Source organism: Aeromonas piscicola (assembly GCF_000820005.1).
GTDB classification, from domain to species: Bacteria; Pseudomonadota; Gammaproteobacteria; order Enterobacterales; family Aeromonadaceae; genus Aeromonas; species Aeromonas piscicola.
Genome location: NZ_CDBL01000052.1, coordinates 280939 through 338609 on the forward strand (window position 1 = coordinate 280939; position 57671 = coordinate 338609).

Genomic DNA, 57671 nt, shown 5'->3' on the forward strand with positions numbered 1-57671 from the left:
TGGAGAGCACCTGGAACGAGCCGTCCGAAGCGGTCTGGCAGTGGACAGTCTCTGCCGAGCAGGCACCGAACGAGCCGGAATACGTCAAGCTGACAGTTGCCCAGGGGGAAGTGGTGGCCGTTGACGATCAGCCGCTGACTCCGCACCAGATCCTGATGACTCTGAACGAGCGTGCCGGCAAGCACGGCGTCGGCCGCATCGACATCACCGAGAACCGCATGGTTGGCATGAAGTCCCGTGGTTGCTACGAGACCCCGGGCGGCACCGTCATGGTGGCGGCATTGCGCGCCGTGGAAGAGCTGGTACTGGACAGACCGACCCGCGCCTGGCGCGAGAAGCTGGGTGCCGAGTTCTCCCACCTGGTCTATGACGGTCGCTGGTTCACTCCGCTGTGCAAGGCCATTGTCGCCTCCGCCAATGCCATCGCCGAGGATCTCGATGGTGAAGTGGTGTTGAAGATGTACAAGGGTCAGGTCACAGCAGTGCAGAAGAAGTCACCGAACAGCCTCTACTCCGAAGACTTCGCCACCTTCGGCGCCGACGAAGTGTACGACCAGAGCCACGCAGAAGGCTTTATCCGTCTCTACACCCTGGCCAGCCGGATCCGCGCCATGAAGGAGCAGCATCAGGCGATCGGTGGTGACCACACCCACGGTTGATCTGAAGACATGACCTGTTGATACCGGTGAGGGGGCATGGCCCCCTCTTTTATCAGCCCTCCCATATGGCGGGGTGTGAGCAGAGCGGCAGCGCCTCGGCCGCTTCTGTGAGATAACAGGCTCGCAGAAAAACAGGGCACGATTTCAAGCTCGACGGCGCAAGACGCCGCCGACAACGCATTCAAGGAGAGCAGTATGGCACTTTGGGGTGGACGCTTCAGTCAGGGAGCCGATAGCAGGTTCAAGCAGTTCAACGATTCGCTGCGGTTCGATTACCGGCTGGCGGAGCAGGATATCCAGGGCTCCATGGCCTGGGCCAAGGCGCTGGTGAAAGTGGGCGTATTGACAGCCGACGAGCAAGGAAAGCTGCAACAGGCGATGGAAGTGCTGCTCGCCTCGGTGCAGCAGGATCCCCACCAGATCCTCAATTCCGATGCCGAAGACATTCACTCCTGGGTCGAAAGTCAGCTCATCGCCGCCGTCGGCGATCTTGGCAAGAAGCTGCACACCGGCCGCTCGCGCAACGATCAGGTCGCCACCGACCTGAAACTCTGGTGCAAGGCGCAAGGGGAGCTGCTGCTCGCCTCCATCACTGCCCTGCAAGCCGGGCTGGTCGCCTCTGCCCGTGCCAATCAGGCTGCCGTGCTGCCGGGCTACACCCACTTGCAGCGCGCCCAGCCGGTCACCTTCGCCCACTGGGCGCTGGCCTATGTGGAGATGCTGGAGCGGGACTATTCCCGTCTGCAGGATGCCCTGAAGCGGCTCGACACCAGCCCGCTCGGCTGCGGCGCCCTGGCCGGTACCGCCTATGCCATCGACCGTGAAGCGCTGGCGCTGGATATGGGCTTTAGTGGCGCGACCCGCAACAGCCTGGATTCGGTGTCGGACAGGGATCACGTGGTTGAGCTGATGCACGTGGCGTCCCTCTCCATGACCCACCTGTCGCGTTTTGCCGAAGACCTCATCTTCTACAACACCGGCGAGGCGGGCTTTGTCGAGCTCTCCGATGCGGTCACCTCGGGTTCCTCCCTGATGCCGCAGAAGAAGAACCCGGATGCGCTTGAGCTCATTCGTGGCAAGACAGGGCGGGTAGTTGGCGCCCAGATGGGCATGCTGATGAGCCTGAAGGCGCTGCCGCTGGCCTACAACAAGGACATGCAGGAAGACAAGGAAGGGCTGTTCGATGCCCTCGACACCTGGCACGACTGCCTCGACATGGCGGCGCTGGTGCTGATCGACTTGAAGGTGAACGTCGAGCGTACCAAGGCGGCGGCCCAGGGCGGCTATGCCAATGCCACCGAGCTGGCAGACTATCTGGTGGCCAAAGGGATACCCTTCCGTGAGGCGCACCATATCGTCGGCGAGACAGTGGTCTATGCGCTTGAGGTGAAGAAGCCGCTGGAAGATCTCTCGCTGCCAGAGTTCCAGCGCTTCAGTCCCGTTATCGGCGAGGATGTCTATCCCAACCTGGAGCTGGAAGCGACGCTGGCCAAGCGAGTCGCCAAAGGCGGCGTCGCCCGCGAGCTGGTGGATGCAGCACTGACTGCCGCCGAACAGTGGCTGGCCAAGCGGGCGGGTTAATTCGCGGGAATCGTCACCCGAAATAGAAAGCAAAACGGCAACCTCAGGTTGCCGTTTTTTGTTTGCCTGATGATGAAGGGGAGGGAGATGGCTTGCGCAGATGCCAGGAAAAAGAGACCGAATCCTCAGCCCTGGTGCATGGCATGGGCCCGCTGCACCGCATGGATGAGCAGGCTTTGCAACTGACGTTCGGCCTCACCGGGTCCATTGCCTGCTCCCAGCAGTACGACCCCCAGCGTGCCCGGCGACGGCAGCACATCGGCCAACCGGGAGAGAGAGGCCGGCATGCCGATGGCAGAGCGCACTGTGATCCCGAGCCCTGCCTGCAAGGCCGCCCAGATCCCGCCCAGACTCTGGCTGGTGAAGGCGATGCGCCATGGGATACCTGCGTCGTCCAGAGCCTTGATGGCCCGTGAACGCATCAGGCAGGGGGCATCGAAGAGCACCAGGGGCAAGGGCTCTCCGCGTGCCAGCAGGGGTGCCGGATCCCAGTTCGGGTGAGCAATCCACTGGAGTGACACCAAGTCGATGAGATGGGCGTCCATCCTCTCTTCCGGGTGCTGCCAGGCCAGGGCCATGTCGAGGGTTCCCTCCCTGAACCCTTTCATCAGCTGCGCATTGCGATCGATGCGCGTCGTCATGCGTAGCGCGGGATGCTGACGACAGAGGGGGCCCAGCACGGCAGGCAGTAGGGATTCACCAAAGTCTTCCTGAACCCCCAGCCTGATCTCCCCTTGCAGCAGTTCCCCTTTCAGGGCAAGCACGGCTTCGTCATTGAGCTCAAGCAGCCGTTTGGCATATCCCAGCAGTCGTTCGCCACTGGCCGTCGGGACCAGGTGGCGGCCCCTCTTCATGACCAGTTCGGTACCGCATTGCTGTTCGAGTTTTTTCAACTGGGCGCTGACCGCCGAGGTGGAACGGCACAGCCGCTGCGCCGCCAGCGCAAAGCTGCCACAGTCCAGCCCAAGGACATAGCTGCGCAGAGCATCGAGATCCAGGTTCAGGGGAAGGGGTTGCATGATAGTCCTGATAATCGGGATTGTTTGTCTTGAACGTTTTGATTTTTAAAATTGTAGCAGTGATAGAGAGTGGCTTCATCAACCAAGGAGATTGCCATGACCCATCCTGTTCTTGATCGTGACGACCTGGCGCTGGCAGCGCCGAGACTGTCCCAGCTGACGGAAGAGACGCTGTTTGGCGATATCTGGCAGCGGCCCGCCCTGTCTGCGCGCGAACGCAGCCTGATCACCCTGGCCATATTGGCGTCGCTGGGCCGGGTGCAACAGCTGCCGTGGCACATAGCGTTTGCCCAGCAAAACGGCCTGACACGGGAGCAGCTGGAGGAGCTGTTCACCCATCTCGCTTTCTACGCCGGATTGCCTGCGGCGGTCACCGCCGTGAGCTACCTGCCCAGCAGTGAGGAGCCGCACCCATGCCGCTGACGCGTATCACTCTGCGCGAGGGGATGAGTGACGCGCGCCTGCAGCAGCTCTCCGACCTCTATCATGAGACCCTGGTGGAGGTGTTTGATGTACCGCGGGAGGACAAATTCCAAATCCTGGAGGCCTTGCCAGCCAAGGCGCTTGTTTATCATCCCCACTATCAAACCGGCCGCCGGGACGGAGACTTCATCCTCTTCCAGATCCTGGCGGGGAAGCCGCGCAGCACTGAGGTCAAGCAGCGGCTCTATGAGCGGCTTGCCGAGCGTCTGCACGCAGACATGGGCATTCACCCCGACAACCTCATGGTGGTCATTCAGCTGAATGGCTGCGAGGAGTGGAGTTTCGGGCGGGGTCTGATGTTTCGGCAGGAGGTGATCTTATGATCGCCATGCATTACAGATTCACCCTGCCGGCGGACTACGACATGGGGCTCATCGAAGAGCGCATCGCCAGCAATGGCGCCAAACTCGACGGCTTCCCCGGCTTGCTGTTCAAGGCCTATCTCTATGGCCGCCATGACGAGGCCGCGCTGCCATGCAGGGAGAATCGCTATGCCCCCTTCTATGTGTGGCAAAGCGTCGAGGCGATGCACAGTTTCCTTGTCAGCGAGGGCTTCGCGGCGCTCACAAGGCAGTTTGGCTGGCCCCATATCGAGACCTGGCATCTGCTGTCAGCCCCGCAGATGGAGGCGCTTGACCAGGCCAGGGTGGCCATCTTGTGGCGCACCCGCATTGCGCCGCATTGCAGCCTGGCCGAGTTGCACACCGGGGCCATGCTGAGCGGATGGGATGTTTCCCGTTGGCAATGGCTGGAGGTGGATCTCCTGCCGTCGCTCCCGCCGACGATACCGGCAGGGGCCGACGTCTATCACATTGGTTATCTCGCCAAAGGAGTTCCAGCCTGAGTGGGTGACGACGACATGAGGGAGATTTATGTCCTCACTCGTCATTTCACCTGCATACGGCGTTAAACCTGGTGTGTAGTGAAGTGCTGGTGTTTAGCGCCTGATGGTCGTTGCCAGCCCCATACGATCAAGGTTCTCGTGGGATATCGGCAGGCAGATTCGAGATGACGGCGCTTGCCAAGCGGGGCAGGATCTCGAGACATTGCGTACGGACACACCACCCCGGATAAAGGAGCCAGCATGTATCTGCCATCCCATTTCGAAACGCCCGACCTCGCGTCGCTGCACCAACTGATCCTGGCCCATCCGCTGGGGGCCCTGATCACCCACGGTGAACGGGGGCTGGATGCGAACCATCTGCCGTTCGAGCTGGACGCCGGCAGTGGCGAGCAGGGCGTATTACGCGCCCATGTCGCCCGCAACAACCCGCTCTGGCAGGAGGCTAAGGAGGGTGACGAGGTGCTGGTGATCTTCAAGGCCGCGGATGCCTATATCTCCCCCAGCTGGTATCCGAGCAAGCAGGTGCATCACCAGCAGGTGCCGACCTGGAATTACAGCGTGGTACACGCCCACGGCCGAATTCGTATCCACGATGATGCGCGCTTCGTGCGCCGGCTGCTGGCGAACCTGACGCGGCTACATGAGGCCGCTGAGCCTGCCCCCTGGAAGATGGCGGATGCGCCGAGAGACTACATCGAGGCCAGAGTGCAGGCCGTGGTCGGCATTGAAATCGAGATAACCGAGCTGGTCGGCAAGTTCAAACTGAGCCAGAACAAGGAGGCGGCGGATCGTCATGGCGCGGCCAATACCTTGCAAGATCGTGGGCTGGTAGAGATAGCGGAGGCGATGCTGAGTCCACCACAGTCGCTGCCACAGCAATAGATTATCCCGTCTGGTCTCAATAAAAGCGGCAACCCCCGAGGTTGCCGTTTTTATGTGTTTATTTTCAATCAGGCACTGGCATTGAGCAGCTTGCCGACCCCTTCGCCCTTGCCATTGGGCAGGGTCTGCTTGAAGGCGCCGAGCAGCTGATCCAGGTTCAGATCGCTGCTGCCCAGGGTGCCCTTGAGGGTATCGAGTCTGCTTTGCAGGGCATCTAAGCGGGTGCTTTGGGTGCCGTTGGCGAGCTGGTTGCGGGCTGTGTCTATGGCCTCGGTCAGAGATTGGCCATTGTTCTCCTGCCCCAGGGTCTGCATCAGCTCGCTCATAAACTGGTTGATGGCGGGGCGGTTCTGCTCGCTATCGGCATCCTTGACTCCGAGCCGCTGGAACAGGCTCTGGACTGTGGGGGTGAGGCGATCTTCCTGCGCGGGCTGCTGCGCCTGTTGCGTTTTGGCACTGCCGCTCAGCAGCTGGCTGCCCAACTTGAGAGCGATCGAGGCGATGGGAAGTAGGGTGCTGATCATGATGTCACTCTCCGGTACGGCTGATGACAGTGACAGAGCAGGGATTGGGCCAGTTTGGTGAAGAATGCAGCAGTCGTGGACAGGCTGCTGATCCTGCTGTGAATTTAGTTTTGAAGGCCGCAGGGGGGAGGGGCAAGTGTGGGGGAAAGCGGCAACCCCTTGCAGCCCGGAAGCTGGCCGGTTTGCCGCCGTGGCTGCTGGCTCACAGATTCTTGAACGGGCGGCGCTTCTCCTCTTCGATGACGATGGCTTCCAGATTGGCGATCCGCTCCCGCAGCTCCTGGATGAGCACATCCTGTTTGCCGAGACGATCCGTGATGCGGATATCCCCCAGCTGGTAGCGGGCGCGTTTGCTTAGATAGCCGAACAGCATGCTGATAAAGACGATCAGGACTATGCCTGTCCACATTGTCATGGGTGACTCCTTGTCGATAAATCCGCGAAAAACCGCCTTGCAGATCCTTTGTTGTCTCATACCCCGGAAGGGGTCGCAATGCCCGCGCTGGTGGGGAGTATGAGCCCTCGGCTCAGCCCCGCGCCGATGCGCAAGCCGCCTCACTCCGTTGATCGTCTGGCCAGCCATGCTGGTAGTGCTGGCGCCTTGGCGATCCTCAGACCCCTTGCCAGAGGGGCCGGCCGAGCCAGAGTCCCCACAGGGTGAGGTGCAGCAGCACGATAAACCAGAACACCAGCCGGTAGCTGCCCTTCTGGGTCTTGTGACGCAGCCAGTGACGGGCCACCAGGGCCCCGGGCCAGCCGCCGCACAGTTCCAGCAGGTGGAGGCGGGATTCGGGGATGCGCCAGCCACCGCGAATGGCCTGCCGTTTGTCGTGGGCGTAGGCCAGCGCTGTCAGCAGGCTCATGGCGGTGACAATGGCCAGCGGCCACCAGTTGGCGTCAGCCAGGCCAAGCCAGGCGGTCCAGAGCAGGGGAAACAGGGCCAGCCAGATCACAGTGCCAGCTCCCAGCCGCGGGGGGCATCCGGCGTCAGGGTGCGGATCACGCGAGCGGGGTTGCCCACCGCCACTGAATCGGCCGGTATGTCGCGGGTCACCACGGCGCCAGCGCCTATGATGGAGCGCGCCCCGATTGTGACGCCGGGGCAGATGATGGCGCCGCCGCCTATCCAGCAGTCATCGCCTATGTGAACCGGCTTGTTGTAGGCGGTCCAGTGGCGCCGCTCCAGATAATCCGTGCTGTGGGTGGCTGTGTAGATCTGCACGTTGGGGGCCAGCAGCACATGGTTGCCGATGTGCACCTCGCCCACGTCGAGTATGGTGATGTTGAAGTTGAAGAAGGTCTTTTCGCCGATATGGATGTTGCGGCCAAACTCGCAGGTGAAGGGGGTACTGATCCAGCAGGAGTCGGGGCAATGGCCGAACAGCTCGCCGCACAGGCGCTGGCGCAGTGGCTGATCCCCGGCCGGGGAGGCGTTGAGTTGTGCCAGCAGCGCCTGGCCGCGGATCCGGTCGTTCGCTATCTCCTCGCTCTGGCTATCCAGGGCGCCGCCCGCCAGTACCTTGTCCCAATCGCTTGCCATGCTCACCTCTCCTCATGTGCCAAGAGGAGCCAGTATACGCCAGCGCTCCGGCGGCGTCAGGCTGTCACTTGCTGCAACATCAGGCGCCTGGCCAGATGAGCGGCAGGATCAGCAGGGCAGAGACGAAGTAGGGCAGCAGCACCCTCAGCCCCAGCCGGCGGCCGCCTATCCCGAACGCCAGCAGCCCCTTCACTAGCGAGTTGACCAGCCCGGCGAGCAGGATGCCGCGCGCCGCCACCTCCAGCGCCAGCTCCTTGTGTGAGAGCTGGGAGAGCGACAAGGTGATGGCGTCCACGTCCGTGATCCCCGAGACCAGCGACAGCAGATAGACGCCTGAGTTGCCCACTTTGCCCTGCAGCAGGGTGGCCATGAAGCCGATCAGCGCCAGCAGCAGGCCGAACTTGATGGCGGTGGCGAGATCGAGCGGGTTGCTGGTCTGGGGTTGCACAGGGCCATCGGTCAGCTCCTCGCGCTGGCGCCAGAACCAGAAGGCGAAGCCGTAGACGGTGGCCGCCAGCAGCAGCAAAGGCGCCGCCAGGCGCATCGCCAGCTCGCTGTGAATGAGCAATACCAGCACCAGCAGCCTCAGCCACATGGTGGCTCCGGCCATCAGTATGCCGGTGGCCAGCAGCCGCTCCAGCCCGCCCTGTTCCCTGTTGAGGCGGGCAAACTGCAGGGTGAGGGCGGTGGAGGATGCGAGCCCCGCCAGTATGCTGGTGAGCACCAGTCCCGAGCGGGTGCCGAGCAGGCGCACCGCGAAGTGGCCCGAGAACGAGATGCCGGCGATCACCACCACCATCAGCCAGATCTTGAAAGGGTTGAAGGCATCGAGGGGCCCCATCTCCTCGTTGGGCAGCACCGGCAACAGCACCAAGGAGATGAGCAGGAAGCGCAGGGTGGCGTGGAATTCGGTTTCGCTCAGAAACAGCATTCCCTGCTGGATCTTGCCCTTGAGCCCCATCAAGAGGGCCGCGAGCACGGCGCAGGCCACCGCCTCGCTCGGGCTCAGCAGCACGGACATCAACCCCAGCAGGTAGGTGAGCAGCATGGCCACCGAGCTGGTGAGGCCAAACTCCCCCTGCCAGCGCTGGGCCAGCCAGACCGAGAGGCCGCAGCCGATCACCACCGCCAGCAGGCCGAGTAGCGGCAGCCAGGGGCCCAGGGTCGGCAGCAGCAGAGCGCAGACACCGCCGAGCAGACCGATGAGGCCGTAGGTCCGCATCCCGGCGATGCGCTGGTTGTCCCCCAGCTGGCGCACCTGCCAGCCACGCTCCAGCCCTATGATGAGGCCGATGGCCAGCGACACCAGGGCACCATTGACGGGGTCTGCATTGATCCACATAACGACTTCCTTTTCGCTGTGTCATGGCCTTGATCCCATGATGGCACAGCCAACGGGGGGGCAGGGAGGCATGGCTCACAGAGTGTGGGAGTGGCGCCGGTCGGCGGGTTGATATGAGCAAAAGAGATAAGCAAAGCGTTATTTCTTGGTTCTCGGCATAACAAGCCCACGGCATGCTGCATTCAACCCAACGATATGGAGTATCACCATGAAACTGCGAATGACCGCCCTCACCCTGCTCTCTCTGCTGGCCCTCGGCCAGGCCAACGCCGCCGAGATCCGCCTGCTCAACGTCTCCTACGATCCGACTCGCGAGCTGTTCCAGGAGTACAACGGCGCCTTCGCCAAGGAGTGGAAAGCCAAGACGGGTGACGACGTGGTGGTGAGCCAGTCTCACGGTGGCTCCGGCAAGCAGGCGCGTGCCGTGGTGGACGGGCTGGAAGCGGACCTGGTGTCGCTGGCGCTGGCCTATGACGTCAACGCCGTTGCCAAGCAGGGTTTGATCGCCGCCGACTGGCAGAGCCGGCTGGCCAACAACGCATCTCCCTATACCTCCACCATCGTCTTCCTGGTGCGCAAGGACAATCCCAAGCAGATCAAGGATTGGGGCGATCTGGTGCGCAAGGACATCGCCATAGTGACGCCGAACCCCAAGACCTCCGGCGGGGCGCGCTGGAACTACCTGGCTGCCTGGGGCTATGCCCTGAAGAAAAGTGGCAGTGAGGAGGGAGCCAAACAGTTCGTCGGCGATCTCTACAAGAACGTGAAGGTGCTGGATTCCGGGGCCCGTGGCGCCACCACCAGCTTCATCGAGCGCGGTCTCGGCGACGTGCTGCTGGCATGGGAAAACGAAGCCCTGCTGGTGCTCAATCAGCCAGGCAACCGCGACAAGTTCGAGCTGGTGGTGCCGTCGGTCTCCATCCTGGCGGAGCCGCCGGTAGCCGTGGTGGACAAGGTGGCCAAGAAGCACGGCACAGAAGCGGTCGCCAAAGCCTACCTAGAGTACCTCTACTCCGACGAGGGGCAGCGCATCATCGCCAAGTATCACTACCGTCCCAGCAATCCGGCGATCCAGAAGGAAACGGCGGCCCAGTTCCCGCAACTGACCCTGTTTACCGTCAAGGATCTGGAAGGGGATTGGGACAAGGCCCAGCAGAAACACTTCGCCCAGGGTGGCCTGTTTGACCAGATTTACCAGCCGGGCGGCTAAGGCCCCCGCTTCCCTGTGGCACGTTCACCCCGCACTGGCCCCTGTGCCAGCTGATAGGAGCACCAAGATGAACAAGATCCTCCTGGTTCCCGGTCTGCACAACAGTGGGCCGGATCATTGGCAGAGCCGCTGGCATCAATATTTCCCCCACTGGCAGCGCATGGTTGGCCTGCCGTGGGACAAGCCGGACCTGACGGTCTGGAGCGCCAAGCTGGCGAGCAAGCTGCGCAGCCGGCGTGGCCGGGCCCATCTGGTGGCTCACTCCTTCGGCGCCCTAGCGGCAATCACGGCGGCGCGCCAGCAGCCCGACAAGGTGGCCTCGCTGTTTATCGTGGCGCCGGCGGATCCGGCGCACTTCGGCATAGTGGATGAGGCGCTGGCCGGTTCGCTCAAGGTATCGGCCCAGCTGATCGCCAGTCGCAACGATCCCTGGCTCAGCTTCGAGCGGGCCGAATACTGGAGTCGCCAGTGGCAGGTGCCGCTGTTTGATGCAGGCGAGGTGGGCCATATCAATGCCCAGTCCGGCCATGGGGAGTGGAGTCAGGGGCTCAATCTGCTCGGCACCCTCTATCGGCGGGCCGAGATGGTAGTCGAACCGGCGCCGGCCGTGTGGGAGCGCCGCGCAGCCCTCAGTTTCCGTTGATGTTTTCGCTGATCCAGTTCAATACGCTGACAAGGAGAGAGATAGCACCCGACACCACAACAGTTGATTTTTGATGGCTTGGTACATTGCACGACGCTCCATTTTTTAGGTCTTTTATTTATATAAAAGACCTTTTTTTCATTTTATGGCTCTAAAAGCCTGATCCGCCGTTGTTAGATAAAAAAGTGCTTAGCAAAGGCATTATTGGTGTTTGTTGCCCCTAACTGGAATGCGCAGAATCGCTCTATCGAATGTTTTTCATAACAAACGGAAGCGTTATGCGATTTGGTTCTTACTCCGTCTTGCCGGGCTTTGGCCCGACCCTCGGCTTCAGCCTGCTCTACCTGGGCGTGCTGGTGCTGCTGCCGATCTCGGCGTTGGTGCTGTTCGCGGTGAACAACCTCACCCTCGCCGAGTTCTGGCAGGTGATAGGCTCCCCACGGGTGCTCGCCTCCTTTCGTCTGAGTTTCGGGGCCGCTTTTATCGCGGCACTGCTCAACAGCCTGTTCGGCCTGATCCTGGCCTGGGTGCTGGTGCGTTACACCTTCCCCGGTCGCCGGCTGGTGGATGCGCTGATCGATCTGCCGTTCGCCATGCCCACCGCTGTCTCCGGCATTGCCCTGTGCGCCATCTTTGCCCCCAACGGCTGGATCGGGCAGTGGGTCGCCCCGTTTGGCATAGAGCTCGCCTACAACCCCATAGGCGTGGTGATTGCACTCACCTTTATTGGTCTGCCCTTCGTGGTGCGCACCCTGCAGCCGGTGCTGCGGGAAGCGGAGACTGAGCAGGAAGAGGCCGCCGCCAGCCTGGGGGCTGACCGCTGGCAGACCTTCCTGCGGGTGCTGTGGCCGACCCTGGTCCCTGCGCTGATCACCGGCTTTGCGCTGGCGTTTGCCCGCGCCGTGGGGGAGTACGGCTCCGTCATCTTCATCGCCGGCAACCTGCCCATGGTGTCGGAAATTGCGCCGCTGATGATCATGAGTCACCTGGAGGAGTACGACTATGCCGGTGCCTCCGCCATCGCCGTGGTCATGCTGCTCATCTCTTTCATTCTGTTATTGCTGATCAACAAGCTGCAGGCTTGGAGCTGGGCCCGTATCGGAGGGAGCCGCATATGAACGCCTCACATTCAAGCTTGGACCTTGCCCTCGACGTGGCACCGGCCACCCTGGTTCGTCACCCCCCGGTGACCCGTGAACCCGTCTGGGTCAAGTGGCTGTTGATCTCCCTCGGGCTGGGCTGGTTTGCCGCCCTGCTGCTGCTGCCGCTGGCCACCGTCTTCATTCAGGCGCTGAGACCTGGGCTGGCCTTCTTCTGGCACGCCATCAGCGAGCCGGATGCCCTGAGTGCGCTCGGGCTCACCGCCCTGGTCACGCTTTGCGCGGTCCCCCTCAACCTGCTGTTCGGGCTTGCGGCGGCCTGGGCCATAGCCCGCTTCCGCTTCCCTGGTCGGCAACTGCTCATCACCATCATAGATCTGCCATTCTCGGTCTCGCCGGTGATCGCGGGGCTTATGTTCGTGCTGATGTTCGGCAGCCGTGGCTGGTTTGGCGACTGGCTGAGCGAGCACGACATCAAGGTCATCTTCGCCACACCTGGCATCATTTTGGCGACCACCTTCATTACCGTGCCCTTCGTGGTACGCGAGCTGCTGCCCCAGATGGAGGCGCGCGGCCCGGAAGAGGAGGAAGCCGCCATCATGCTGGGGGCGAGCGGCCTGCAGATGTTCTGGCGGGTCACCCTGCCCGGCATCCGCTGGAGCCTGATGTATGGCCTGCTGCTCTGTACCGCCCGGGCCGTGGGGGAGTTTGGTGCCGTCTCCGTGGTCTCCGGCCATATTCGCGGCCAGACCAATACCCTGCCGCTGCACATCGAGATCCTCTACAACGAGTACCAGACCGGCGCCGCCTTCGCAGTGGCCAGCCTGCTGGCGCTGTTCGGGATCTTCACCCTGCTGGGAGAGACACTGCTGGCCCGGCTGCGTGGCCAGCCTACCAAGTCCCATTGATGTTATTGCGACACGGGTCTGACTGCGCGGTCAGCCCGACCCGGATACCCCATTGATATGGATTGGGGTGTGATGGCGAGCATGGCCAGCCGTACGCTCTGGCCAGCTCCGAGACTCCATCCATCCCGATTTAACGGTTCAGAGAGGCAGCCATGAGCATTCAGGTTCAACAACTCAACAAGCATTTCAATCAGTACGCGGCCCTGGCCGACATCAACCTCGACTTTCACGATGGTGAGCTGGTGGCCCTGCTCGGCCCCTCCGGCTGCGGCAAGACCACCTTGCTGCGGATCATCGCCGGGCTGGAGCAGGCCGACAGCGGCAGCGTCATCATTCGCGGGGAAGATGCCTCGGATCTCGATGTGCGCGAGCGCAACGTCGGCTTCGTGTTCCAGCACTACGCCCTGTTTCGCCACATGACGGTGTTCGAGAACGTGGCGTTCGGCCTGCGGGTCAAGCCGCGCAGCGAGCGTCCAGCCGAGGCGGCGATCCGCGCCCGGGTCAAGGAGCTGCTTGATCTGGTGCAGCTCAGCCACGTGGCCGAGCGCTATCCGACCCAGCTCTCCGGTGGCCAGCGCCAGCGGGTTGCTCTGGCTCGTGCCCTGGCGGTACAGCCCAAGGTGCTGCTGCTGGACGAGCCTTTCGGCGCCCTCGATGCCCAGGTGCGCAAGGAGCTGCGCCGCTGGCTGCGCGAATTGCACGACGAGTTGCACGTTACCAGCCTGTTCGTGACTCACGATCAGGAGGAGGCACTGGAGGTGGCGGATCGGGTGGTGCTGATGAACGCCGGCCGGGTCGAGCAGATCGGCACTCCGGCCGAGGTCTATGATCAGCCCGCCAGCTCCTTCGTCCACAGCTTCCTCGGCAGCGTGAACCTGTTTCGCGGTCGGGTGGCGGAGCAGGGCTTTGGCATTGGCGAGCAGCTGCTGGGCGGTCCCATCAGTTCCCATCATCTGGCCCAGGGCAGTGCGGCCATCGCCTATGTGCGCCCCCACGAGCTGGAGATACTGCCGGCGGATGCGCCCGGCGGGATCAGCGCCACCATCACCCGACTGCTGCCCATGGGGCCGCGCATCCGGGTGGAACTGCGTGGCAATGGGGATACAAACGGTGCACACTTCGAGGCCGAACTGAGCAAGGAGGCGGCCAGAGCCTTCATGCCGGGGCAAGGGGTGCGACTGGTTGCCAAACAGGCTCAGCTTTATCCGGACTACCAGATCTGACGGTCATTGCCGATTGAAATGGACAGATATGATGGCGGTGTGAGCCCGCCTGGGATACAAGGGTGTCAGGCCGTTGCCGGACTCGATGAGGAGTCCGGCCAGGCAGATAACAAGAAAACGGCGGCGGGTAAACCCCGACCGGCCAGTCAGCGCAGGAGGCGATGACGTGAATTTTCAGCAGTTACGTATTATCCGGGAGGCAGCGCGGCGGGATTACAACCTGACCGAGGTCGCCAATGCCCTGTTCACTTCCCAGTCCGGGGTCAGCCGCCATATTCGCGAGCTGGAGGAGGAGTTGGGGATAGAGCTGTTCATCCGCTACGGCAAACGGCTGCTCGGCATGACGGAGCCGGGCAAGGAGTTGCTGGTGATTGCCGAGCGCATTCTCAATGACGCCAACAACATCCGCAAACTGGCCAGCACCTTTGCCAACCGCGAGTCGGGCCGGCTGCTGGTGGCGACCACTCACACCCAGGCGCGCTATGCCCTGCCACGGGTGGTGAAGGCGTTTCGCGAGCAGTTCCCGCTGGTGCAGCTGGAGCTGCGCCAGGGCAGCCCGGAGGAGATAGTACGGCTGGTGCAGACCGGCGAGGTGGATATCGGCATCAGCAGCGAGCAGCTCGACAAGAGCGAAGGTGTGGTGGCGTTTCCCTACTACCGCTGGCACCACAACATAGTGGTGCCTGAGCAGCACCCCCTCACCGCCGAGCGGGAGCTGACCCTGGCGGCGCTGGCGAACTGGCCCATCATCACCTATCAGGCCGGGCTGACCGGACGGGCACGGGTGGATGAGGCGTTTGCCGAGGCGGGAATAGCGCCGCAGATCCTGCTGACGGCACAGGATTCAGACGTCATCAAGACCTATGTCGAGCTGGAGATGGGGGTCGGCATACTGGCGGACATGGCGTTTGACACCCAGCGCGACAAGGGGCTGGTGCAGCTCGACGGCAGCCGGCTGTTTGCGCCGCACACCGCCTGGATCGGCCTCAAGCAGGGGCAGTTCCAGCACAACTTCGCCTGGCAGTTCATCCAGCTCTGCAACCCCGAGCTGGCGCTGGCAGACATCCAGGCGCGCGCCATGGGCGGCGAGCCCGCCCTCGACTTCCAGATCTGAGTCCTGCTGCGAGATGAGAGAACAGGGAGCCATGGGCTCCCTGTTTTTTATCTGCCTATCGATGGAAAGCCGCCTCTGCGGCGAAGCGCCGTCTGCCTATTTGCCGGTGTGGGGCCCCAGCATGCGGTAGAGGGTGCGATCGCCCTTGATCCTGTGGTGATACAGGGCCGCGACTACATGCAGCATGACCAGGGTGGCCAGCGACAGGCAAGCGAGGCGATGAACATCGAAGAAGAAGCGGTTGATCTCGGGAGTGTTGATGGGGTTGGCGATCGGGTAGAGCCAGAACAGGGGGTAACCCTGCTCCAGCATCAGGAAACCGCTCAGCAGCACGGCGAACATCAGCCCGTAGAGCAGGGCATGGGCCAGCTTGACCCACCCATTATGATGGTCGGCACCGTTCTCGGGCAGAGGATGCCTCAGATATTGCCAGCCCCAGCGCAGCAGGAAGAGCGGAGTTATCAGGGTGGCCATCGACATGTTCAGCACCGACAGAAACTGAAACAGCCGGGGATGGCTGTCGATCACCAGGTGCATCAGGTAACCAGCCAGGGTGGCGTAGAGAATGACGACAGCCATCAGCCAGTGCAGCAGGCGACTCAGAGGGTCATAGTAGTTTTTCGTCATAGTGTTGGTCCGGCAGGGGGATCTCGCGGTGCCCAGGGCTCCGTGATCCCGGATAACAGGCGCAAAAAAAGAGGCCGCTCGGGCCTCTTCTGCTCAGGTGTTGCGGGTTCAGTTCACTTGGGTCCAGGCATCCTGCCAGTTGGAACCCACGCCGGGCTCATACTGGGTCGCGGTGCTCGACCAGATGGTGCACCAGCCACTGTAGGGGAAGGGCTTGCACTGATAGACCTTGCCGTTCTTGGGCTGCAGCACCTTGGTGCCGTTGGTGTAGGACTTGAGCCCTTCCGGGAAGGTGAACTGGTAGTCACCACCGGACGGATCCTTGAGCATCAGGTCCAGCGTCTGCTGCAGGGCTTCACCACCCGCCTTCGGCTTGGCCTCGATCACCAGCTGATGGTGGCCGGCGCTGAGCCCGGTGAGCGGCATGGTGAAGCTATGGCTGCTGTCCTTGATGTCGGCGGAGGACTGGCCTTTGGCCACACCACCGTGGTCATACAGGGTGTTGGTGACGGTGAGATCTCCTTGCGCCGTGACGGTGAAGTTCAGGGTCAGCTTGCCGTTGTCGAGCAGGTATTCGCTCTCCAGACCGCTCACACTGATGTCGTTGCCCACTGGCGGCTGCAACTGTTCGAGCTGGATCTCGACCCGTTCCAGCGCGCTGCCTGCCTTGAGGTAGACGGGGTTCTGGCCGTAGACAGGGTTGAACTGGCCGTCGGCGTTCTGCTGACCTGCGCGGATCTGGCTCTGCTCTGCATTGATCTTGCTGGCCAGGGCATGGGCCCAGTTGTTTTTCTGGCCCTGCTCCGTGGTGGTGATGGTCAGCTCGGTTTGCAGATCGGGGCGTACGCCATTGGCATCAAACACCAGGGTTCTGGCCTTGTCACCGGCCGCCAGATCGGTGGAGGGATAGATGGTGCCGCCCTGACTCCAGCTCAGCGGTGGCTGGGTGCCTCCCTTGAAGTTGGCGTCGATCAGGTTGTAGAAGCTGTTGCTGGTGTCGCCCACTTCCCACACCCCCAGGATCAGCTGATAACCGGTGCGCTCTGGCAGAGTGCACTGGTGAGTGACCTGCTTGGGTGGCTGTACCATGTTGCCATCCACCACGCAGAAGGGGGTGAGATCGAAGGCGGCACGGGTCAGCGGCTGGTTGGGGTTCCAGTCCTGTTTGGTGAGGTAGTAACGCCAGTTGCGGGTGACGTGGTTGGCGGTGAAGGTCCAGCTGATGGCGAAGGGGCCGGCCTGTACTTCCTTGCGTGTCCAGCGATCGCTGGTCTGGGCATTCAGCTCGCTCCAGCGGGAGCTGCCCGCCGAGGCTATCTGGCCATCCTGGGGGCCGGATTGCGGGAAGCCGGAGGGGCCTTCCACGCTCTGGGGTTCCCATTGCACCGCGCCACATTGGCTGTTGCCGCCTGTATTGCACAGGTAGTTGCGACTCTCGGGCTTGTTGATGTAGCCGTGGGCGAGCACGCCGCCACTGGCCAGCAGTGCCAGCGCCGCCGCGACGTGATTGAGTTGGATTTTTGCTGCCATACATTCCTCTGTTCGATAGATGTGGGCAGTCAAGTTGGCAGGGGAGTACCCCGATACACACTTGCGTGTGGCAACCCCGCTATCCTGGACTATGTGTCTTTAGACCGGAGGCTTTGCGTCCTGGCCTTTCAACCAGTTTGCCAAATGACTACATAAAGGGTCATGGTGTCGTGTTTGACGACAATCCCATCATGACTAGTTTTGATTAAATAATTAAGTGTAAATGTTTGCAGCTTGATCTCATCGGAGTAGTGCAAACACTTAACTTTATGTTTTTGAATGTCTATTTAATCTGCGCACCTTGCTGAACATCCTTGATTACGTCGATAAGATGCAAAAATACGACATTTTTATCAATGAAAAATCCCTGCCAGCCAGGCTGGCAGGGATGGGGGGGGCGACAGGGCGGGACGGATCAGTGGCGAGCGCGGGGGCGTTCGGCCTGACGGGTCTGCTGGTGCAGCGGTGCCAGCCGCTGTTCCAGCTGCTGGTCGATGGCGCTGCCGAGTTTGAACACCGCCAGCCGCTCGTCCAGACTGCGGGAGAGACCGGCCAGCAGCTCGCTCTCCTGGGCCAGTTGCGAGGCGGACTGGGACATTTCCAGCGCCGAGTCGTTGATGCCGCTGACGTTGCGGTTCATGTCCTCGGCCACCATGCTCTGCTGTTCGGCGGCGGTGGCTATCTGGGTCGCCATGTCGCTCACGTGCTGTATATGGTTGACGATGAGAGAGAGATCCTGCCCCGCCTTCTCCGACTGGCTGACGCTGCTCTCCGCCAGCTTGCGGCTGGCATCCATGGCGCTGGCGGCGGTGACGGCCCGCTGTTGCAGCTGGGCTATGGTGCTCTGGATCTCCTCGGTGGACTGGCGGGTACGGCTCGCCAGCTGGCGCACCTCGTCGGCCACCACGGCGAAGCCGCGGCCCTGCTCCCCGGCGCGGGCCGCCTCTATGGCTGCGTTGAGAGCCAGCAGGTTGGTCTGCTCCGAGATGGCGCTGATGACGGCGGTCACCTCGCTTATCTGCATCACCCCCTCCTTGAGTTGATTGACCTGCAGCGTGGCCTGCTCCACCTCGGTGGCCAGCGCCTGGATGCCGTGCACGCTGGCATGCACGTCCCGGTTGCCGAGCCCGGCCTCGCTGGTGGCATCCTGGGTATCGCGGGCGGTATTTTCCGCGTGGCCCGCTACATCCGAGATGGTCGCGCTCATCTCGTTCATGGCGGTGGCGAGCTGAGCCAGCTGATCCCGCTGGCTGTTGACCGCCTGATTGGTCTGCTCGGCGGAGGCGGCGATGCGCAGGGCGGCATCCGCCACGTTGCGGGCACCCTGGCTGGCCTCGATCAGGGCGTGGCGAATGGCGTCAAGCCCCTGATTGGTGCAGGTGGCGACGACCCCCAGCTCATCCTTGCCGTGTATCGGTATGCTGACTACCAGATCTCCGGCCGCCACCTGCTGCATGGCGCGCTTGATTTCGGCCAGCGGATTGACGATGGAGCGGCTGATGGCAAACCCCAGCAGCCCCATCAGCAGGATCACCAGTAGGGTGGCGCCTCCCATCAGCTGGTACTGGGACCAGATGGTGGCCTCTATGTCCTGCAGCAGCACGCCGGATCCCAGGATCCAGCCCCAGGGCTGGTAGCCCGCCACCAGCGACATCTTCTGGGCCGCCTCACCCGTGGGGGCAATCCATTGATATTCCAGCCGGCCATGCTGGCCCCCCTTGCCAAGATCCACCATGCGCTGCCAGTGGGCCCCGGCGGTTGCGCCGCTCTCTCCCATCTGCTGGCCGACCAGCTCAGGCTTGGTGGGGTGCACCACCACGTGGCGGGTCTCATCAATCACGAACAGATAGTTGTCGCCATCGAAGCGCATGCTGTTGAGCATGGCCTTGGCTTCGGCCTGGGCCTGGGCGGCGGGCAGCGTGGTAGCGAGGGCCTGGATCCGGCTCATGGCGAGATCCAGCACAGCCTGCAGCCGTGCCTCCCGCTCACTCATCAGATTGCGATTCAAGGCACTGGCCGAGATGAGCAGCAGTGCGATGAAGCCGACCAGTGCCAGTGAGAGCAGCAGCATCAATTTGCGGCTCACGGCGATATCACCGAGCTTGAACATAATCTCTTCCTTCTTTCCCGTGCGGGTCTGGTTGTGGCCGGTCATGATGATGGCCCTGATTATTTCATCATTAACATTTAATTAACTTTCAATGGCTTGTGGTCAATGAATGCTAATTGAGAGTTTTGACAACCAGTATAGCCAGCAGACAGAAACCCTCGCTTTTGGTAGCGTGGTTGTGCGCATCCCGGCGCACTATTTGTCTGCCCTATTTGCAAGAAGTGTGAATGAGTTGGCATTTCACCAAAAAAGGAGTGGGCGCCCCAGAGGCCAGCCCCATAACAAGAGGGAATTTATGAGTTCCATTGCCAGGAATTACTTGAACCAGCTCAACGCCGACTACCTGCAGGTACACAGGCGCAAGGAGGACCTGTTCTGGTCCACCTACATGGGCACCAGCGATGATCAGGCCGGCTTCACCGCTGCCGAGCAGGCCTACAAGGCGTTCTGTGCCGATCCTGCCCGCCTGCCGGTACTGCGGGAGATGCAGGCCCTGGCCGAGGAGACGGAGCTCAAGCGGGGTCTGGGGGGCTGGATCGCCTTCTTCGAATGCAACGTCATCGAGGATCCGGCGGCGGCCGCCCTGATGGATGAGCTGGTGGCGGCAGAGGCGGCGCTGTTCGCCCGTCGCCGGGAGCTGAAGCTGACTTTACTGGACGAGCAGGGCCGCCAGGTGGCCGGCAGCCTGCCAGCCGCCAGCACGGCACTGGCTGCCAGCGCCGATGAAGCTGTGCGCCAGAGTGCGCTCGCCATGTTCCATACCCTGGAGCAGTGGGTGGTCGACAACGGCTATCTGGAGATAGTTCGGCTTCGCAACCGCTTCGCCCGCGCCATGGGCTATCGCGACTATTTCGATTACAAGGTGCGCAAGAACGAGCAGATGAGCCCGGCGCAGCTGTTTGCCGTGCTGGATGACTTCATCGCCCGTACCGAACAGCGGGTGCAGCAGAGCCTGGCGGAACTCAAGGCAGCCAAGGGGGAGGCGGCGCTGCTGCCCCACAACCTGCGTTACTTCGTCAGTGGCGACGTGACCCGTCAGCTCGATCCCTATGTGCCCTTCTCCCGGGCGCTGAAGGATTGGGTCGAGAGCTTCCGCCGGCTCGGCATCCAGTATCGGGACGCGACCCTCACCTTGGATCTGCTGACTCGGGAGGGGAAATACGAGAACGGCTTCTGCCACGGCCCGGTGCCGAGCTTCTGGCAGGAGGGCAAGTGGGTGCCCGCCGTGGTCAACTTCACCAGTCTGGCCAACCCGTCCCAGGTGGGCAGCGGCTGGAGCGGCCTCAACACCCTGTTCCACGAGGGGGGACACGCCGCCCACTTTGCCAATGTGACCGGCAACGCCCCCTGCTTCTCCCAGGAGTTTCCGCCTACCTCCATGGCCTATGCCGAGACCCAGTCCATGTTCTGCGACAGCCTGCTGGACGATGCCGACTGGCTCAAGCGCTATGCCAGAAACGAGGCGGGGGAGGCGATCCCCGATTCGCTCATCAAGGCCATGATAGAGGCGCGTCAGCCGTTTCGTGCCTTCAATGAGCGCCAGATAGCGCTGGTTTCCTACTTCGAGCAGGATCTCTACGCCATGGCCGATGGCGATCGCACCCCGGCCGCCGTGCTGGCGCTGGCCCGCCAGTGGGAGCGCAAGATCCTGGGGACTGAGAGCCCGCGCCCGTTGCTGGCCATTCCGCACCTGCTCAATCAGGAATCGGCCTGTGCCTACCACGGCTATCTGCTGGCGCTGATGGCGGTGGAGCAGACCCGCGCCTACTTCCTCAGACGCGACGGCTATCTCACCGACAACCCGCGCATCGGGCCGGATCTGGCCGCCCACTACTGGGGGCCGGGCAACGGCATGACCCACGACCAGACATTGCAGAGCCTTACCGGCGAGGGCTTCAGCGCCGCCCCCCTGGCACGTGCATGCAACCAGAGCGTGGCCGAAGCCTGGGCGCAGGCCCAAGCCTGCATGGCGGCGGTGCAGCAGCGGCCGCCGGCAGGCGAGGGCACGCCGCTCAATGCCCGCATCCGGGTGGTGCACGGGGATCTGCTGGTCGCCGACAACAGCCACTCGGAGGCGGCCATGCTGGCCGACTTCGAGGCCTGGATCCGGCGCCATGGCGAGGTCGAGCCTGCCACCCAGAGTTAGGAAACCCGCTTGCAAAAGAGCCCTGCCAATTGGCAGGGCTCTCTCTTTTTATATGACGAGTGGATGCGTCACATCTTCAGCAAGGTCACCGGCTTGCCCTTGAGGGCGACCAGCAGCTGCCTGCCCGGCAGCTTGTGGCCATCGATCATCATGGTGCTGTGGCTGAAGTTGGCCACCAGCCGGCTGCCATCGGAGAAGCGGGTCTCCTGCACCCGGCCCACCCCGTCGCGCCAGCGAAAGCCCACCAGCGCCTTGTCCCACAGCGCCTCGTGCAGCGGGGCAAACTGGCTGTTGAGCCTCACCAGCTCCGGCAGGCGACTGTCCAGCGTGCTGCGGCTCAGGTTGACCAGCGGCGGCGTGTTGTAGAGCAGGCCGAGCAGGGCGCGCTCCTCCTTGATGCCCAGGAACTTGAGGTTGTCCAGCAGCCAGTGGTGGCTGTTGAGCACCGAGTCGTGGAACACCGCCTGGTAGAGGGGCAGTCGATCCGCCGGGTTGAACACGGTTTTCAGGTAGCGCGGCTTGAGCCGGGCGGGCTGAAAGAAGACCTGCGGCGCCTCGTTCGGCCACCACTTGCCGAGGTAGTAGGGTGACTTGGCCTGCTTGCGCATGGCGGCATCCTCCCAGCCGAAGCCCCAGCTCTGGATGCCGTGGGCAAACATCAGCGGCTTGCTGGTGAGGGCATTGCCATCCTCCGAGCCCAGCACCAGCCCGAGTCGCTCCCCCACCCAGCTCATACGGGCGTTGCGGTCGGCGATCATGGCCTGGCTGCCCTGCTGGTGGGCCGGGTTGTAATCGTTGGAGGCCATGGCGGTGCCGTCCACGTCGAGGAACAGGCTGTTGATGCCGCTGGCTTTGGCGAGCTCGCTCATGCGGCTCTTGGCGAAGGGCAGGGTGCAGCCCGGATTGAGGTAGACCCCCTCGCCGCCGAAGCCCGGCTTGGGTTTGCCATTGGCCTCGACGATGGCGCAGCGCTTGCCGATCTCGATCGGCAGCTGGGCGGTGAGCCAGCTGTCGTTGCTGCCGGGGGGGATGGCGGTATCGTAGGAGTCATAGCTGCCCACCAGATAGCCCTGGCGCTGCGCGGCGGTGAGGGCATAACTCTGCTGCAGGGCTGCCGTCCATTGCGGTGTGCCGAGCCAGAGCTTGCGCAGCCCCGCCTGTTGCAGCGCTTCGACCACAGGCAGCGACAGCCCCTGGCCCCAACGCTCCTGCGCCACCAGCTGCTCGCCGAACCTGCCCTTGACCCACTGCTGGCGCAAGGCCAGCACCTTGCTCTGGACCAGTGGACTCTGCTGGGCGGGCAGGGGCAGCTGGCTGGCAATCAGCCGGTTGAGGCCAGCCATGATCAGCGTCTGCTGCCCGGGTTCGGGCGCCTTGGCGGCCAGCGCCTCCCGTTCCTCGGCGTGAAAGTCTTGCAGCCATTCAGGCTTTTGCCGGAGTTTGTCCTGCAGGCCGGGCCAATCTTTCACATCCTGCCGATCGAGCAGGGCATCGCCCCACAGATAGACATGGCTGGCGCCGATCAGCCGCCGCCCGGTCGGAATGCGGGCAAACTTGTCGGCGAGGGACTGCCAGGCGCCTTCGCCCTGCAGCCACTCCCGGTAGCGGCGGGCGCCGGCCAGCCAGTCATCCCCCACGCTCAGGCGCACTACCATGGGGGCCTGCTGGTTGAAGCTGCTGAACTCGTGGCGGGCACTCAGCTGCAGTCGTCCTCCCTTGCGGGTGAAGCTGAGCTGGTTGTCATAGGGGGTCTGCAGGATCCAGCTGTAGGTCTGCTTGCCCGCGTCCTGGCTCCAGAGCGGCAGCTTGAGGTCGTAGTGGGTGTTGAGTTCGGCCAGCTCGTCGCCGACATAGCCGAGCCAGTCGCTGTCGCGAACCGAGAAGCGGCTGCCCTCGCCAAAGGCCAGCGACAGGTGGGTCTGGTTTTTTGGCAGGCTGTACCAGGCCAGCTGACGGGGACTGTCGCTGACCAGTGTCAGCAGCAAGTCATTGCCGTCCAGCTTGACCTCCACCCTGGCATCCTGGGCGGGCCAGTGCCAGCTGGCCTGCTGTTCGCCTTGTTGCAACTGATCGACCTGGCGGGCTTGCTGGCCGGCGCTGACCGGGATCTTGTTGACCGAAATGGCCAGGGTGTCGGGATCTATGCTGTAACTTTGCGTCTCACCCTGCAGCGTCAGGGGGGCGGCTGCCAGCGGTGGCGCCAGCAGTGAAATCAGCAGCCAGCCCAGTGCTGGCGCCTTTGTCTGTAAAGCCTTCATTCAACATCCTTGGCCTGATTGATGGCATCAGGGTACGCCGTTGCCAGCCCCCCGGTACAGCCAAATCTGCTTAACCCATATGGGGTGAATGGCATCATGCCAGCCGTTTTTTGAGTCGTTCCGTTTCGACTAAAAAGCATCATTCGAACCCCTCTTGAGCCCCCGCCAGCACTGGCGTCATCGACCCGCACAGGGGCCGGGATTTACCGCTGCTCGTTTTTAAGACGCCCCATATAGGGGGGTGTCAGCCTTGCCGCCAGTTTCTAGCATGCCAGCTCACTTTGAATGCAATTCATTGTTTTATAAGGATTGTTTTTGACTGGAGTATCAGTATGAAGGCGACGAAATGGAGTGTGGGGCTGTGCGCCCTGTTGGCCGGGGTGATCGGCTGGTGCCTGTGGCCGCAGCCGGTGGCGCCCGGCCTGGTAACGGAAGAGGGGGAGGCGCCTGCGGCGGACCCAGGCACGCTGGTGGAGCTGACGCCGCTCGCCGCCATGCCTGCCCCCGTGCTCAAGCCGGCGCCGGTCACTGCCCCCGCCAAGCCGGATCGGCTGCGGGAAGACGGCAGCCAGCAGCTGGAGCCCCCCTGGCAGGCGGCCGAGGTGGATGCCGATTTTCCGCTGGCGGAGCCCGGCGAGGGGGCCGAACAACCCCAGCCGATCGCCCTGCAGGGCGGCGAGTTGGGACAGGCCCAGGTCGGCGACAGCGTGACCCTGCCGCTGCCGGATGGCAGCACGCTGGAGGCCAGGGTGACCAAGGTTGAGCTGCAGCGGGGTGGGGAGCGCAACTGGCAGGGCGAAATACGGGTCGACGGTGACAGCTATCCGGTCAATTTCACCGTCGGCAAGCAAGCCACCTTCGGGTTCATCGGCACGCCGCAAGGCAGTTACTCCGTCGAGACTCTGGGGGGCAAGGGCTGGGTTTACAAGAACCCGCCACTGGATCGGGGTCATGGCGGCAGCGACGCCCTGATCCCGACTCATCAATAACAACAGAAGAAGGAAAATCACATGCAGAAAACGACCTTGGGGATCATGATCGCGGGTCTGCTCGGCGCCACGCCCGTGCTGGCGGAAACCATAGATCTGATGGTGCTGCACAGCCCCGGACTGGCGGCCCGTTATCAGGGGGACGCCCAGACCCGGATCCAGCACATGATCAACGTCACCAACCAGATCTATGCCGCCAGCGGCCTGGATCTGACGGTGCGGGCCGTGCACAGCCAGCAGGTGAACTATCCGGATGGCGGCACGGACGAATCCGCGCTTAATGCGGTGACCCATCAGAGCGACCAGGCCTTCAAGGCGGTGCCGACCCTGCGCGCCCGCTATGGCGCCGACATGGTGGTGCTGATGCGGCCCAACACGGGTGACCACGGCAGTTGCGGGCTGGCCTGGGTGGGCGGTTCAGCCACCTATGTCGGTGGTCGCAAGGTGTATGCCGACGGGGATGTTTCCAAGGAAGCCAACAACATGTTCAGCCATGTCACCGCCACCGGCTGCGGCGACGTGGTGCTGGCGCACGAGCTGGGCCACAACATGGGGCTCAACCACTCCCGGCTGCAGAATGGCATGGGCGGCACTTACCACTATGCGCTGGGCCACGGGGTGCAGGGCTCCTTCGCCACCGTGATGGCCTATCCCTCCAGCTTCGGGGTCTACAGCCACGAGTACAAGTTCTCCAGCCCGGATCTGGTCTGCAAGGGCCAGCCCTGTGGTGTGGATCATCGGGATCAGGCCAATGGTGCCGATGCGGTGCGGGCGCTGCGGGTCACCACGCCCCAGATCGCCAGCTTCTATCCCACCATGGTAACGGAGGCGATGCCGGATCTGGGCGAGCTGGAACGCTCGCTTGAGGCGCGTCGTCAGGATCTGGCTGCGGCCCAGGTCCACTACAGCCAGCAAGTGACGGCCAGTACCGCGCTGCAGGATCGGCAGCAGGCGCTCAAGGCCAACTTCGATCGCTACGATCGCGAGCTGAGAGCCCTGAACCAGCGCAACAGGCAGACGGTGCAGGAGATCAACCGGCTGGTGCGGGAGCACAACAGTTACAACAGCAACAACGGCAGCTACAGCCCGGACGAGTATCGGCGGATCCGCGCCATCCAGGCGAGCCTGAGTGCCCGCATCGATCAGCTGCACGATGAAAACAATGCCCTGATCCGCCAGTCCAACGAGATCAGCCAGCGCTTTAACGCTGAGGTGGCCGAGTACAATGGCAGCTGGGATCGCTACAACCAGCTGACGGCGGCGGTGAAGGGGGCCGAAGGCAAGGTGAACGAGGCGCGCCGCGAGCTGGAGCTGGCCGAGCACAGATATCAGCTGGCGCTGACCCGCCAACCGGCCGAGACGCTGCCGGCCTGATATGAGCCGCGCCCCTGGCCGCACAATGTCAGGGGCGCGTTATTTCTGCCTGCCATATCCTCGCCATTCTGCCATGGCAAAACTGCCCTCCTGATCCTGAGTTGCCCCTCTTTCCCCACGGTACAGGCTGTATTGTTCCCTTGTCTTGCCTCGTTCCGGCCTGTCTTTCACCGCTGGTCTGGGGTCAGCACTGGTGGGTTCGATCAAGTTACGATGGTTATCACATGGATCTTTTTGTGGTGGTGACGCTACTTGTCGTAGTCAGCAGGGAGTGGGTTCCGGGTGCGTCAAAGTTGGCGGCATGAACCTGCCTGGCAAGGAGAGGGACACCGTCTGCGGTGGACCTCTGATGCAGACCTGTCAAAACGGCGCCCAGCTCCTTTATTTCTCATGTAAAAGCGGCCGTCATGAGCAGAGTGGCGATGCCTCTGGCAGGGCGTTACCGAGAATGGCTCCCATCTGTCTCGATTGACTAACTTTTTCGCCACTTCACTATTGCTCACCTTGCCACCCCCGATGTGAATCGGGTTCGGAAAGTCACAGGTCTCTTCTTGGAGACAGCTGGACCGCGCATTGAGGAAGGCGTCGGTTCATCCCTCGCCTTTCACCATCACAACGGCACATCCGTCAGGAAGTTACCCTGCTTTGCCATGGCTGCAGGGTCAGACACATGTGCGTAGCCGTCGGGGCATTCAAGGAGCGAGCTGCCCGATGGGTGTCAAAGGTGGAATGTTGCGAATGTATCGTATTGTGTTGTTGTTCACTCTGCTCCCGTTGCTGGCCTTTGCCGGCGGTGTGGATCAAGAGCGGGAAAACTGGGTCATCAAGGCGAGAGCGGGGGAGCTTGACGCTGCTGCACAAGGACTGGATGCCCTCTATCGACAAACCGGCGACGGCAAGGTGCTCGATGACCTGATCGCCGTGCAGCTGTGGCGGGGGGATCGCAAGGGGGCGCTGGCCGTCTGTGAACCGTGCGAGTTCAGCCCCATCAGCAACAGTACGCTGGAAGCGGTGGCCCGTGCCGCCCGCGATGAAAAGCGTTATGCCGAGGCGATCAGCTATTACCGTATCTTGCAGGGGCGCGATCCCGCCAACCCCAATGGCTGGCTCGGACTGTTTCTTACCGCCAGCGATCAGGGCAACCGCGAGTTGGCTCGCCGTGCAGCGGGTGAATATGACGCCCGTTTCGGCCGCGATCAGGCGATCCTTGATGCCCGCATCTATGCCGCTCGTCAGGGTGAAGATCCCATGGGCGAGCTGCTGGCCCGCCAGCAGTGGCTGGCGCTGGAGCCGGACAACCATGAGCAGGTGCTGGCCCTCTATCGAGTGGCGGTGAGCCTGGGAGCGGGGCCGGCGGCAGCGGATCTGATGAGCCGTTACCCCAAGCTGTTCAAACCGGTCGATCGGCTCTGGCTCGACTACTACCAGGCGGTCAATCTGCTGCGGATCTCGGCCCAGACCGAGGATCCTGTGCTGGCACGCCGCTCCCTCACTCACACACTGGCGTTGCAGGACAGGATCCTGGCTCGCGCACCTCACGATCATGTGCTCTACATCAGCGCCCGCCGTGATCTGGTGGTGACCCTGGTGGCCCTCGGCGACGTTGCCCGGGCCGAACAGGAATCCGCTGCGCTGCAGGGCGAGGGGCCGCTGCCCGATTATGTGCTGGAGGCGCGAGCCGATGCGCTGGCCGGGCTGGGGCGCGTGGATGAGGCCTCCCTGATTTACCGGCAACTGGCGACCCCGGCGCGAGCCAAAGACAAACGGCTGCTGGAGAAGCGCTTTTACGCCTATTCGGATGGCGAGCGCTATGGCGCGGCGCAGGGGCTGCTGGCCGGTTGGCGGGAGCCGCCGACTCGCTGGGATTTCACCGGCAACATGCGGATGGAGAATGATGACTACGAGAAGGTGTTGCAGCTGAAAACCCTGCTGCAGGCCTGGCGTGGTGAGGCGGGCGCCGCCGAGAAACAGCTGGAAGGCTGGCTGAAAACCGCGCCAGCCAACCCCTGGCTTTGGCTGCAACTGGGGGATATCCGCCGCTGGCGTGGTCATCCCGATGGGGCCGGGCAGGCTTATCAGCAGGCAGTGCGCTGGTTGCCTGCCGGACGCACAGTGCTGGCCGAGCCCGGTCGCCTCAATGCCCTGCTCGACAAGGGCGATTGGCAGGGCACGCCACAGGCCGTGCGCACCCTTGGCAACCTGACCCGGGATCGTCAGGAGCTGCAGCAGCGGCTGACCCTGGAGCAGGCTCCCCAGTTTGTCACCGAGCTGACCCATGGCCGAAGCGAAGGGGGCTCGGTGCAAGCCAGCCGTGACTGGAGTTACGACAGCCGTTTTTACAGCGCTCGCAATGACGGCGGCGATCGGCTGTTTGTCCGTCGTCAGGGCAGCTTTGGCGAGTTCGACCAGCAGCCTGAGCGCGCCGCCTATACCGGGTTGGGGGCCGAGATCTCCTTCTATCCGCTGCAACTGACGCTGGAGGGGGGCTCGGGCAGCGAGCTCAACCACAAAGGCTATCTGTGGAGTCGCCTCGACTGGCGGCTGGGCGATCACTGGACGCAGGGCTTTGCCATCAACCTCAACAGTGCCGACACCCCATTGCGGGCATTGGCGCGCGGCAACTACGCCGATCAATACCAGCTCGATCTGGGCTGGCGTCAGGATGAGACCCGCGAGGGGGCGCTACGGCTGGAGCGGATGGATCTCAGCGACGGCAACCGGCGGCTGACGGCCTCCGGCTGGCTGCGTCAGGATCTCTGGCGCCGGGATCGCTGGTGGTTCGATACCACCCTGCGCAGCGCCACCTCCCGCAATGAGGCGGTGGAGGTCGACTACTTCAATCCCCTGCAGGATCGCAATCTGGAGCTGGAGCTGGCGGGGCGCTACCGGCTGCCGCTGGATGGGCGTCGCTCCCTGCTGCAGAGCCTGATCATGAGTGGCAACCACTACTGGCAGCAGGGCTATGGCAGCGATCAGGGGTGGCAGCTCAGCTATCGCCACGACTGGATACTCTCCCCCGCGCTCAGTCTGGGCTATGGCCTTGGCCGCCGTCAGGCCATCTATGACGGCAACCCGGAGTTCGGAAATTTCATCTTCGCCAATCTGCAATGGAGTTTCATGTGATGAGACGCTGGCTTGCTTCTTTCGTTCTACTGCTTGTTCTGCTGCCTTCGTTGACGCAGGCGGCCCGGCAACCCGATGACTATGTGGTGCTCTGCTACCACGACATCGTCGATCTGAAATTGACCCCCAACCTCAAGCTTTACCCCCAGACCATCCGGCGCGATACCCTGATCCGCCACTTCAACTGGATCAAACAGCAGGGCTATCACCCGGTCAGCTTCCAGCAGATCCTGGATGCCAAAGCGGGCAAGACACCGCTGCCGGAGAAGGCGATCCTGCTTAGCTTCGACGATGGCTACGAGAGCTTCTACCGGCTGGTCTATCCGCTGCTCAAGCTCTACAACTACCCGGCGGTCTTTGCGCTGGTGGGCAGCTGGCTGGACGTGGCGGATGACAAGATGGTCCCGTACGGCAATGACAAGCTGCCGCGCAGCTACTTCGTCGGCTGGCCGCAGATCCGCGAGATGCAGGCCTCCGGGCTGGTGGAGCTGGCTTCCCACACCTTCACCTCCCATTACGGGCTGCTCGCCAACCCGCAGGGCAACGTGCAACCGGCGGTGACCACAGCTGGCTGGAGCCAGAATGGCTACGAGAGCATGGCCGACTACCGGGCACGGATAAAAGCCGACTTCGACGCATCGGCCAGTCAGCTCAGGGAGCAGACCGGTCGGGCGCCACGGATCCTGGTCTGGCCCTACGGCGCCTTCAACCAGGCCGCGCTGGAGCTGGCCGGTGCGGCAGGGATGCCCTACACCTTCACGCTGGATGAGGGGCTCAACAAGCGGAGTGACTCGGGCAGTACGGTGCGCCGCTATCTGCTGGAGGAGGACACCAGCCTCGAAACTCTGGACGAGATCATGGGGGGCAATACCTGGGAGCGGCAGGTGGAGCGGCTGGTGCACGTGGATCTGGACTATGTCTACGACCAGGATCCGCAGCAGATGAACAAGAACATCGACATGCTGCTGGACCGGATAAAGGGCTACGGCATCACCACCGTCTATCTGCAGGCCTATGCCGATGACAATGGCGACGGGGTGGCGGAGGCGCTCTACTTCGCCAACCGCCATATGCCGGTCAAGGCGGATCTCTTCAACCGGGTAGCCTGGCAGCTCAAGACCCGGACCGGGGTCAAGGTGTTCGCCTGGATGCCGGTGATGGCCTATGACATGGGGCCCAATCACGCCTATGTCACCGACAGCCGCACCGGCGCCCCCGCCAGAGGGCAGTATCTGCGCCTCTCGCCCTGGGATCCCGCCAGCCGTCAGCTGCTGCTGGACATCTACGAAGATCTCGGCTTCTACACCAAGTTTGATGGCCTGCTGTTCCACGACGACGCCTTCTTCAGCGACTACGAGGGGCCCATGCCGCTGGCACGTACCCCGGATGCGCTGCGGGTGCAAGGGGAACAAAAAACGGATCTGCTGATCGACTTCACCATGGCGCTGCGCGATGCCGCCGCCCGCTACCGCCAGGGGGGCGCCGGCGAGCTCAAGACTGCCCGCAACATCTATGCGGCGCTGGTGACCGAGCCGCAAGCCCAGCAGTGGTTTGCCCAGAGCATGGCGGCGTTTGCCAGGGCGTATGATTACACGGCCGTGATGGCCATGCCCTACATGGAGCAGGCGGAAAACCCCGATGAGTGGCTGGCCAAGCTGGCGGAAGATTCACTGGCACAGGTGCCGGCCAATCGGCTGGTGTTCGAGCTACAGAGCCGCAACTGGCGTACCGACCAGCCCATCCCTGATGCCGAGCTGGCGCGCTGGATGCAGATCATCCAGCGCAAGGGGGTGACCAACTTCGGCTACTACCCGGATGATTTTCACAACAACCAGCCGGATCCCGCCGTGCTGAAACCCGTCTTCTCGGTACAGACCCAGCCTCAGCCAGTCCAGCAGCCAGTGGCCCAGGTCAATCCGCTGCCCCTGAGCGCCACCCCGGCCACACGGGAGGCGTTACAGTGAGCGCCTTTCTCTCAGGTATTGCCGTCTTCACCCTGGCCTATCCGAGCCTGATGGCACTGGTGTGGATCTGTGGCGGCCTCTATTACTACTTCCAGTGGGAGCAAGGGGACATCACCCTTGCCAGAACCGGGCTGGTACTGCCTCACTATCCCAAGGTGACCCTGATGGTGCCTTGCTACAACGAGGGAGCCAACGTGGAGGAGACCATCAGCCACCTGCTGCGCCAGCGTTATCCCGATTTCGAGGTGCTGGCCATCAACGATGGCAGCAAGGATGACACAGGCGAGCGGCTGGATCGGCTGGCGGCCCAGGACGGGCGGCTGACCGTGCTCCACCAGCACAATCAGGGCAAGGCGATGGCGCTCAACAATGGGCTCAAAGTGGCAACGGGGGAGATACTGGTCGGCATAGACGGCGATGCGGTGCTCGATCATGACGCTGTGCGCTGGATGGTGAAGCAGTTCATCGAAAGCCCCAGGGTGGGGGCGGTCACCGGCAACCCGCGGGTGCGCACCCGCTCCACCATCATCGGCAAGATCCAGACCGGCGAGTTCAGCTCCATCATAGGCCTGATCAAGCGGGCCCAGCGCATCTACGGCACCGTCTTCACCGTCTCCGGGGTGGTGGTGGCGTTTCGCAAGGCGGCGGTCGAGGCGGTGGGGGGCTGGAGTACCGACATGGTCACCGAAGACATCGACATCAGCTGGAAGCTGCAGCTGGCGGGCTGGCGGGCTGGCGGATCCATTATCAGCCCCAGGCACTCTGCTGGGTATTGATGCCGGAGACGGTGCGCGGCCTCTACAAGCAGCGGCTGCGCTGGGCCCAGGGGGGCGCCGAGGTGTTCTTGCACTACGGTTTGCAAGCCTTGCGCTGGCGCAACCGCCGCTTCTGGCTGTTGCTGCTGGAGTATCTCTCCAGCGTTGCCTGGTGCTACAGCATCTTGCTGCTGGCGCTGATCTGGCTGACCCGGCCCGATCTGAGCGGATTGGCCGGGGGGCATCTGTTCCAGTGGACCGGGGTCATGATGACCCTTATCTGCCTGCTGCAGTTCGGGGTCAGCATCTTCATCGACAACCACTATGACAAGACCATGGCCCGCAGCTTCGTCTGGTGTATCTGGTATCCGCTTATCTACTGGCTGCTCAATCTGGTGACGGTGATCGTTGCCGTGCCCAAGGCGATCCTGCGTCGCCGTGGCCAGCTTGCCGTATGGGAAAGCCCTGACAGAGGAGAGTCCTTCCGTGACAAAAAATAAGTTCGCCAACGAGATGATCATACGCAACGGTGCCCGTTGCAGCTGGCAGTACCGACTACGAGATCTGTTGATCCTGCTGGTGACCTGGGTTGGCTGGTTGTTTCTGGCGTTGCAGCCGGTGCTCAACTATCTGGATAACGAGGAAGGCGAGAGCTTTATCGGTTCGCTGGATGCGAAGGGTGCGGGGCAACTGTTCCTGGCCTTGCTGCTCGGGATCTTCCTGCTGATCCACTCCTGGGCCAACTACAATCGGTTGCTCTATCGCCTGATGCGCAGGCGGGCATTGCGCAAAGGCGGTTAACCATGGGGCCATAAGGCCCCATTTTTATGTCTCCTCTCTTGTCACACTCTGTCACCAAGTCGCCTGTGGCTGGCAACGTCTTGTCATGGCACTGGCGTGTAATGGGGCAAGGATACCGGCGTGGTCATTGGGCGAGCCGGGTGAGCAATGCACAATATGACGGGACAAGGAGCAACAAATGGTGACCAAGCGGGCGTTATGGCTGCTGCCGGTGCTGCCGGTGCTGGCGGCACTGATCTGGTGGGCGGGATATGCAGGAGATGCCAACGGCATCTGGCCCTGGCGCCATGAGATGTTGCTGCTGACCGGCCTGCTGGGGCTGGGTTACATGGCGCTGACCTTGTTGCTGGCACTGCGCCTGCCGAGACTGGAAGTCTGGTGTGGCGGGCTGGATCGCATGTTGCGATTCCATCGTCACAGCGCCATGGCCGCGACCCTGGCCCTGACCAGTCACTGGTTGCTGGTGGAAGCGCCCAAGTGGGCGGTGACGGCCGGCTGGTTGACCCGGCCGGCACGTCGAGGGGCTGGCAGCGGGGCTGGAGCGGGTGCCGGTAATGGCCTCTCCCTGCATGCCCTTGGCAATACGCTGGGGGAGTGGAGCTTCTATCTGCTGATCGCCCTGGTGGTGGTGAGCCTGTTGTCACTGGTGAGTTATGGCCGTTTTCGGCTGATCCACCGTCTGGCGCCGCTCATCTATCTGGCGGGGTGGGTACACGGTCTCTGCCTGTTGCCCCAGGTTGGCCTGCTGACACCCGTGGGGCTCGGAATATCTCTGCTGGGTGGCGCAGGGGCTGTGGCTGCTGTCTACTCCCTGCTGGGCTTGACTGGTCAGCAGGATCGTCATCAGGGCCGCATAGTGGCGCTGCGCACCCTGGCGGACAGTACCCGTGAATTCACCTTGCAGCTGGAGACGCCGCTGGCGCACTACAGGCCAGGCCAGTTTGCCTTCTTCGAGTTTGATGCGAGTGAGGGCCCTCATCCCTTCACGCTGGTGCGGGTGTCACCCGACAAGCGTCAGCTGGTGATCGCGGTGCGGGCGCTGGGAGACCATACCTGTCAGCTGGTCGAGGCGGCCCGGATCGAGGACGCTGTGACAGTGACAGGGCCTTATGGCGCCTTTGTCTGTCCCGCTCGACATGGGCAGTCGCTCTGGCTTGGCGCCGGGATCGGCATTACGCCCTTCGTCGCCTGGCTGGAGGGGTTGGTAGCCCGTAGTGAACGAGGGGAGGGGATCACCTTGATCCAGTGTGCACCGGATCTGGCCGGCGCCGTCTATCACCAGCGATTGGCCGAGTTGTGTCAGCGTACCGGGGTTCGCTATCAGCTGCATCTGGACAAGGAGGCGGGGCGACTGGACTTGACCAGCCTTGCGCAGAACAAGCACGCTGACGTCTGGTTCTGCGGGCCGGAAGGGATGGCAGACGCCCTGGCCCGGCTGTTGCCGGGTGGGCGCCTGCACCGCGAGCTATTTCGCTTTCGCTGACAACTGGGCGAGGGCGGCCTGCACTGCGGCTTCCAGCTGGGGGTCTCGGCCGCCAACCATGTCGGTCGGGGTGAGCGCCACCTGCACGTCCGGGATCAGCTCCTGATTTTCGTAGAAGCTGCCGTCCGGATTGCGCAGTCCCAGGGTCGGGATGCCGTAGGCAAGCCCCGGGATCAGTCTGGATTCGTGGGCATAGACCATGGTGCCCGTGCCCGGCACTGGCTCGCCGATGATGGGACCCACCTTGAGGGTGCGGTAGTACTGGGGGAAGGCCGAGCCTTCCGAGTAGCTGCCCGCGTTGACCAACACCACGGAGGGCTTGGTCCACTGGCGGGTGGCGGCGTCCGTCTCCCCCTTGCCGAGCCGTGGCCAGCTGCGGGCCATCCCCTTGGCGCTGCCGTTGCCGGTCAGAAACTCCACCAGGGTGTTGGCCAGGTAGCCGCCCTTGTTGAAGCGCACGTCCACGATCAATGCCTCGCGATTGCGCTGACGGCCGAGGGCATCGGCAACCATCTCCTCATACACGGCGCTGCTCATCTCCGGCAGATAGACGTAGCCGACTCGACCCTGACTCAGCTGCGCCACCTGGGCGCGGCGCTTGGCGACCCAGCCATCCAGCTGCAGGCGATACTCCTGCGGCAAGTCCATGGCGGTGACATCGAGCTGCACCGGATCCTTGCTTCCCTTGGGTAGCAGGGTGAGGGCCAGTCGCTGGCCTGCCTGGTGATTGAGCAGGGCATCCAGTTCGTTCAGGCTGTGCAGCTCTGCACCGTTGATGGCCAGCAGGCGGGCGCCCGGCACCAGATCCGTCTCCTGATCCAGCGGGCCGCCGGCCAGCAGAGCCGTCAGTTCGACTCCGGCCTTGCTCTCGCGCCAGTAGCCGCCGAGGCTGGCGGTGTCATCGGGCAGCCGCGGGAAGGGCGCCGGGCCATAGCCCCAGGTGTGGGAGACGTTCAGCTCTCCGGCCAGCTCCGCCAGCAGGTTGCCAAAGTCCCGACCATTGCTGATGCCGGGCAGCTGGCGGCGATAGGCGGCCACATAGCCATCCCAGTCCACTTCGTTCATGTCGGCCCGATAGAATTCGTCCCGGGTGAGCCTGGCCAGCTGGTCATAGGCGGCTGTCATCCGAGCCTGCCAGCGCCCGTTTTGCAACAGGGCGAAGGGGTGAGGGGTCGCCTCGCCGGAGGCCGTGTCTATCAGGGTCACTTCCCCTTCCCGCACCAGGGTGGCGAGGCTGGCATCGTCATTGAGGCTGGCCAGCGCCGGGCCAGGCTGTTCGGCGAACAGCAGCTTGGTTTCACCCTTGCGCAGATCCTGGGCGTAGCCCTTGATCTCGCTCTCGCCGTTGGCGTCCATCACCTCCACCAGATAGATCAGGTGATCATCGACGAGGCGACTGGCGAGGACGGTGCCCTCTGGCTGCAGCTGGAGGGCCTCCCGGTGTGCCAGCCGGTCGGCCTCGAAGCCGTAACCGGCCTTGGGCGGTGCCTGCTCGGCGATGAAGTCGCTCTTGGCGGCGCGGCTGCTGTAGAGGCCGAGCAGGCTGCCGCCGAGGGGCTCGCCATCGGCACCCAGTACGCCGTACTTGGTGGATTGCCAGTAGAGGATGCCGCCATCCTGACTCCAGGCAGGATCTCCATCCCGATAGCCGTTGAGGCTGACGTTGACCGGTTTGGCCTTGGTGTCCCGGGTGTCGATGACGGCGATCTCCTGCTGGGCCGAGTCGGGCTGTATGGTCAGCGCCAGATGGCGGGAGTCGGGGGCGAAGGCCAGCTCCACCGCATGGCGGGAGGGGTTGAACTCGGCGGCGACCAGCGGTCGCTGCTTGCCGCTGGCCAGATCCAGCAGGTGCACGGCCTGAGCATCCACCACGAAGGCGAGCTGCTTGCCGTCAGGGGAGAGGGTCGGCTTGCTGATGGCAACGCCCGGCATGGCCAGCAGTTTCTCTTCGATGAGGGGACCGGGCTCGCTGAACAGTCGGCCCGGCTGCGCCTTCTTGAGGCGATAGAGGCCAGCCGGCCCATGCTGCTCGGAGAGATAAATGAGCCCCTGTTCCTTGTCCACGTAGCGCGGCGATGACTGTTCGCTGGGGTGGCGGGTGAGCTGGCGTACCCGCTCGCGGCGCGTGTCGACTGCAAACAGATCTCCCTGGCTCACCAGGATCACCTCCTCCCCATCCTGGCGGACGATGGCCTCGTCGATGACGACCGGAGTGTCGCTCTGCTCGTCGGGAGCCTGGGCCGAGAGCGGCCGGAGCGTCAGCTTGCGCGGCGTCTCGCTGCCGGCATCGAGCCGGTACAGCTCACCCTGCCAGGACCAGACCAGATCGCCGCGGCGGGAAGCACTGAGGCCACGCACCGGATGGCCCTGATAGTGGGTGAGCTGGCGATCCTGACCGCTGGCCAGATCCCGTTGCCAGACATTGAAATCGCCGCTGCGCTCGCTCAGGTAATAGAGCGCCTCGCCCTTGTCATCCCAGACGGGATCGCTGGCGGCGACCCTGTCTTCGGTCAGCTGGCGATGCTGTTTGCCATCGAACAGCCAGAGGCGGGAGACGGCAAAGGAGCGCTGGTGCTTGCGAAACGGCTGATCCATGCCCGGCATCTGATAAGCCAGCTGGCTGCCGTGGGGGCGGGCCAGGGTCGCGGGCAGGGGCTGAGCCGGAGTCAGGGCGCCGCCATCTATGGAGGTCCAGTAGAGGGCGCTGGCCTGCAGCCCCTCTGCCACGAAGTGATCCGCCTCCGGGCTGGTCAGGCGCTGGCTGCTCAGCAGCAGCTGCCTGCCATCGGCGCTGAATGCCTGGGGCAGATCGGGGCGCGAATCCCGGGTCAGCCGCACCATCTCGCCCCCCTCGCTCGGCACCACGAACACGTCTTCATTGCCATAGAGGTTGGCGGCGAAAGCAATCTGCTTGCCGTCCGGTGACCAGAGCGGGCGCTGGCTCAGGTAGTCGCTGCCGGTGAGCGGCGTGGCGAGGCCGCCGTCCCCCGCGCTCAGGTAGATGCGGCCCTGCCAGGTGAACGCAAGCTGCTTGCCGTCGGGGGAGAGCGCGGGCTCGCGTACCCAGCGCGGCTCGGCGGCCTGCAGGGGGGCGCAGATCAGCAGGATCAGCAAGGAGAGTCGGTATCGCATCATCAAGGTTCCCAAAGACGTGAAAAGCGCTTCATCTTCCCCTAATCACCAAGGGGGTACTATCCCGATATAGGGGGGTATGCCTTTGTTTTGGCTGTTAATTGTAACAATCTATAAAAGATGGCGCGGGATATGTTTCTCTGGATATATTGAGTATTGATGGCGATCCAATATGATGGCGCTCGCCCGCCACTCGGGGCGGTGCAATTCAGATGATTTGGTAACAAGAAAAGCCCTTACCAGAGGCTTGTCGAGGGATGGAATGAGAGCCGTATTACTGTGTTTGCTGGGGCTGTGGCCCGCACTGAGTTTTGCCACCTTGTCTGCCGACATGATAGTGGTGAAGAAGTCTTCCTATAGCCTGACTCTGATGAAGGATGGCAAGGAGGTCAAACGCTACTGGATCGCCCTGGGGCCTGCCCCCAAGGGTCACAAGCAGCGGGAAGGGGATCAGCGTACGCCGGAAGGACGCTACATCCTCGACTACAAGAAGACCAACTCCAACTATTACAAGGCCATCCACATCAACTACCCGAACCTGGACGACATCAAGACGGCCAACGAGCTGGGTGTGCGACCGGGTGGCATGATCATGATCCATGGTCAGCGCAACAGCATAGGCAACACCCGCTTGCAGCCGTCCAACTGGACCAATGGCTGCATCGCCATGCTCAACAAGGATCTGGACGAAGTGTGGAACGCCATCGAACCCGGTACCCCCATCGTCATTCAGCCCTGATTGTTTCTCGCGCGCCACCATAGGGGTGGCGCGCTGCTTTGCGCCTCCCCCTGTTCTGTCTCCATCCTCTCTTTACCCGCGGTACCTCTTGGTATCTGTCCCCGTGCTGTGCTAGTTTTTCCGGCTCGCCGTGGATGCAACAAGGATGATCCCATGCCGTCAGCAACGAGTACCCAATCAGTCGGGGCCGAGAGTACCCGCGCGCTCTGGTGGCGCGCCACCATCGACATTTTGCCGCTCTCCATCTCCGTCATTCCCTGGGGGATCCTGTGTGGCGCCCTGGCGCTGCAGGTGGGCTTGAGCCCGTTGCAGGCCCAGCTGATGTCGCTGCTGGTCTACGCCGGCGCCGCCCAGCTGTCGGCCACTACCCTGTTCGGGGCGGGCACGCCCCTGCTGCCCATCATGGGCTCCACCATGGTGATCACTTCCCAGCATCTGCTCTATGGCTTCACCTTCCGCCGGGATGTCTTGCCCCTCGCCCTGCGCTGGCGTGCCAGCCTGGCGTTCTTCCTGACCGATGAGATGTTCGCGGTGGCGCTGAAAGACAGGGAGCGCAGCGGCAGCTTCAACCCTGCCTACGCGCTGATCGCGGGCTTCGTCTTCTATCTGTTCTGGAATCTGGCGACCCTGCTCGGCATCGCCGCCGGTCAGTACATAGACGGGCTGGACAAGATGGGGCTGGACTTTGCCATCGCCGCCACCTTCATCGCCATGACCATACCCGCCATGAAGAACCTGCCCATGGTGGCGGCGACCCTGGTGAGCGGCGGCACTGCGCTGCTCACCAAGCCGCTGCTGGCGGAGATCCATATCATCATATCGGCACTGGCTGGCATGGTGGTGGGCTATGTGCTGCACCGGATGAGGAGATGACCATGAGCTGGCTGATGATAGGCCTGCTGGCCCTGATCACCTTCTTCAACCGCTTTGCCTTCTTCTCGCGGCTGACCCGCTATCAACCGGGCGCCGAGATGGGGGCCTTCCTCAGCTTCTCGGCCCAGTCGGTGTTGACCGCCATCTGGCTGCCCATCGTCTTCAGCTATGAGCCGGGCAAAGGACTGACGTGGGATCCGGACTACCTGGCCGCCACCCTGCTGGTGACGACGCTGACCCTGTTGCGGCTGCCGACCCTGCTGGTGGTCGTGGTGGGCATGGGGGGCTTCTTCCTGCTGCGCTGGCAGGGGGGACTGGCGGCGCTGTTGCCCTGGTTCGGCTGAGCCGTGATCCCGTATGGTGGATGTCTTTTATGGATATCCGCCATGTTGTGAATGTCACTTCAAAAAACACCTCCCAAGTGTGAGGATTTAGGGACCATCCGCCAAGGAGCTCCCCCATGTCTTTCACCGAAACCTGTCAGCGCATAGTGCGTGATCACCACCTCTCTGCCGCCCAGAAGAGTCATGCCCTGGCGCTGGCCGCCGAAAACGCGCTGCCTTACCCCGACCTGCCTGCCGCAGTCGCCGAGGCGATGGAGCAGGGTTTTCTCTGTGACATGTTCGAAGGGCACGCCCCCTACAAGCCGCGCTATGTGCTGCCGGACTATGAAAAATTCCTGAGTCAGGGCTCCCCTTGGCTGGAGCTGGCGGCGTCGCAGGATTTCGATGAGGCGCTCGATGCCCTGCGCATCCTCTATCACCATGTCCCCTCCGTCACCGGCATGCCGGTCTGGCTGGGTCGACTCGACCATCTGCTGCTGCCGTTTGTCAGGGATCTGGATGACGAGACCCTCTATCGCAAGCTGAAGGGGTTCTGGGTCTATCTGGACAGGGTACTGCCGGACGCCTTCATGCACGTCAACATCGGGCCGGATGACAACCGTATCTGCCGCCTGATCCTGCGCATCGACAATGAGCTCAAGCAGGTGGCGCCCAACCTCACCTTCTTCCACGATCCCGAGCAGACCCCGGACGATCTGCTGTTGCAGGCGGTGAAGAACATCGCCGAGTGCAGCAAGCCGCACATCGCCAACTACCCGATTCACCGTGATACCTTCGACAACCGCGGTTTTGGCATCGTCAGCTGCTACAACGCCCTGCCGCAGGCCGGTGGCGCGAATACCCTGGTGCGCATCTCCCTCAAGCGGGTCGCCGAGCAGGCACAGGGTATCGATGATTTCCTCGGCTGCCTGCTGCCCCATTACTGCCGTCTGGCCTCCCAGTTGATCGAAGCGCGTGCCGCCTTTCTGCATGATGAGTCTGGTTTCTTCGACAGCTTCCTGGTCAAGGAGGGGCTGCTGGATGAGGATCGTTTCGTTCCCATGTTCGGCATCTACGGCATGGCGGAAGCGGTCAATATCCTGATGGATAAAGAGAATCTGCCGGATCGCTACGGCCATGACGAGGAGGCGAACCAGCTTGGCTATCGAATCTCGGCCCAGCTCTCCGCCTTTGTGACCAGCACGCCGCAGACCCACGCCTGGGGTGGCCGCGCTCTGCTGCACTCGCAGGGCGGCCTCAGCATCGATGTGGCTGTCACGCCCGGGGTGCGCATTCCCTACGGTCATGAGCCGGATCCGGCCAGCCATGTGCTGGCGCTGGCGCCGCACCACAGTTATTACCACTCGGGGATCAGCGAGATCCTCACGCTGGATCCCACCATCCGCCAGAACCCGCAGGCGCTGCTGCAGCTCTGCAAGGGGGCGCTCGCCATCGGCATGCGCGAGTTCACAGCCAACGTGGCCGACAGCGATCTGGTGCGGGTGACCGGCTACATGATCCGCAAGAGCGACGTGGCCCGTTTCGCAGAGGAAGGCTCGCGGCTGCAGACCACCTGTCTGGGTGCCGAGGCGAGTGAAGTGACCGCCATCCGTCAGCGGGCTCCGCGGGTGGTCGCCCACGAATCGACCATCTGCGAGTATTGAGTTCGCTCTTGATGGCTGATGCCTTGCCAACACGCAGCGCCCTGGTGAGCAGGGTGCTGCCGTTCTCCTGCGTCGACGGGCCCGGCAACCGGCTGGTGCTGTTCCTGCAGGGCTGCAACTTCCGCTGCCCCGGCTGCCACAACCCGCACACCATAGGGCTGTGCGACGATTGCGGCGACTGCCTTGCGGTCTGCCCTAGTGGCGCGCTCACCCTTGCTGAGGACCGCCCTGGCGAGCGCAGAGTGCGCTGGCAGGCGGCGCTCTGCACCAACTGCGATGCTTGTCTGGATGCTTGCCCCCGCAGTGCCAATCCCAAAACAGCCACCATGACGGTGGCCGAGGTGCTGGCTTTGCTGCGCCGTTACGGCCCGCTGCTGACTGGCATTACCGTCTCCGGCGGCGAGGCGACCACCCAGCTTCCTTTTGTGGTTGCGCTATTTGCCGCCATCAAGGGGGCGCCTGATCTGGCCCATCTCAGTTGCCTGCTCGACAGCAACGGTTCGCTCGCCGCGACCGGCTGGCTGCGGCTGTTGCCGGTGCTGGACGGGGCCATGCTCGATCTCAAGGGGTGGCGCGATTCGGTGCATCATACTCTGACCGGCTATGGCCGCGAGCGGGTGCTGGCATCGCTGCAACTGCTGGCAAGCCACGGCAAGCTGACCGAACTGCGGCTGCTCCATGTGCCGGGGCGCAGCGATTTTCTGGATGCCGACGGCAAGCTGGAAACGGGTCTGGCCAGCTTTCTGCAGAGCCTGGGGCCAGTGCCCATTCGCCTCAACGGTTTTCGCCATCACGGGGTGCGCGGGGTGGCGACGAGCTGGCAGGAGGCGGACAGGGAGGCCTTGACCCGGCTTGCTGCCGAGCTGAGCGCAAGGGGGCTGGGGCCTGTGTCCCTGCCGGCGATCTGCTGAGGGATCACTGGATTCTAATCAATTGATCGCAAAGGTATTTGGTGTGATTTCTGGGTCGATATCCGGCGAGCAGGTGACCAGTTTGTGGCCTGGATCCGGGTTTTTGGCACTGTGAGTCTCAAGATGACGTAACTGTGATTGCTGTCTATTTGAGCTCTGGGAAGGGGCGGCTAGAATGGGGCATTCGCCCACTATCAACAGACGAACATGAGTGAATCCAACGCCTTATACCGAGTGCAGTTCATTTGCCACAACGAGCGTTACGAAGTCTATGTCAGGGAAGTGAGCCAGGGTCAGCTGTTCGGCTTCATCGAGATCGCGAACTTCGTGTGGGACACTCACACGGCGCTGATCGTCGATCCCAGCCACGAGAAATTGAAGAGTGAATTTGCCGACGTTAACCGCACCATGATTCCCATGCACCATGTGCTGCGGGTCGATCAGGTGCGCAAGCAGGGGGCGGCCCGCATCACAGAGCTGGGCAACAACGTCGCGCCCTTTCCCAGCCCCATCTATACCAGGAAGCCCTGAGGCTTTCTCCTCTCTGCGAGCCTTGCCATGGGGATTGCCTTGGCGAGGCTCGCTTCTCTTGGGGTCGGCAATGGCGCCCGCAGGATCTGCAATGCGTGCCGCCTGGGTGCGCTAACCCAGTTCCCGGGCCAGTTGCAGGATCCGCTGGCGGAACCAGCGCCGCGCCGGCTCTTCACCGGCCGGGCCATACCACACCAGGCTGTGGGTGACGGCGCCATAGTCGAACGGGACCGGGCGGATCACCAGATCCCGGCTCATGACTTGCTCGGCCCAGCCTTCGACGGCGGTGAGGATGAGATCGCTCTGGCGCAGCAGGGCCGCCGCGCTGCCAAAATCCGGCAGGGTGGCGCTGATCTGGCGGCGTACCTGCAACTGGGCCAGGCTCTGCTCGAAGAAGGGGTTGGCCAGTTCCTGATCGCGAATGGCGATATGGCGCCAGCTCAGGTAGGCATCCAGATCCCAGGGCTTGTCCAGCGCCGGGTGGTTCACGCGCAGCAGGCAGACCAGCTTGTCTTCCCGCAGGGTTTCCCATACCAGACCCGGTTGGCGGGGCAGGGGCTGGCTCTGATCGTGGGGCAGGATAACAAAGTCGAGCTTGCCCGCCGCCAACGCAGCCAGACCTTGCTCATCCTTGTTCCAGACGTCGGGGACCAGGCCCGGTACTTCCTGCATCAGCTGGCCCAGAATGGGCCCTATCGGCCAGACCATGCTGCTTTCCCGCAGCGCAAACCTCAGTTGTCCCTGCCAGGTTTCGGGGTCAAAACCACCCTGGCTGGTGAGGTTGTTCAGCTCGCTCAGCAATCGGTGCAGGGTAGGGCCGAGTCGCTCGGCAAAGGGGGTCAGCAACAGCTGGTTGCCCTGGCGGTAGAGCAGCTGATCGCCAAGCAGATCCCGCAACTGGTTGAGGGTCTTGCTGACGGTGGAGGGAGTGGTGCAGAGCCGCTCGGCCGTGCGGGTGACGCTCTGGCTGTCGAGCAGCAGATGCAGGGTGACCAGATGACGGCCTCCCAGCCGGGAAAGTGCGATCACGTCCATAGCGGCTCCAGAAACGGAATGAGGTTCTGGCATTGAGCTGCGGCAGCAGGGTGACCAGATGGCGTGCTCACACTCAGCCGGGAAAGCGCGCTCAGATCCATAGAGACTCCACAGCGAATGAAACAGACAAAAAGCCCCGCTTGAGCGGGGCTTGCACGGGTTAGCCTTTGAGCACGGCGGCCATGGCGTCGGCCACATAGTCGACGTTGCGGCTGTTGAGGCCGGCCACGCACATGCGACCCGAGCGCACCAGGTAGACGGCGAACTCTTCACGCAGGCGGTCAACCTGCTCCGGCGTGAAGCCGGTGTAGCTGAACATGCCGCGCTGGCTGATGAAGTAGCCAAAATCACGGCCAGGCACCTTGGCGCTCAGCACCTCGAACAGCTTCTGGCGCATGGCCTTGATGCGGATGCGCATCTCGCTAACCTCGTCGACCCAGAGGGCGTGCAGGCTGGCATCGTTCATCACGGCCGCGGTGATCTGGCCACCGTGGGTGGGGGGGCTGGAGTAGTTGCGACGCACGGTCGCCTTCATCTGGCCCAGCACCCGGCTCGCCTCTTCGGCATCTTTGCAGATGACCGACAGGCCGCCGCAGCGTTCGCCGTAGAAGGAGAGGTTCTTGGAAAACGAGTTGCTGACGAAGAAGCTGACGCCGGCGGCCACCATGGCGCGGATGGCGTAGGCATCCTCTTCCAGACCATCACCGAAGCCCTGATAGGCGATGTCCATGAAAGGAATTAGATTTTTCTCGACTACCAGCGCAATGACCCTGTCCCACTGGGCAGAGGAGAGATCCACGCCGGTCGGGTTGTGACAGCAGGGATGCAGCAGCACTATGCTCCTGGCCGGCAGGGCGCTCAGGCAGTCGATCATGGCATCAAACTGGACGCCGCCGGTGGCTGCGTCGTAGTAGGGGTAGTCGTGCACCTGGATGCCGGCCCCCTCGAACATGGCCTTGTGGTTGTCCCAGGTCGGATTGCTGACCCACACCTCGGAGGTCGGGAAGTAGCGCTTGAGCAGGTCGGCGCCGATCTTGAGCGCGCCCGAGCCGCCTATGGTCTGGATGGTGGCGATGCGGCCGGCCTTGACCGCTTCATGGTCGGCGCCAAACAGCAGGTGCTGCACCGCGGTGCGGTAGTTGGCGGCCCCTTCCATCGGTTGATAGGGGCGCGGAGCTGGTGCAGCGGCGCGCCGGGCTTCAGCCTGTTGCACGGACGCCAGCAGCGGGATGCGGCCCTGCTCGTCGTAATAGAGGCCGATCCCCAGGTTCACCTTTTGCTCACGGGTGTCTTTGTGGAAGGTCTCGACTAGGGTCAGTATGGGGTCGCCAGCGTAGGCATCGACGTGTTCAAACATGGGGGGTCCTTGCGAAGTGGAATCCAGGGTAAGGGGATCAATGATCGGCGGTCATGATGGCGTAAAGCGGGCGAGGGCTCAAGTCTGAAACGGACCTGCCGTGCACGGCCATGGCCCCCTTTGCTGTAAAGGGTTAGGGTCCGGACTTGCTCCCATGGCTGGCGCCAGTAGCGAGCAGGCCGGTGAGCCTTTACTTCAGGTAGGATCTCAGTACCCGCACCACCTGATCCAGATCCTCCAGCCGCTCTGCCGGGGTGGCCTCTTCGGCGCCGAGATGCTCCCGCATATGACCCTCCAGCACCTCCAGCATCAGGCCGTTGACGGCACCGCGGATGGCGGCGATCTGCTGCAAAATGGCGGCGCAGTCACCCTCCTGCTCCAGTGCGGTTTCCAGTGCACCTGTCTGGCCCTTGATGCGGCGCACCCGCGCCAGCAGCTTCTTCTTGCCGTGAATGGTGTGTGACATGGAGGATCCTCTCGATCAATAAAACTATACTGGGGTATAGTATATTGCATCATCGCCCTCAGGAGAAATCCATGTCATCCCTCGTCTCATCCCACTGCCATCAACCCGTCGTGCACCAGGGTAATCCGCTGGCGGAACAGAAAACCCGCTGGGCCGTGCTGCTTACCGTCATCATGATGGTGGCGGAGATCAGCGGCGGCTGGTTCTACAACTCAATGGCACTGCTGGCGGATGGCTGGCACATGAGTTCCCACGCGCTGGCGCTCGGCCTCTCCGTACTGGCCTATCGCGCCGCCCGCCACTTTGCTCGCGACCACAGATTCAGCTTCGGCACCTGGAAGATCGAGGTGCTGGGGGGCTTCACCAGCGCCTTGCTGCTGGTGGGGGTGGCCGGGTTGATGCTGTTCGAATCTGTGTTCCGGCTGCTGGATCCCAGCCCGATCCACTATCAACAGGCGATCGCCATCGCGCTGGTGGGCCTCTTGGTGAACCTTGCCTGCGCCTGGCTGCTCAAGGACGATCATGGCCATCATCACGGTCACAGCCATGACCACCATCACGGCCATGATCATCATGACCATGCTGATCATCACGGTCATCAGGATCTCAACTTGCGTGCCGCCTACATCCACGTACTGGCTGATGCGGCCACCTCTGTGCTGGCCATCCTGGCGCTGGTGGGTGGCATGCTGTGGGGAGCCGACTGGCTGGATCCCCTGATGGGCATAGCGGGCGCCGTGCTGGTGGCCGTGTGGGCCTGGGGTCTGCTGCGCGACTCGGGCCGGGTGCTGCTGGATGCCGAGATGGATACCCCGCTGGTGGCGGAGATCCGCGAGGTGATAGCCGACTTGCCGGACGCCGAGATCCGCGATCTGCACGTCTGGCGGGTGGGGCAGGAGCAGTATGCCTGCGTACTCTCTCTATTGATGGCGACGCCCATCCCGGCTGGCCAGATCCGTGAGCGGCTCGCCATCCACGAGGAGCTGGTTCACGTCACCATAGAGATCGCCCAGCCCTGATCATTCCCGGTCGGCAACACGAGACATGAAGAAGGGGCCCAGGCCCCTTCTTGTGGTTTGAATCAGTGGTGTTGGCCGTGATCATCGTCCGGCTTGTGCTGCCAGATGGCTCCCAGCAGCAGCTTGAGCAGCAGTTGGGGCGGGTTGTCCAGCAAGGATCCCGACTCCAGCTGCAGGTGGCCATCGGCCCGAAAGCCCAGGCTGGCGTGGACTGTGCCATCTTCGCTACGCACCTGGATGAGACCGCTCAAGGTACCACGCTCCCCAGGCTGGCAGCGCAGGCGCAGCTCGCGCGGCTCCCCCAGCAGGGTGAAGGCTCGGCAGAGGGGCGGTGTGTCTTCATAGTCGGGCCAGTTGAAGAAGTGGTACTGCTCGGCGAGCACGCCCGCCTGCTGGCAAAATTGGTCAAACAACTGCGCGATCGCCTGATACTCCTGATCCAGCCGTTTGGCCTGTTCCTCAATTCGCTTCATATGCCGTGACTCCTTCTCTATCCACTTGATCGGAAATTGATTTTTCCGGTATGGACTCGTCTGTCTGCTGGTATGGGCCGAAAGTGAGGCCGGGTCTGTGAGCCCGATCCAATTTTCGTTATGAAAACGTTATCTTGTTGAAAATGGTTGGTTTTTTTGCCCTGCTGCTCACATTTGAAACGATTGCCGCTGATTAATATGGCACCGCTCGGCAATGACCGGGTACTCGGATATCGAGACTAACTACAGCGGGAATTATAAAAAAATGGATATGAAAAAGACCAAAGTGGCGCTGGTAACAGCCTCACTGCTCGCGCTTTTGTCCGGCTGCAATGACAACAGCTCCTCCCCCTCCACCCCTGGCCCCACGGACGGCCCCGTTGCCCGTCTGCCCAATGTGCAACCCCCTGCCGAGCAACTGGTGGCCGGGCCCGATCAGGCGGTGATCGCCCTGGTGGATACCCAGACCAGCGCGGCACGCGGGGTGGATGGCCCCTTCGCCAACTACAGCCTGCACCTGTGGAACAACGACGCCTGCAATGCCACCGCCGAGAGCGGTCTCAACGCGGGCTGGGATGACAAGGTCAATACCCCGGCGGCGGCCGACGGTTTCGGTCCCAGCTGGGTGGTTCCCCTGGCCAAGCTGGAAGGCTGTATCAACTTTATCGCCCGCAACGGCGATCTGGCCAACCTGACCGGTGCCGACATGAAGGTGGTGTTCAGCGATCACCCGGATCGCACCGTGGCAATCGTCGCGGGCAAGAGCGAGGTCTTCGGCAGTCGTGCCGACGCCTTCACCGCCGCCTTTGGCGTGGCGGGGGCCAGTGCCCATCTGATCGATGGCAGCACCCTGATCTGGCAAGGGGGCAAGGACAAGCCCCATGTGCGCCTCTATTACACTGAGTCGGGCACCATCAAGGCCAATGCGGAAGGGGTATTCGACTTCCCCTACATCACTCTAACGGCTACCAGTCTCACTGCCGAGCAACAGGCCAAGTATCCGCACCTCAAGGATGCCGCCGCCTTCGCCCTGCCAGCGGGGAAAGATCTCAAGCCGCTGCTCAAGGGCGAGCTGGTGGCCATAGGCACTGATGCTGACGGCATACTGCAGGGGGCGACCCTGGTGCAGAGCGCCGGTGCCCTCGATGCCCTCTACGCCGAGGCAGCGAGCAAGCTGGCCTATGGCGCCATCGTCGAGGGGGGCAATGTCACCTTCCGGCTGTGGGCGCCGACTGCCAAGTCGGTCAAGCTGGCACTGTTCGATGACAAGCACAGGGCGCTGGGCGAGCGCACCATGATTCGGGACGAGGCCAGCGGCAGCTGGAGCGTGCAGGGTGGCAGCGAGCTGGTAGGCAAGTTCTACCGCTACGACATCCAGGTCTATCACCCGGTCAGCCGCAAGCTGGAATCCTATCAGGTGACAGACCCCTACTCACTGAGCCTGGCGATGAACTCAGAGTTCAGCCAGGTGGTGGATCTCAACGATCCGGCCCTCAAGCCGGAAGGGTGGGACAGCCTCAAGGCGCCCCACAGCCAGCAGAACCCTGCCGACATCACCATCTATGAGGCCCATGTCCGCGATCTGACCGGCAACGACGACTCCACCCCGGCCGAGCACCGCGGCAAGTTCCTCGGCCTGACCGACAGCGACAGCGTGCCGGTCAAGCACCTGCAGGCGCTGGCCAAGAGCGGTGTCAGCCACCTGCATTTGCTGCCCGTGTTCGACATCGCCACCGTCAACGAGGATCCGGCCAAGGTGGCCAACCTTGCCGATGACTTCAGCAAGCTGTGTCAGGTCAACCCGGAGGTGCAGGGGTCCAAGTTTGGCGGTTACTGCGGTGGTGGCCAGACGATAGAGGCCGTGCTCACTGATCTGCAAGGGGCCGACAGCAAGGAGAACCCCCAGGTACAGGAGCTGTACGGTTATCTGCGCGGGGCGGACTCCTTCAACTGGGGCTATGACCCTTACCACTACACGGCACCGGAAGGCTCTTACGCCACCAACGCCGAGGGCAGCCAGCGCATCCTGGAGTTCCGCGAGATGGTCAAGGCCATCAAGCAGAACATCGGCATGAACGTGGTAATGGACGTGGTCTACAACCACACCAACGAAGCCGGCCTCGGTCCCAAGTCGGTGCTCGACAAGATAGTGCCCTGGTACTATCAGCGCCTCAATCCGGAGACCGGCTCGGTCGAAAACTCCACCTGCTGCTCCAACACGGCGCCGGAACACGCCATGTTCGCCAAGCTGATGGATGACTCTCTGGTGACCTGGGCCCGCGACTACAAGATCGACGCCTTCCGCTTCGATCTGATGGGCCACCACCCGAAAGATCAGATGGTGCAGGCGCTGGCCGCCGTGAAGCAGGTCAACCCCGAGATGTACTTCTACGGCGAGGGCTGGAACTTCGGCGAGGTGCAGGATGACAAGCGCTTCGTGCAGGCGACCCAGAAGCACCTGGGCGGCACCGGCATCGGCTCCTTCTCCGACCGGTTGCGTGATGCGGTGCGCGGCGGCAGTCCGTTTGACGGCGGCGACACCATTCGCAAGACCCAGGGCTTTGGCAACGGCGCTCTGGTGGATGCCAACGAGATGGACGGCGTTGAGTTGGCCACGGCGCTGCACCAATCCGACCTGGTTCGCCTCGGCATGGCCGGCAACCTCAAGGATTTCGTGCTGACTGACAAGGACGGCATGCCGAAGAAGGGCTCCGACATCGACTACAACGGTCAACCTGCGGGTTATGCCCAGGATCCGACCGAAATTCAGAACTATGTCGACAAGCACGACAACCAGACCCTGTTCGACAACCTGATCTACAAGGCGCCGGAAGGAGCCGATCTGGTGCGGATGCAGGGGGTATCGCTGGCCACCGCCATGCTGGGGCAGGGCATTCCGTTTACCCATGCCGGTGTCGAGTTGCTGCGCTCCAAATCCATGGAGCGGGACAGCTACGACTCGGGTGACTGGTACAACCGGGTCGACTACACCCTGGCCGACAACAACTTCGACAAGGGGTTGCCGCGCAAGGACAAGGATGGCGACAACTATCCGCTGATCGAGCAGGTGCTCGGCCAGCACGTCAAGCCGAGCGGGGCCGACATGGCGACCATGGTGGGCTTCTATCAGGAGCTGGCCGAGCTGCGTCAATCCTCCCGTCTGCTGCGCCTTGGCAGCGGCGCCGAGGTGATCAAGCGGGTTGATTTCCGCAATACCGGGCCTGACCAGGTGCCGGGGCTTATCGTGATGACGGTGGATGATGGCGTCAATGCCGGTGCGGATCTGGATCCCGCCATCGAGGGCCTGGTGGTGATGATCAACGCCACCAACCAGCCCCAGAGCATCGGCGACTTCCGTGACGGCAAGGATCAGCCCATCGATCTGAGCACACTGCAGCTGAGCCCGGCCCATCATGCAGGTAGCAGCATCGCCGATGGCGCCGTTGCCAGTGGTGGTCAGTTGACCCTGGGAGCCTGGTCTGCTGCCGTGTTCGTCAAACCGCAGGCCGGTGCCCAGGGTGCGGGTCTGCCGGTGAGCAAGAAGATAGACTTGAGCACGGTTCCGCCGTTTGGTGATACCGCAGTCTATCTGAAGGGCTTCCTCGACGAGTGGGGCAACACCAACCAGATGAGCTTCAGCAGCAACTTCATGTACGAGTTCACCACAGAGGTGACGACCGACAAGCTTGGCACCACCAACGTCAAGATTGCGGACGCCTCCTGGGGGCCGGTCAACTACGGCAGTTGCAATGCCGCTGACAAGCTGGTGGTCGGCACCCCGCTGACCCTGTGCGCCGGTGGATCGACCGGCAACGTCGGGCTCGAACTGGCCAAGGCGGGTAGTTACAAGTTTGTGTTCACGGCAATGAACAAGGACAAACCGACCCTGAGCGTCAGCTTCACCGAGCCGGTGCAGAGCTGCAAGGTGCTGGATACGGTGGCGGGCAATCCGCTCGGCTACAACCTGTTCGTCAAGGGTGAGCTGTCCGGTTGGGCTGCCCAGCCCCAGTATCAGCTGAGCTACAAGGGGATGGACGGCGACCTCGCCATCTATCAGGCCGCATTCAACTACATGGGCACCAGTGAGTTCAAGGTCGCCAATGAAGACTGGAGCAAGGAGTACCTGCTCAACGGCGGTGGCGCTGTCACTGCCGAGACGGGCTACTCTCTCAGCTTCTCCCAGGCTGGCAGTGCCAACAACAGCATCACATTGCCGCAAGGATTGTGGAGCGTGCTGGTGAAGGTTGACCCGGCTGGTACCAAGGCCGGCACCGCCGTCATTCAGGAGTGCAGCGCCAAGTAAGCATACCCATAGAGTCCGGGGCTGGCTCGGCAGCCCCGGGTTGAATTCCACCTTGCCAAGGGTGGGATAACTCCGAGAGAGTAAGCAAAGCGCGACTGCCAACCGGCAGCCGCGCTTTTTCTTTGCAGGTGTCAGGAGAAGGAAGGGGGAAAGAGAAAAGCCGTCCCTGTCGGGGACGGCTTTGCATATGGAGATCTCCCTTGCAGGCTGGATCAGCGCTTGCGCAGCAGACGCAGGGCGTTGGCCGTCACCAGGGCGGTGGCACCGGTATCCGCCAGCACGGCAATCCACAGACCCGTGATGCCGAGCAGACTGGTGACCAGGAAGATGGCCTTGAGTCCCAGCGCCAGCGCTATGTTCTGGTGGATGTTGGCCAGTGCCGCCCGCGACAGGCGGATCATGGCGGCGATGCCGCCGAGCTGGTTGTGGGTCAGCGCCGCATCGGCCGTCTCCAGTGCCACATCTGTGCCGCCACCCATGGCGATGCCAATGTTGGCCCGCTTCATGGCGGGGGCGTCGTTGATGCCATCCCCTATCATGGCGACCTTCTGGCTGGCGGCCAGCTTGGCGATCTCTTCCACCTTGTCTTCCGGCAGCAGGCTGGCGCGCCAGCCCATGCCGAGCTCGTTGGCAATCGCCTCGGCGGCGCGGGGGTTGTCCCCGGTCAGCATGATGCTGCGCAGTCCCAGCCCCTTGAGCTCCGCCAGGGCCGCTGCCGCTTCGGGCCGGATCTGGTCCCGCAGGGCCAACAGGGCCGCCGGTGCTGCGCCCGGCTGGCCGAGCACGACCACCGTCTTGCCCTGCTGCTCAAGGGTGGCTATTTGTGCGTTGAGGGCATTGCTCAGCGAGTCAATCCGGCTCGGTGCCAGCAGTTGCCAGAGGGTGCCGTCGATGCGCCCCTCCACCCCCATGCCCGGCAGGGCGCGCAGATCCCGGGCCGCAGCCAGGGTCAGCCCCTGCTCCTTGGCTTTGGCTACCACGGCGCGGGCCAGCGGATGATGGGATCCCTGCTCTATGGCGGCGGCCAGTGCCAGCAGTTCGGCCTCCGGTTGGTCATTGAGGCTGACCAGTTCGGTCAGTTGCGGCTTGCCCAGGGTCAGGGTGCCTGTCTTGTCAAACGCGACTGTATCGATATGGGCCAGTCGCTCCAGCGCGGCGCCGCCCTTGATCAGGGCTCCCTGCCGAGTCGCCGCCGCCAGGGCGGAGGTGACAGCCGCCGGGGTGGAGATCACCAGGGCGCAGGGGCAGCCGATGAGCAGCAGCGCCAGTCCGCGATAGACCCACTCGTCCCAGCTCTGGCCGAAGGCCAGCGGCGGCACTATCACCACCAGCAGGGCGACCAGCATCATGGCCGGGGTGTACCAGCGGCTGAAGCGGTCGATGAAGCGCTCTATGGGGGCGCGCTGGGTCTCGGCCTCCTCGATCAGGTGCAGTATGCGGTCGATGGCGTTGTTGCCGGGCTCGGACACCACCTCGAGGCGCAGCACCCGATCCGCCGCCAGACTGCCGGCGGGCACCTTGTCACCCTGGCGACGCTCCACCGGAATGGACTCACCGGTCAGGGCGCTCTCATCAAAGGCGCCGAGAGCATCGAGCAAACGGGCATCCGCCGGCAGGCGGGCGCCCGGGGCTATCTCTATGATGTCGCCGGGACGCAGCTGGTCGGCCGCCACCTCTTCCCGCACGTCACCGTCGACCGTGGTGCGGATCCGCAGCGCCTTGTCGGGCACCAGCGCCATCAGGGCCGTGACGCCGGCGCGGGCACGGCCGGCGGCATAGGCCTCCAGATGTTCCCCCAGCATGAAGAGCAGCAGCACCATGGCCGCCTCGGCGGTTTCACCGAGGAAGAGGGCACCCAGCGCAGCCACCGTCATCAGGGTCTCGATGGCGAAGGGGGAGCCGCTCTTGGTCAGGGCCCAGGCCTTGCGGGAGATGGGCCACAGGCCCCAGAGGGTGGCCAGGGTAAACAGCGGCTGACCGAACTCTTTCGGCAGCAGGGCCGCCACCAGCATCAGGCCGGCCAGCGACAGCGGCTGCCAGTATTTGGCGAGCAGGCTCATCTGCGGGCTGCGCCGCCTGGTGTTGTCGTCCCCGGGCTGAGTTGCGTCCTTGAGCCGGAAACCGGCGGCCAGCACGGCGGCGGTGACGGGATCGGGGGAGAGGCCGGGGGCGAGATCCACCACCAGCTTCTCGGTGGCAAACAGCACCCGGGCCTGCTGCACGCCCGCCACCCGGCTGACGGCGGTCTCGATCTTGCGGGCACAGCTGGGGCAATCCATCCCCAGCACCTGCCAGCTGTGGCGGCGACTGTCCTGCTCCGGCGCGATTAACGGCTCGGCGGTGTTGGCGGTTTGCTCATGGTGATCATGATCATGCTGGTCATGGTCATGGTCATGGTCATGGTCATGGTCATGAGGTGGCTGCGTGCTGCAGCAGCGCTGGCTGTGACAGCCTGCTCTGGGGGGCTCTTCATCCCCCGGCGATTCACTCCCCCCCTGATCCTGATGATCATGGGGGGCCTTGCTGGCGCAGCAACTTACCTGTTCGACATTGTCACAGCAGTGGCTGTCGTGCTGATGCTCGTTCTGGCTGGTGGCAGACTTGCTGACGGCCTTGATGGGGGCGGCGGCAGTTTGATGGCTGCAGCAGGATTTGCTCATGATGAGTCCCTCTTGGATGGATCCCGCCGGTGCGAGATCTTCGATGACTGAGGCGAGTGTAAACCTTGGTGTTAAGTCCAAGGTCAAGCCTATTTCTCTTGCTGTCTGAGCCAGCAGGGGCTAGCTGTCCGAGTCTGAATAAAACGCCCTTATATCCTTGTGATTGGCAGGTGTTTGTCACCGCCCGGCGCGCCTATACTGGGGAGCCCTATCCTCCCTCGATAATCAAGGACATAACATGAGCAATTCCGTTACCCTGCAAGGCAACCCCGTCTCCGTCGCCGGTCACTTCCCCGTTGCCGGTGAGCAGGCCAAGCCCTTCTCCCTGGTTGCCAAGGATCTGTCTGACGTGACCCTGGCGAGCTTCGCCGGTCAGCGCAAGATCCTGAACATATTCCCGAGCGTCGATACCCCGACTTGTGCCACCTCAGTGCGCAAATTCAACGAACAGGCCAGCGCGCTGGAGAACACAGTCGTGCTCTGCATCTCCGCCGATCTGCCGTTCGCCCAGTCCCGCTTCTGCGGCGCCGAAGGTCTGGACAAGGTGGTGACCCTCTCCACCTTGCGTGGTACTGCCTTCCTGCAGGACTACGGCGTGGCCTTCTCCTCCGGTCCGCTGGTGGGCCTGACTGCCCGTGCCATCGTGGTGCTGGATGCAGACGACAAGGTGCTGCACAGCGAGCTGGTGGCCGAAGTGGCCGACGAGCCGAACTACGCCGCTGCCCTGGCCGCGCTGTAAGTTTGTGAGTGCAAAAATCCCGCCACGGCACGCCGTGGCGGGATTTTTTATGGATGGCGTCTGGCCATCAGGGCGTGCTGGGTGACGCCGCCGACGCCACTGGCTCGGGATGGGGCTGCCACGCCTCATAAGGGCGATGAAGCCTGGAGTAGATCTCGGTCAACTTGCCGGACGCGGCCAGCCGGTCGATTGCCGTGCCGAGGAAGAGATCCATCTCATCACCCGCCGCCCCCTTGGCGATGATGAAGACATCCTCGAAATCGCCGAAGTGTTCCCGATGAATGTTGGTCAGCCCCAGCTGGCGCAGCATCAGGTCAGCTTCCTCCTGGGCCCATATGAAGGCATCGATGCGGCCGCGCGAGAGCTTGCGCAGTGACTGCTCTATGCTCATGGACCTTTGCAGTGGAATGGGCAGAAAGCCCGGGGTGGCTTCGATCAGCAGATCCCGTTCGGTGGGCTCAACCCCATAGGCCATGTCGGTGGTGACGGGGTGAGCCGTGTTGCTGTAGATGACATGGGTGACTTTGCCAAAGCTGCGGGTACTGAAGCGATAGGGCAGCATATCCGCATCGTGCAGATTGCGGATCGCGGGCAGGCTGAAGTCGGCTTTACCTGCGATGACACCGGCCATGGCACGGGCAATGGGGTATATGGTGATACGGATGCTGACCTCGGGAGACTGTTCATCAATCGCCTGCACCAGATCGACGAAGGGACCCGTCTTGTCGGCGTTGATAAGACCCGGCAGCTCGCCAAGATGGGCATTGAGGATGCGAACCGGTTTGTCCGAAGGCGTGGCCGGCGTGCCTGTCCGGGAGAGGCTCTGGGTGGTCAACCCCAGCAGACCGAGCAGGGTAAACAGCAAGATATAGGTATATCTGGTCATGATCTGGTCACACCCTTGGGTGATGGTTCCAGAAGTGTAGTCTGGGCTGCTCCGGTCATATCGAACCGGGCTCGATTGCAGAGCCCGCGATGGATGAGATTTTACTTATCGCTCCCTGCTCACTAGACTTCGCCTCCCACTTCTTTATTCAGCCGATATCTGCGTAGCCCCATGACCTTTAGCGAACTCGACCTCAATCCCGCCCTGCTGGCGGCCCTGCCTGCCACCCTGCATACCCCGACCCGCATCCAGCAGCTTGCGATACCCGTGGTATTGGCGGGGCAGGATCTGCTGGCGCTGGCCCAGACCGGCAGCGGCAAGACGCTGGCGTTCGGGTTGCCGTTGCTGCAACGGCTGGATCCTGCCTCCAGCCTGGTGCAGGGACTGGTAGTGGTACCGACCCGCGAGCTGGCGATGCAGGTGAGCGCTGCCTTGCAAGGGATCGCCGAGGCGCTGGGGCTGCGCGTCCTGACCCTGTGCGGCGGCGTGGCACAGGAGCGGCAACAGGCCGAATTGGCGCTGGGGCCGCAACTGTTGGTGGCGACGCCGGGGCGACTGCGGGATCTGCTTACTCAGCAAGTGCTGGGGTTGGATGGCCTGCAACAGCTGGTGCTGGATGAGGCGGATCGCCTGCTGGAGATGGGCTTCTTGCCCGACATTCAGTGGCTGATGAATGAGATGCCCGCCGAGCGTCAGACCCTGCTCTTCTCCGCTACCCTGCCTGCCGAGCTGGATGCCCTTGCCCATAGCCTGCTGACAGAACCGACTCGCATTGAGGCCAATCCCCTCAACAGCCTGGTGAACGAGATCGAGGAGCGACTCTATCTGGTCAACAAGAGCAGCAAGGTGCCTGCGCTGATCAGCTTGCTCAAGGAGCAGGCCTGGCCGCAGGTGCTGGTGTTCATCAGTGCGCGGGACGATGCCGACGGCGTGGCCAGGAAGCTGGCCAGGGCGGGGATCCCGGTTGCCGCCCTGCATGGGGAGAAGGAGCAGGCGGTGCGCGAGCAGGCGCTCGACGATTTCAAGGCCGGCAAGGTGCGGGTACTGGTGGCCACCGACCTGATGGCGCGGGGCATACATGTGGAGGCATTGCCTGTGGTGATCAACCTGGACCTGCCCGCCAGCGCCCCCGTTTATGTTCACCGTATCGGCCGTACCGCCCGCGCCGGGTGCGAGGGGCTGGCCATCTCGCTGGTGTGTCACGGCGAGAGCGATATCCTGGCGGCGGTCCGCACCCTCACCGGCCGCGAGCTGCCGCTGGGGGAACTCGCCGGTTTCCCGGTGACCGATCTGCCCGCCAGCGGGGAGGGCAAGCGCCCCCCGCGCGACAAGCAGGCGAACCGCCGTACCGCCAACAAGCGCAGCGTCAAGCAGTTCAAGGGCAAGGCTTAGTTCAAGGATGGACTGCCCGATTGGGCAGTACCAAAGGACGCCGGTTTCACTATGCTCCATGGGTTCAACCACGGAGGGATAGGCAATGGCGAGTTTGGTAATGGGGCCCTTGCTGGGGCTCGAAGCTGAGACGCAATACAGCATCTGTTTTCTGGCGGGGCCCGGCTGCAAGGGTGCCAGCATCAGGATCAACGGCGCCTTGCTGCCTGCCGGCAAGCAGGCGGATACCCCAAAGGGCGGTTTCTGGCGAGCCAGCTGGACGGCAGGTCCGGCCGCCGAGGGGACGAGCGTGGAGTACCAGATCCTGCTGGACGGGGAGCCCGCCCGGGATCTGGCCGGGGACGACCACTGGCAGTTTCATCTGCCGGGGCTGGCGGAGCAGGTGCGCATCGGTTATGCCTCTTGCAACGGTTTTTCCGACTTCAAGCTGCTCACCTCCACGCCCCAACCCTATGTGATGTGGGGCAGGCTTGCCGCCGAGCACGCCGCGCATCCCTTCTCGCTGCTGCTGATGGGGGGTGATCAGGTCTATGCCGACTCCCTCTGGACCACAGTGCCCAGCCTCAAGGCCTGGAACGAGCTGGACAGGACGGAGAAGGTCAAGCGCAAGGCGACCCGCACCATGGAGGAGCAGCTCGATCGCTTCTATTGCGATCTCTACTGCAAGCAGTGGAGCCGGCCCGAGGTGGCCCGCCTGCTGGCCCGGGTGCCAAGCGCCATGATGTGGGATGACCACGACATCTTCGATGGCTGGGGCAGCTATCCCGAGGATCTGCAGGGCTGTGATGTCTATCGGGTCATCTATGCCGCCGCGTCCCGCTATTTCCGGCTGTTCCAGCTGCGCAGCAGCGCCAATGCCTCTCTGCTGGACCCGGTCAATTTGACCCACTACTCCTGGCTGCTCAGTTTTCGGGGCTACCGGATCCTGGCGCTGGA

The 57671-nt window shown here is 63.0% G+C and carries 49 protein-coding genes and 1 riboswitch (2 of these 50 only partly in view); of the genes, 32 read left to right on the plus strand and 17 right to left on the minus strand.

Translation table 11 applies throughout. The features are described from left to right. Nucleotides 1-659, plus strand: partial view of an argininosuccinate synthase gene (locus tag BN1128_RS11935; RefSeq protein WP_042868980.1) — the 3' portion only. Its footprint begins 577 nt before the window's first position; 659 of the gene's 1236 nt are visible here — the last part of the coding sequence; the start codon falls outside the window, past its left edge; the stop codon is at nt 657-659. 195 nt (nt 660-854) lie between these two features. Then, on the plus strand, nt 855-2240 hold the full coding sequence (gene argH, locus BN1128_RS11940) for an argininosuccinate lyase (protein ID WP_042868981.1): 1386 nt from the start codon (nt 855-857) through the stop codon (nt 2238-2240). A gap of 125 nt (nt 2241-2365) precedes the next feature. Here argH and BN1128_RS11945 read toward each other — a convergent pair whose 3' ends face one another. Beyond that, complete coding sequence (locus BN1128_RS11945; protein WP_042868983.1) at nt 2366-3259, minus strand: LysR substrate-binding domain-containing protein; 894 nt, start codon at nt 3257-3259, stop codon at nt 2366-2368. A 96-nt stretch (nt 3260-3355) separates the two neighbouring features. Here BN1128_RS11945 and BN1128_RS11950 point away from each other — a divergent pair, with 96 nt between their 5' ends. The 4 genes from BN1128_RS11950 to BN1128_RS11965 all read left to right on the plus strand — a co-directional run bounded on the left by BN1128_RS11950 (nt 3356) and on the right by BN1128_RS11965 (nt 5468). Next, nucleotides 3356-3682 (plus strand): carboxymuconolactone decarboxylase family protein, encoded by a 327-nt coding sequence (locus tag BN1128_RS11950; RefSeq protein WP_042868984.1) that lies wholly within the window; start codon nt 3356-3358, stop codon nt 3680-3682. Further along, nucleotides 3673-4065, plus strand: coding sequence for a tautomerase family protein (locus tag BN1128_RS11955; RefSeq protein ID WP_042868985.1), 393 nt, complete (start codon nt 3673-3675; stop codon nt 4063-4065). The genes BN1128_RS11950 and BN1128_RS11955 overlap by 10 nt, the downstream gene beginning before the upstream one ends. Next, a complete protein-coding gene (locus BN1128_RS11960) occupies nt 4062-4586 on the plus strand; it encodes a DUF4865 family protein (RefSeq protein WP_042868987.1) in 525 nt (174 codons plus the stop codon). Before BN1128_RS11955 ends, BN1128_RS11960 begins: the two co-directional genes overlap by 4 nt. A gap of 240 nt (nt 4587-4826) precedes the next feature. After that, on the plus strand, nt 4827-5468 hold the full coding sequence (locus BN1128_RS11965) for an FMN-binding negative transcriptional regulator (RefSeq protein WP_042868989.1): 642 nt from the start codon (nt 4827-4829) through the stop codon (nt 5466-5468). A 68-nt stretch (nt 5469-5536) separates the two neighbouring features. Here BN1128_RS11965 and BN1128_RS11970 read toward each other — a convergent pair whose 3' ends face one another. The 5 genes from BN1128_RS11970 to BN1128_RS11990 form a co-directional block, all read right to left on the minus strand. Then, complete coding sequence (locus tag BN1128_RS11970) at nt 5537-5992, minus strand: hypothetical protein (RefSeq protein ID WP_042868991.1); 456 nt, start codon at nt 5990-5992, stop codon at nt 5537-5539. 202 nt (nt 5993-6194) lie between these two features. Further along, the gene (locus tag BN1128_RS11975) at nt 6195-6407 is read right to left on the minus strand and encodes a hypothetical protein (RefSeq protein ID WP_042868993.1); all 213 of its coding nucleotides are present in this window, start codon (nt 6405-6407) and stop codon (nt 6195-6197) included. 196 nt (nt 6408-6603) lie between these two features. Next, complete coding sequence (locus BN1128_RS11980) at nt 6604-6945, minus strand: DUF1294 domain-containing protein (RefSeq protein WP_042868996.1); 342 nt, start codon at nt 6943-6945, stop codon at nt 6604-6606. Continuing rightward, a complete protein-coding gene (locus BN1128_RS11985; RefSeq protein ID WP_042868998.1) occupies nt 6942-7532 on the minus strand; it encodes a sugar O-acetyltransferase in 591 nt (196 codons plus the stop codon). The genes BN1128_RS11980 and BN1128_RS11985 overlap by 4 nt, the downstream gene beginning before the upstream one ends. Before the next feature lie 79 nt (nt 7533-7611). Beyond that, nucleotides 7612-8874 carry an MgtC/SapB family protein gene (locus tag BN1128_RS11990; protein WP_042869000.1) on the minus strand — a complete coding sequence of 421 codons (1263 nt, stop codon included), beginning with the start codon at nt 8872-8874 and terminating at the stop codon, nt 7612-7614. A 208-nt stretch (nt 8875-9082) separates the two neighbouring features. Here BN1128_RS11990 and BN1128_RS11995 point away from each other — a divergent pair, with 208 nt between their 5' ends. The 6 genes from BN1128_RS11995 (at nt 9083) to cbl (ending at nt 15072) form a co-directional block, all read left to right on the plus strand. Then, nucleotides 9083-10084, plus strand: coding sequence for a sulfate ABC transporter substrate-binding protein (locus BN1128_RS11995; protein WP_042869002.1), 1002 nt, complete (start codon nt 9083-9085; stop codon nt 10082-10084). 67 nt (nt 10085-10151) lie between these two features. Next, on the plus strand, nt 10152-10727 hold the full coding sequence (locus BN1128_RS12000; protein WP_042869004.1) for an RBBP9/YdeN family alpha/beta hydrolase: 576 nt from the start codon (nt 10152-10154) through the stop codon (nt 10725-10727). 278 nt (nt 10728-11005) lie between these two features. Beyond that, a complete protein-coding gene (gene cysT, locus BN1128_RS12005; protein ID WP_172955206.1) occupies nt 11006-11845 on the plus strand; it encodes a sulfate ABC transporter permease subunit CysT in 840 nt (279 codons plus the stop codon). Further along, complete coding sequence (gene cysW / locus BN1128_RS12010) at nt 11842-12735, plus strand: sulfate ABC transporter permease subunit CysW (protein ID WP_042869007.1); 894 nt, start codon at nt 11842-11844, stop codon at nt 12733-12735. Before cysT ends, cysW begins: the two co-directional genes overlap by 4 nt. A 152-nt stretch (nt 12736-12887) precedes the next feature. Beyond that, entirely contained in the window at nt 12888-13958 is a 1071-nt protein-coding gene (locus tag BN1128_RS12015; protein WP_042869009.1) for a sulfate/molybdate ABC transporter ATP-binding protein, read from the plus strand. A gap of 166 nt (nt 13959-14124) precedes the next feature. After that, complete coding sequence (gene cbl / locus BN1128_RS12020; RefSeq protein ID WP_042869010.1) at nt 14125-15072, plus strand: HTH-type transcriptional regulator Cbl; 948 nt, start codon at nt 14125-14127, stop codon at nt 15070-15072. Nucleotides 15073-15168: 96 nt separating this feature from the next. Here cbl and BN1128_RS12025 read toward each other — a convergent pair whose 3' ends face one another. The 3 genes from BN1128_RS12025 to BN1128_RS12035 all read right to left on the minus strand — a co-directional run bounded on the left by BN1128_RS12025 (nt 15169) and on the right by BN1128_RS12035 (nt 19339). Next, a complete protein-coding gene (locus tag BN1128_RS12025) occupies nt 15169-15699 on the minus strand; it encodes a cytochrome b (protein WP_042869013.1) in 531 nt (176 codons plus the stop codon). 108 nt (nt 15700-15807) lie between these two features. Beyond that, nucleotides 15808-17229: an N-acetylglucosamine-binding protein GbpA gene (gbpA, locus tag BN1128_RS12030; RefSeq protein ID WP_042869015.1), complete on the minus strand. Its 1422-nt coding sequence runs from the start codon at nt 17227-17229 to the stop codon at nt 15808-15810. Nucleotides 17230-17295: 66 nt separating this feature from the next. Next, a riboswitch (cyclic di-GMP riboswitch) is annotated at nt 17296-17381 on the minus strand. A gap of 263 nt (nt 17382-17644) precedes the next feature. Next, nucleotides 17645-19339, minus strand: coding sequence for a methyl-accepting chemotaxis protein (locus BN1128_RS12035; RefSeq protein ID WP_042869354.1), 1695 nt, complete (start codon nt 19337-19339; stop codon nt 17645-17647). A 295-nt stretch (nt 19340-19634) separates the two neighbouring features. On the opposite strand from BN1128_RS12035, the gene BN1128_RS12040 reads away from it, so the two are divergent. Beyond that, nucleotides 19635-21485, plus strand: coding sequence for a M3 family metallopeptidase (locus tag BN1128_RS12040; RefSeq protein WP_042869017.1), 1851 nt, complete (start codon nt 19635-19637; stop codon nt 21483-21485). A gap of 68 nt (nt 21486-21553) precedes the next feature. Here BN1128_RS12040 and BN1128_RS12045 read toward each other — a convergent pair whose 3' ends face one another. Next, nucleotides 21554-23743: a glycoside hydrolase gene (locus BN1128_RS12045; RefSeq protein WP_042869019.1), complete on the minus strand. Its 2190-nt coding sequence runs from the start codon at nt 23741-23743 to the stop codon at nt 21554-21556. A gap of 332 nt (nt 23744-24075) precedes the next feature. On the opposite strand from BN1128_RS12045, the gene BN1128_RS12050 reads away from it, so the two are divergent. From BN1128_RS12050 to BN1128_RS12080, 8 genes are all read left to right on the plus strand, one after another. Beyond that, a complete protein-coding gene (locus tag BN1128_RS12050; RefSeq protein WP_042869021.1) occupies nt 24076-24732 on the plus strand; it encodes a hypothetical protein in 657 nt (218 codons plus the stop codon). A 21-nt stretch (nt 24733-24753) separates the two neighbouring features. Beyond that, nucleotides 24754-26106 (plus strand): reprolysin-like metallopeptidase, encoded by a 1353-nt coding sequence (locus BN1128_RS12055; RefSeq protein WP_042869023.1) that lies wholly within the window; start codon nt 24754-24756, stop codon nt 26104-26106. A gap of 738 nt (nt 26107-26844) precedes the next feature. Further along, nucleotides 26845-29229: a poly-beta-1,6 N-acetyl-D-glucosamine export porin PgaA gene (pgaA, locus tag BN1128_RS12060; RefSeq protein ID WP_244464583.1), complete on the plus strand. Its 2385-nt coding sequence runs from the start codon at nt 26845-26847 to the stop codon at nt 29227-29229. After that, nucleotides 29229-31193: a poly-beta-1,6-N-acetyl-D-glucosamine N-deacetylase PgaB gene (pgaB, locus tag BN1128_RS12065; RefSeq protein ID WP_042869028.1), complete on the plus strand. Its 1965-nt coding sequence runs from the start codon at nt 29229-29231 to the stop codon at nt 31191-31193. Before pgaA ends, pgaB begins: the two co-directional genes overlap by 1 nt. Then, a complete protein-coding gene (locus tag BN1128_RS26225) occupies nt 31190-31969 on the plus strand; it encodes a glycosyltransferase family 2 protein (protein WP_244464584.1) in 780 nt (259 codons plus the stop codon). The genes pgaB and BN1128_RS26225 overlap by 4 nt, the downstream gene beginning before the upstream one ends. After that, the gene (locus BN1128_RS26230) at nt 31969-32448 is read left to right on the plus strand and encodes a hypothetical protein (protein WP_244464585.1); all 480 of its coding nucleotides are present in this window, start codon (nt 31969-31971) and stop codon (nt 32446-32448) included. Before BN1128_RS26225 ends, BN1128_RS26230 begins: the two co-directional genes overlap by 1 nt. Then, nucleotides 32435-32749: a hypothetical protein gene (locus BN1128_RS12075; protein WP_042869030.1), complete on the plus strand. Its 315-nt coding sequence runs from the start codon at nt 32435-32437 to the stop codon at nt 32747-32749. The genes BN1128_RS26230 and BN1128_RS12075 overlap by 14 nt, the downstream gene beginning before the upstream one ends. A gap of 178 nt (nt 32750-32927) precedes the next feature. After that, entirely contained in the window at nt 32928-34232 is a 1305-nt protein-coding gene (locus tag BN1128_RS12080) for a ferredoxin reductase family protein (RefSeq protein ID WP_209428560.1), read from the plus strand. Here the strand turns inward: BN1128_RS12080 and BN1128_RS12085 are convergent. Then, nucleotides 34215-37364 (minus strand): S41 family peptidase, encoded by a 3150-nt coding sequence (locus tag BN1128_RS12085; RefSeq protein ID WP_042869359.1) that lies wholly within the window; start codon nt 37362-37364, stop codon nt 34215-34217. The two genes, BN1128_RS12080 and BN1128_RS12085, sit on opposite strands and share 18 nt — an antisense overlap. 262 nt (nt 37365-37626) lie before the next feature. Here BN1128_RS12085 and BN1128_RS12090 point away from each other — a divergent pair, with 262 nt between their 5' ends. From BN1128_RS12090 to BN1128_RS12115, 6 genes are all read left to right on the plus strand, one after another. Then, entirely contained in the window at nt 37627-38103 is a 477-nt protein-coding gene (locus BN1128_RS12090; protein ID WP_042869032.1) for a L,D-transpeptidase family protein, read from the plus strand. Between the two features lie 153 nt (nt 38104-38256). Then, entirely contained in the window at nt 38257-38976 is a 720-nt protein-coding gene (locus BN1128_RS12095) for an AzlC family ABC transporter permease (protein ID WP_042869034.1), read from the plus strand. A 2-nt stretch (nt 38977-38978) separates the two neighbouring features. Beyond that, nucleotides 38979-39320: an AzlD domain-containing protein gene (locus tag BN1128_RS12100; protein WP_042869036.1), complete on the plus strand. Its 342-nt coding sequence runs from the start codon at nt 38979-38981 to the stop codon at nt 39318-39320. A 116-nt stretch (nt 39321-39436) separates the two neighbouring features. Further along, nucleotides 39437-40963: a YjjI family glycine radical enzyme gene (locus BN1128_RS12105; RefSeq protein ID WP_042869038.1), complete on the plus strand. Its 1527-nt coding sequence runs from the start codon at nt 39437-39439 to the stop codon at nt 40961-40963. An 11-nt stretch (nt 40964-40974) separates the two neighbouring features. After that, complete coding sequence (locus tag BN1128_RS12110) at nt 40975-41874, plus strand: YjjW family glycine radical enzyme activase (RefSeq protein WP_042869040.1); 900 nt, start codon at nt 40975-40977, stop codon at nt 41872-41874. Nucleotides 41875-42081: 207 nt separating this feature from the next. Beyond that, complete coding sequence (locus BN1128_RS12115; RefSeq protein WP_042869042.1) at nt 42082-42405, plus strand: DUF1820 family protein; 324 nt, start codon at nt 42082-42084, stop codon at nt 42403-42405. Between the two features lie 111 nt (nt 42406-42516). On the opposite strand, the gene BN1128_RS12120 is transcribed toward BN1128_RS12115, so the two are convergent. From BN1128_RS12120 to BN1128_RS12130, 3 genes are all read right to left on the minus strand, one after another. Beyond that, entirely contained in the window at nt 42517-43440 is a 924-nt protein-coding gene (locus tag BN1128_RS12120; RefSeq protein WP_042869043.1) for a LysR family transcriptional regulator, read from the minus strand. 160 nt (nt 43441-43600) lie between these two features. Continuing rightward, nucleotides 43601-44797 carry an amino acid aminotransferase gene (locus BN1128_RS12125; protein ID WP_042869045.1) on the minus strand — a complete coding sequence of 399 codons (1197 nt, stop codon included), beginning with the start codon at nt 44795-44797 and terminating at the stop codon, nt 43601-43603. Between the two features lie 190 nt (nt 44798-44987). Then, nucleotides 44988-45263 carry a metal/formaldehyde-sensitive transcriptional repressor gene (locus BN1128_RS12130; protein ID WP_021138847.1) on the minus strand — a complete coding sequence of 92 codons (276 nt, stop codon included), beginning with the start codon at nt 45261-45263 and terminating at the stop codon, nt 44988-44990. Nucleotides 45264-45334: 71 nt separating this feature from the next. Here BN1128_RS12130 and dmeF point away from each other — a divergent pair, with 71 nt between their 5' ends. Continuing rightward, nucleotides 45335-46282, plus strand: a complete 948-nt coding sequence (dmeF, locus tag BN1128_RS12135; protein WP_042869051.1) for a CDF family Co(II)/Ni(II) efflux transporter DmeF — start codon at nt 45335-45337, stop codon at nt 46280-46282. A 62-nt stretch (nt 46283-46344) separates the two neighbouring features. On the opposite strand, the gene BN1128_RS12140 is transcribed toward dmeF, so the two are convergent. Continuing rightward, entirely contained in the window at nt 46345-46755 is a 411-nt protein-coding gene (locus tag BN1128_RS12140) for a hypothetical protein (protein ID WP_042869053.1), read from the minus strand. A 265-nt stretch (nt 46756-47020) separates the two neighbouring features. On the opposite strand from BN1128_RS12140, the gene pulA reads away from it, so the two are divergent. Beyond that, nucleotides 47021-51058: a pullulanase-type alpha-1,6-glucosidase gene (gene pulA / locus BN1128_RS12145; RefSeq protein WP_156140248.1), complete on the plus strand. Its 4038-nt coding sequence runs from the start codon at nt 47021-47023 to the stop codon at nt 51056-51058. A 212-nt stretch (nt 51059-51270) separates the two neighbouring features. Here the strand turns inward: pulA and BN1128_RS12150 are convergent, their stop codons facing one another. Beyond that, complete coding sequence (locus tag BN1128_RS12150) at nt 51271-53718, minus strand: zinc/cadmium/mercury/lead-transporting ATPase (protein ID WP_042869057.1); 2448 nt, start codon at nt 53716-53718, stop codon at nt 51271-51273. Nucleotides 53719-53956: 238 nt separating this feature from the next. Between BN1128_RS12150 and tpx the strand changes: the two genes are divergently transcribed. Further along, the gene (gene tpx, locus BN1128_RS12155) at nt 53957-54457 is read left to right on the plus strand and encodes a thiol peroxidase (protein ID WP_042869059.1); all 501 of its coding nucleotides are present in this window, start codon (nt 53957-53959) and stop codon (nt 54455-54457) included. 67 nt (nt 54458-54524) lie between these two features. Here tpx and BN1128_RS12160 read toward each other — a convergent pair whose 3' ends face one another. After that, the gene (locus tag BN1128_RS12160; RefSeq protein ID WP_042869061.1) at nt 54525-55343 is read right to left on the minus strand and encodes a type 2 periplasmic-binding domain-containing protein; all 819 of its coding nucleotides are present in this window, start codon (nt 55341-55343) and stop codon (nt 54525-54527) included. Nucleotides 55344-55514: 171 nt separating this feature from the next. Here BN1128_RS12160 and BN1128_RS12165 point away from each other — a divergent pair, with 171 nt between their 5' ends. Beyond that, a complete protein-coding gene (locus BN1128_RS12165; protein ID WP_042869063.1) occupies nt 55515-56735 on the plus strand; it encodes a DEAD/DEAH box helicase in 1221 nt (406 codons plus the stop codon). An 85-nt stretch (nt 56736-56820) separates the two neighbouring features. Continuing rightward, nucleotides 56821-57671, plus strand: partial view of an alkaline phosphatase D family protein gene (locus BN1128_RS12170; RefSeq protein ID WP_042869065.1) — the 5' portion only. 634 nt of this gene lie beyond the right edge of the window; only the first 851 of its 1485 coding nucleotides appear in the window; its start codon is at nt 56821-56823; the stop codon falls past the right edge of the window.

Coding starts and splice junctions, on each gene's coding strand:
- argH (WP_042868981.1), top strand. CDS start 855: ATGGCACTTTGGGGTGGACGCTTCAGTCAGGGAGCCGATAGCAGGTTC.
- BN1128_RS11945 (WP_042868983.1), bottom strand. CDS start 3,259: ATGCAACCCCTTCCCCTGAACCTGGATCTCGATGCTCTGCGCAGCTAT.
- BN1128_RS11950 (WP_042868984.1), top strand. CDS start 3,356: ATGACCCATCCTGTTCTTGATCGTGACGACCTGGCGCTGGCAGCGCCG.
- BN1128_RS11955 (WP_042868985.1), top strand. CDS start 3,673: ATGCCGCTGACGCGTATCACTCTGCGCGAGGGGATGAGTGACGCGCGC.
- BN1128_RS11960 (WP_042868987.1), top strand. CDS start 4,062: ATGATCGCCATGCATTACAGATTCACCCTGCCGGCGGACTACGACATG.
- BN1128_RS11965 (WP_042868989.1), top strand. CDS start 4,827: ATGTATCTGCCATCCCATTTCGAAACGCCCGACCTCGCGTCGCTGCAC.
- BN1128_RS11970 (WP_042868991.1), bottom strand. CDS start 5,992: ATGATCAGCACCCTACTTCCCATCGCCTCGATCGCTCTCAAGTTGGGC.
- BN1128_RS11975 (WP_042868993.1), bottom strand. CDS start 6,407: ATGACAATGTGGACAGGCATAGTCCTGATCGTCTTTATCAGCATGCTG.
- BN1128_RS11985 (WP_042868998.1), bottom strand. CDS start 7,532: ATGGCAAGCGATTGGGACAAGGTACTGGCGGGCGGCGCCCTGGATAGC.
- BN1128_RS11990 (WP_042869000.1), bottom strand. CDS start 8,874: ATGTGGATCAATGCAGACCCCGTCAATGGTGCCCTGGTGTCGCTGGCC.
- BN1128_RS11995 (WP_042869002.1), top strand. CDS start 9,083: ATGAAACTGCGAATGACCGCCCTCACCCTGCTCTCTCTGCTGGCCCTC.
- BN1128_RS12000 (WP_042869004.1), top strand. CDS start 10,152: ATGAACAAGATCCTCCTGGTTCCCGGTCTGCACAACAGTGGGCCGGAT.
- cysT (WP_172955206.1), top strand. CDS start 11,006: ATGCGATTTGGTTCTTACTCCGTCTTGCCGGGCTTTGGCCCGACCCTC.
- cysW (WP_042869007.1), top strand. CDS start 11,842: ATGAACGCCTCACATTCAAGCTTGGACCTTGCCCTCGACGTGGCACCG.
- BN1128_RS12015 (WP_042869009.1), top strand. CDS start 12,888: ATGAGCATTCAGGTTCAACAACTCAACAAGCATTTCAATCAGTACGCG.
- BN1128_RS12025 (WP_042869013.1), bottom strand. CDS start 15,699: ATGACGAAAAACTACTATGACCCTCTGAGTCGCCTGCTGCACTGGCTG.
- gbpA (WP_042869015.1), bottom strand. CDS start 17,229: ATGGCAGCAAAAATCCAACTCAATCACGTCGCGGCGGCGCTGGCACTG.
- BN1128_RS12035 (WP_042869354.1), bottom strand. CDS start 19,339: ATGTTCAAGCTCGGTGATATCGCCGTGAGCCGCAAATTGATGCTGCTG.
- BN1128_RS12040 (WP_042869017.1), top strand. CDS start 19,635: ATGAGTTCCATTGCCAGGAATTACTTGAACCAGCTCAACGCCGACTAC.
- BN1128_RS12045 (WP_042869019.1), bottom strand. CDS start 23,743: ATGAAGGCTTTACAGACAAAGGCGCCAGCACTGGGCTGGCTGCTGATT.
- BN1128_RS12050 (WP_042869021.1), top strand. CDS start 24,076: ATGAAGGCGACGAAATGGAGTGTGGGGCTGTGCGCCCTGTTGGCCGGG.
- BN1128_RS12055 (WP_042869023.1), top strand. CDS start 24,754: ATGCAGAAAACGACCTTGGGGATCATGATCGCGGGTCTGCTCGGCGCC.
- pgaA (WP_244464583.1), top strand. CDS start 26,845: ATGTATCGTATTGTGTTGTTGTTCACTCTGCTCCCGTTGCTGGCCTTT.
- pgaB (WP_042869028.1), top strand. CDS start 29,229: ATGAGACGCTGGCTTGCTTCTTTCGTTCTACTGCTTGTTCTGCTGCCT.
- BN1128_RS26230 (WP_244464585.1), top strand. CDS start 31,969: ATGCCGGAGACGGTGCGCGGCCTCTACAAGCAGCGGCTGCGCTGGGCC.
- BN1128_RS12080 (WP_209428560.1), top strand. CDS start 32,928: ATGGTGACCAAGCGGGCGTTATGGCTGCTGCCGGTGCTGCCGGTGCTG.
- BN1128_RS12085 (WP_042869359.1), bottom strand. CDS start 37,364: ATGCGATACCGACTCTCCTTGCTGATCCTGCTGATCTGCGCCCCCCTG.
- BN1128_RS12090 (WP_042869032.1), top strand. CDS start 37,627: ATGAGAGCCGTATTACTGTGTTTGCTGGGGCTGTGGCCCGCACTGAGT.
- BN1128_RS12095 (WP_042869034.1), top strand. CDS start 38,257: ATGCCGTCAGCAACGAGTACCCAATCAGTCGGGGCCGAGAGTACCCGC.
- BN1128_RS12100 (WP_042869036.1), top strand. CDS start 38,979: ATGAGCTGGCTGATGATAGGCCTGCTGGCCCTGATCACCTTCTTCAAC.
- BN1128_RS12105 (WP_042869038.1), top strand. CDS start 39,437: ATGTCTTTCACCGAAACCTGTCAGCGCATAGTGCGTGATCACCACCTC.
- BN1128_RS12110 (WP_042869040.1), top strand. CDS start 40,975: ATGGCTGATGCCTTGCCAACACGCAGCGCCCTGGTGAGCAGGGTGCTG.
- BN1128_RS12115 (WP_042869042.1), top strand. CDS start 42,082: ATGAGTGAATCCAACGCCTTATACCGAGTGCAGTTCATTTGCCACAAC.
- BN1128_RS12120 (WP_042869043.1), bottom strand. CDS start 43,440: ATGGACGTGATCGCACTTTCCCGGCTGGGAGGCCGTCATCTGGTCACC.
- BN1128_RS12125 (WP_042869045.1), bottom strand. CDS start 44,797: ATGTTTGAACACGTCGATGCCTACGCTGGCGACCCCATACTGACCCTA.
- BN1128_RS12130 (WP_021138847.1), bottom strand. CDS start 45,263: ATGTCACACACCATTCACGGCAAGAAGAAGCTGCTGGCGCGGGTGCGC.
- dmeF (WP_042869051.1), top strand. CDS start 45,335: ATGTCATCCCTCGTCTCATCCCACTGCCATCAACCCGTCGTGCACCAG.
- BN1128_RS12140 (WP_042869053.1), bottom strand. CDS start 46,755: ATGAAGCGAATTGAGGAACAGGCCAAACGGCTGGATCAGGAGTATCAG.
- pulA (WP_156140248.1), top strand. CDS start 47,021: ATGGATATGAAAAAGACCAAAGTGGCGCTGGTAACAGCCTCACTGCTC.
- BN1128_RS12150 (WP_042869057.1), bottom strand. CDS start 53,718: ATGAGCAAATCCTGCTGCAGCCATCAAACTGCCGCCGCCCCCATCAAG.
- tpx (WP_042869059.1), top strand. CDS start 53,957: ATGAGCAATTCCGTTACCCTGCAAGGCAACCCCGTCTCCGTCGCCGGT.
- BN1128_RS12160 (WP_042869061.1), bottom strand. CDS start 55,343: ATGACCAGATATACCTATATCTTGCTGTTTACCCTGCTCGGTCTGCTG.
- BN1128_RS12165 (WP_042869063.1), top strand. CDS start 55,515: ATGACCTTTAGCGAACTCGACCTCAATCCCGCCCTGCTGGCGGCCCTG.